At 66.7% G+C, this 56860-nt stretch carries 49 protein-coding genes and 1 tRNA gene; 3 read left to right on the plus strand and 47 right to left on the minus strand.

Annotated elements, in window-relative coordinates; genetic code table 11:
- Nucleotides 1-159: 159 nt before the first annotated feature.
- Complete coding sequence (locus tag AC56LK_RS18760; RefSeq protein ID WP_497186002.1) at nt 160-2394, minus strand: NADP-dependent isocitrate dehydrogenase; 2235 nt, start codon at nt 2392-2394, stop codon at nt 160-162.
- 288 nt (nt 2395-2682) lie between these two features.
- Nucleotides 2683-2949, minus strand: a complete 267-nt coding sequence (gene rpsT, locus AC56LK_RS18765) for a 30S ribosomal protein S20 (RefSeq protein WP_027864728.1) — start codon at nt 2947-2949, stop codon at nt 2683-2685.
- A 233-nt stretch (nt 2950-3182) separates the two neighbouring features.
- On the opposite strand from rpsT, the gene murJ reads away from it, so the two are divergent.
- Complete coding sequence (gene murJ / locus AC56LK_RS18770; RefSeq protein WP_497186003.1) at nt 3183-4733, plus strand: murein biosynthesis integral membrane protein MurJ; 1551 nt, start codon at nt 3183-3185, stop codon at nt 4731-4733.
- 1 nt (nt 4734) lies between these two features.
- Here murJ and AC56LK_RS18775 read toward each other — a convergent pair whose 3' ends face one another.
- From AC56LK_RS18775 to AC56LK_RS18830, 12 genes are all read right to left on the minus strand, one after another.
- Nucleotides 4735-5445, minus strand: a complete 711-nt coding sequence (locus tag AC56LK_RS18775) for a type II secretion system protein (protein ID WP_497186004.1) — start codon at nt 5443-5445, stop codon at nt 4735-4737.
- A 1-nt stretch (nt 5446) separates the two neighbouring features.
- Nucleotides 5447-5830, minus strand: coding sequence for a type II secretion system protein (locus AC56LK_RS18780; protein WP_497186005.1), 384 nt, complete (start codon nt 5828-5830; stop codon nt 5447-5449).
- A 5-nt stretch (nt 5831-5835) separates the two neighbouring features.
- A complete protein-coding gene (locus tag AC56LK_RS18785) occupies nt 5836-6306 on the minus strand; it encodes a type II secretion system protein (protein ID WP_497186006.1) in 471 nt (156 codons plus the stop codon).
- Nucleotides 6306-8270 (minus strand): secretin GspD/PilQ domain-containing protein, encoded by a 1965-nt coding sequence (locus tag AC56LK_RS18790; protein ID WP_497186007.1) that lies wholly within the window; start codon nt 8268-8270, stop codon nt 6306-6308. Before AC56LK_RS18790 ends, AC56LK_RS18785 begins: the two co-directional genes overlap by 1 nt.
- The gene (locus tag AC56LK_RS18795) at nt 8270-8797 is read right to left on the minus strand and encodes a hypothetical protein (protein WP_497186008.1); all 528 of its coding nucleotides are present in this window, start codon (nt 8795-8797) and stop codon (nt 8270-8272) included. Before AC56LK_RS18795 ends, AC56LK_RS18790 begins: the two co-directional genes overlap by 1 nt.
- Entirely contained in the window at nt 8794-9369 is a 576-nt protein-coding gene (locus AC56LK_RS18800; RefSeq protein WP_497186009.1) for a hypothetical protein, read from the minus strand. The genes AC56LK_RS18795 and AC56LK_RS18800 overlap by 4 nt, the downstream gene beginning before the upstream one ends.
- Nucleotides 9366-9926 carry a PilN domain-containing protein gene (locus AC56LK_RS18805; protein WP_497186010.1) on the minus strand — a complete coding sequence of 187 codons (561 nt, stop codon included), beginning with the start codon at nt 9924-9926 and terminating at the stop codon, nt 9366-9368. Before AC56LK_RS18805 ends, AC56LK_RS18800 begins: the two co-directional genes overlap by 4 nt.
- Nucleotides 9923-10741, minus strand: coding sequence for a hypothetical protein (locus AC56LK_RS18810; protein WP_497186011.1), 819 nt, complete (start codon nt 10739-10741; stop codon nt 9923-9925). The genes AC56LK_RS18805 and AC56LK_RS18810 overlap by 4 nt, the downstream gene beginning before the upstream one ends.
- Complete coding sequence (locus AC56LK_RS18815; protein WP_497186012.1) at nt 10734-12428, minus strand: GspE/PulE family protein; 1695 nt, start codon at nt 12426-12428, stop codon at nt 10734-10736. The genes AC56LK_RS18810 and AC56LK_RS18815 overlap by 8 nt, the downstream gene beginning before the upstream one ends.
- The gene (locus tag AC56LK_RS18820) at nt 12425-13621 is read right to left on the minus strand and encodes a type II secretion system F family protein (RefSeq protein ID WP_497186013.1); all 1197 of its coding nucleotides are present in this window, start codon (nt 13619-13621) and stop codon (nt 12425-12427) included. The genes AC56LK_RS18815 and AC56LK_RS18820 overlap by 4 nt, the downstream gene beginning before the upstream one ends.
- 50 nt (nt 13622-13671) lie before the next feature.
- On the minus strand, nt 13672-14121 hold the full coding sequence (gene gspG / locus AC56LK_RS18825) for a type II secretion system major pseudopilin GspG (protein ID WP_497186014.1): 450 nt from the start codon (nt 14119-14121) through the stop codon (nt 13672-13674).
- A gap of 149 nt (nt 14122-14270) precedes the next feature.
- The gene (locus tag AC56LK_RS18830) at nt 14271-14684 is read right to left on the minus strand and encodes a hypothetical protein (protein ID WP_497186015.1); all 414 of its coding nucleotides are present in this window, start codon (nt 14682-14684) and stop codon (nt 14271-14273) included.
- Between the two features lie 322 nt (nt 14685-15006).
- Here AC56LK_RS18830 and AC56LK_RS18835 point away from each other — a divergent pair, with 322 nt between their 5' ends.
- On the plus strand, nt 15007-15336 hold the full coding sequence (locus AC56LK_RS18835; RefSeq protein ID WP_497186016.1) for a hypothetical protein: 330 nt from the start codon (nt 15007-15009) through the stop codon (nt 15334-15336).
- Between the two features lie 48 nt (nt 15337-15384).
- Here the strand turns inward: AC56LK_RS18835 and AC56LK_RS18840 are convergent, their stop codons facing one another.
- The 14 genes from AC56LK_RS18840 to AC56LK_RS18905 all read right to left on the minus strand — a co-directional run bounded on the left by AC56LK_RS18840 (nt 15385) and on the right by AC56LK_RS18905 (nt 32996).
- Entirely contained in the window at nt 15385-16113 is a 729-nt protein-coding gene (locus AC56LK_RS18840; protein WP_497186017.1) for a LuxR C-terminal-related transcriptional regulator, read from the minus strand.
- A 6-nt stretch (nt 16114-16119) separates the two neighbouring features.
- Nucleotides 16120-16842 (minus strand): winged helix-turn-helix domain-containing protein, encoded by a 723-nt coding sequence (locus AC56LK_RS18845; RefSeq protein ID WP_497186018.1) that lies wholly within the window; start codon nt 16840-16842, stop codon nt 16120-16122.
- A gap of 180 nt (nt 16843-17022) precedes the next feature.
- Nucleotides 17023-17610: an NF038129 family PEP-CTERM protein gene (locus AC56LK_RS18850; protein ID WP_497186019.1), complete on the minus strand. Its 588-nt coding sequence runs from the start codon at nt 17608-17610 to the stop codon at nt 17023-17025.
- A gap of 16 nt (nt 17611-17626) precedes the next feature.
- Nucleotides 17627-20623 carry an ExeM/NucH family extracellular endonuclease gene (locus AC56LK_RS18855; protein ID WP_497186020.1) on the minus strand — a complete coding sequence of 999 codons (2997 nt, stop codon included), beginning with the start codon at nt 20621-20623 and terminating at the stop codon, nt 17627-17629.
- Nucleotides 20624-20768: 145 nt separating this feature from the next.
- Complete coding sequence (locus AC56LK_RS18860) at nt 20769-21791, minus strand: TIGR03790 family protein (RefSeq protein ID WP_497186021.1); 1023 nt, start codon at nt 21789-21791, stop codon at nt 20769-20771.
- Nucleotides 21792-21931: 140 nt separating this feature from the next.
- Nucleotides 21932-22651, minus strand: coding sequence for a PEP_CTERM-anchored TLD domain-containing protein (locus AC56LK_RS18865; protein ID WP_497186022.1), 720 nt, complete (start codon nt 22649-22651; stop codon nt 21932-21934).
- A gap of 133 nt (nt 22652-22784) precedes the next feature.
- On the minus strand, nt 22785-24203 hold the full coding sequence (locus tag AC56LK_RS18870; RefSeq protein WP_497186023.1) for a mannose-1-phosphate guanylyltransferase/mannose-6-phosphate isomerase: 1419 nt from the start codon (nt 24201-24203) through the stop codon (nt 22785-22787).
- The gene (locus tag AC56LK_RS18875; RefSeq protein ID WP_497186024.1) at nt 24200-25378 is read right to left on the minus strand and encodes a nucleotidyltransferase family protein; all 1179 of its coding nucleotides are present in this window, start codon (nt 25376-25378) and stop codon (nt 24200-24202) included. The genes AC56LK_RS18870 and AC56LK_RS18875 overlap by 4 nt, the downstream gene beginning before the upstream one ends.
- A 25-nt stretch (nt 25379-25403) precedes the next feature.
- Nucleotides 25404-26402, minus strand: coding sequence for a UDP-glucose 4-epimerase GalE (galE, locus tag AC56LK_RS18880; protein WP_497186025.1), 999 nt, complete (start codon nt 26400-26402; stop codon nt 25404-25406).
- Nucleotides 26403-26639: 237 nt separating this feature from the next.
- Nucleotides 26640-27398 carry a WecB/TagA/CpsF family glycosyltransferase gene (locus AC56LK_RS18885; RefSeq protein WP_497186026.1) on the minus strand — a complete coding sequence of 253 codons (759 nt, stop codon included), beginning with the start codon at nt 27396-27398 and terminating at the stop codon, nt 26640-26642.
- Nucleotides 27395-28522 carry a non-hydrolyzing UDP-N-acetylglucosamine 2-epimerase gene (gene wecB / locus AC56LK_RS18890; RefSeq protein WP_497186027.1) on the minus strand — a complete coding sequence of 376 codons (1128 nt, stop codon included), beginning with the start codon at nt 28520-28522 and terminating at the stop codon, nt 27395-27397. Before wecB ends, AC56LK_RS18885 begins: the two co-directional genes overlap by 4 nt.
- 27 nt (nt 28523-28549) lie before the next feature.
- Entirely contained in the window at nt 28550-30514 is a 1965-nt protein-coding gene (locus AC56LK_RS18895; protein ID WP_497186028.1) for a heparinase II/III family protein, read from the minus strand.
- 34 nt (nt 30515-30548) lie between these two features.
- Entirely contained in the window at nt 30549-31652 is a 1104-nt protein-coding gene (locus AC56LK_RS18900; protein WP_497186029.1) for a glycosyltransferase family 4 protein, read from the minus strand.
- A 126-nt stretch (nt 31653-31778) separates the two neighbouring features.
- Nucleotides 31779-32996, minus strand: a complete 1218-nt coding sequence (locus AC56LK_RS18905; RefSeq protein WP_497186030.1) for a glycosyltransferase — start codon at nt 32994-32996, stop codon at nt 31779-31781.
- A 208-nt stretch (nt 32997-33204) separates the two neighbouring features.
- On the opposite strand from AC56LK_RS18905, the gene AC56LK_RS18910 reads away from it, so the two are divergent.
- Nucleotides 33205-34068: a DUF4394 domain-containing protein gene (locus AC56LK_RS18910; protein ID WP_497186031.1), complete on the plus strand. Its 864-nt coding sequence runs from the start codon at nt 33205-33207 to the stop codon at nt 34066-34068.
- On the opposite strand, the gene AC56LK_RS18915 is transcribed toward AC56LK_RS18910, so the two are convergent.
- From AC56LK_RS18915 to AC56LK_RS19005, 19 genes are all read right to left on the minus strand, one after another.
- Nucleotides 34065-34922, minus strand: a complete 858-nt coding sequence (locus tag AC56LK_RS18915; protein WP_497186032.1) for a beta-1,6-N-acetylglucosaminyltransferase — start codon at nt 34920-34922, stop codon at nt 34065-34067. The two genes, AC56LK_RS18910 and AC56LK_RS18915, sit on opposite strands and share 4 nt — an antisense overlap.
- Nucleotides 34923-35034: 112 nt before the next feature.
- Entirely contained in the window at nt 35035-37269 is a 2235-nt protein-coding gene (locus AC56LK_RS18920) for a DUF4962 domain-containing protein (RefSeq protein ID WP_497186033.1), read from the minus strand.
- 276 nt (nt 37270-37545) lie between these two features.
- Complete coding sequence (locus tag AC56LK_RS18925) at nt 37546-38355, minus strand: glycosyltransferase family 2 protein (RefSeq protein ID WP_497186034.1); 810 nt, start codon at nt 38353-38355, stop codon at nt 37546-37548.
- Nucleotides 38345-39556 carry a glycosyltransferase family 4 protein gene (locus tag AC56LK_RS18930; protein ID WP_497186035.1) on the minus strand — a complete coding sequence of 404 codons (1212 nt, stop codon included), beginning with the start codon at nt 39554-39556 and terminating at the stop codon, nt 38345-38347. Before AC56LK_RS18930 ends, AC56LK_RS18925 begins: the two co-directional genes overlap by 11 nt.
- Nucleotides 39557-41083, minus strand: coding sequence for an oligosaccharide flippase family protein (locus AC56LK_RS18935; protein WP_497186036.1), 1527 nt, complete (start codon nt 41081-41083; stop codon nt 39557-39559).
- Entirely contained in the window at nt 41083-42561 is a 1479-nt protein-coding gene (locus tag AC56LK_RS18940; RefSeq protein WP_497186037.1) for an O-antigen ligase family protein, read from the minus strand. Before AC56LK_RS18940 ends, AC56LK_RS18935 begins: the two co-directional genes overlap by 1 nt.
- 43 nt (nt 42562-42604) lie before the next feature.
- Nucleotides 42605-43303, minus strand: a complete 699-nt coding sequence (gene epsI / locus AC56LK_RS18945; RefSeq protein ID WP_497186038.1) for an exosortase-associated protein EpsI, B-type — start codon at nt 43301-43303, stop codon at nt 42605-42607.
- The gene (xrtB, locus tag AC56LK_RS18950; RefSeq protein ID WP_497186039.1) at nt 43300-44268 is read right to left on the minus strand and encodes an exosortase B; all 969 of its coding nucleotides are present in this window, start codon (nt 44266-44268) and stop codon (nt 43300-43302) included. Before xrtB ends, epsI begins: the two co-directional genes overlap by 4 nt.
- A 1-nt stretch (nt 44269) precedes the next feature.
- Nucleotides 44270-45085, minus strand: coding sequence for a chain length determinant protein tyrosine kinase EpsG (gene epsG, locus AC56LK_RS18955; RefSeq protein WP_436108098.1), 816 nt, complete (start codon nt 45083-45085; stop codon nt 44270-44272).
- Nucleotides 45086-45225: 140 nt separating this feature from the next.
- A complete protein-coding gene (gene epsF, locus AC56LK_RS18960; RefSeq protein ID WP_497186040.1) occupies nt 45226-46632 on the minus strand; it encodes a chain length determinant protein EpsF in 1407 nt (468 codons plus the stop codon).
- 91 nt (nt 46633-46723) lie between these two features.
- Nucleotides 46724-47512: a polysaccharide export protein EpsE gene (gene epsE / locus AC56LK_RS18965; RefSeq protein ID WP_497186041.1), complete on the minus strand. Its 789-nt coding sequence runs from the start codon at nt 47510-47512 to the stop codon at nt 46724-46726.
- Nucleotides 47513-47562: 50 nt separating this feature from the next.
- Nucleotides 47563-48618, minus strand: coding sequence for an EpsD family peptidyl-prolyl cis-trans isomerase (locus AC56LK_RS18970; protein ID WP_497186042.1), 1056 nt, complete (start codon nt 48616-48618; stop codon nt 47563-47565).
- Nucleotides 48619-48785: 167 nt separating this feature from the next.
- Nucleotides 48786-49823 (minus strand): GDP-L-fucose synthase, encoded by a 1038-nt coding sequence (gene fcl / locus AC56LK_RS18975; RefSeq protein ID WP_497186043.1) that lies wholly within the window; start codon nt 49821-49823, stop codon nt 48786-48788.
- A gap of 5 nt (nt 49824-49828) precedes the next feature.
- Complete coding sequence (gene gmd, locus AC56LK_RS18980; protein ID WP_497186044.1) at nt 49829-50944, minus strand: GDP-mannose 4,6-dehydratase; 1116 nt, start codon at nt 50942-50944, stop codon at nt 49829-49831.
- A 257-nt stretch (nt 50945-51201) separates the two neighbouring features.
- A complete protein-coding gene (locus tag AC56LK_RS18985; protein ID WP_497186045.1) occupies nt 51202-52584 on the minus strand; it encodes an undecaprenyl-phosphate glucose phosphotransferase in 1383 nt (460 codons plus the stop codon).
- A gap of 23 nt (nt 52585-52607) precedes the next feature.
- Nucleotides 52608-53837, minus strand: a complete 1230-nt coding sequence (epsL, locus tag AC56LK_RS18990) for an XrtB/PEP-CTERM-associated polysaccharide biosynthesis outer membrane protein EpsL (RefSeq protein ID WP_497186046.1) — start codon at nt 53835-53837, stop codon at nt 52608-52610.
- Nucleotides 53838-53882: 45 nt separating this feature from the next.
- Entirely contained in the window at nt 53883-54611 is a 729-nt protein-coding gene (locus tag AC56LK_RS18995; protein ID WP_497186047.1) for a CAAX prenyl protease-related protein, read from the minus strand.
- Nucleotides 54612-54652: 41 nt separating this feature from the next.
- Entirely contained in the window at nt 54653-56611 is a 1959-nt protein-coding gene (locus AC56LK_RS19000) for an ATP-binding cassette domain-containing protein (RefSeq protein ID WP_497186048.1), read from the minus strand.
- Between the two features lie 151 nt (nt 56612-56762).
- A tRNA-Arg gene (locus tag AC56LK_RS19005) sits at nt 56763-56837 on the minus strand.
- Nucleotides 56838-56860: the final 23 nt, after the last annotated feature.

Here is a 56860-nt window from a genome sequence, read left to right on the forward strand (position 1 = left end):
TTCCTCCCCACGCTCGGTCGCCCTCACGCAGTTGCGCTTCACTTCGCTCACTGTGGTCAGCTCGCGGCGGGACTTGCACCCGCAAGAGTGCGCCCATGCTGGGCGCACAAAAAAACGCCGACCCTCGGGTCGGCGTTTTCATGTGACGCTCACGATCGCTCAGGCAGCGAAGGCCTCCAGTGCGGCATTGAAGGTCGCGCTCGGACGCATCACCGCCTTCACCTTGGCTTCATCGGCCTTGTAGTAGCCGCCGATATCGGCCGGCTTGCCCTGCACTTCCAGCATCTCGGCCACGATCTTCTGCTCGTTCTCGGCCAGCTGCTTGGCCAGCGGCGCGAACCTGGCTGCCAGTTCGGCGTCCTCGGTCTGCGCGCTAAGCTCCTGGGCCCAGTACATCGACAGGTAGAACTGGCTGCCGCGGTTGTCGAGTTCACCGGTCTTCGGCGACGGCGACTTGCGGTTGTCCAGCAGCTTGCCGGTGGCGGCGTCCAGGGTCTGGGCCAGCACCTTGGCCTTGTTGTTGCCGGTCTTGAGGCCCAGGTCTTCCAGCGACACGGCCAGCGCCAGGAACTCGCCCAGCGAATCCCAGCGCAGGTGGTTTTCTTCGGTCAGCTGCTGCACGTGCTTCGGCGCCGAACCGCCCGCGCCGGTTTCGTACATGCCGCCGCCGGCCATCAGCGGGACGATCGACAGCATCTTGGCGCTGGTGCCCAGTTCCAGGATCGGGAACAGGTCGGTCAGGTAGTCGCGCAGGATGTTGCCGGTCACGGAGATGGTGTCCAGGCCGCGCTTGACGCGCTCCAGGGTGTAGCGCATCGCACGGACCTGCGACATGATCTGGATGTCCAGGCCGGTGGTGTCGTGCTCTTTCAGGTAGGTCTTGACCTTCTTGATCAGCTCATTCTCGTGCGGGCGGTACGGATCCAGCCAGAACACGGCCGGCATGCCCGAGTTGCGCGCGCGGGTGACCGCCAGCTTGACCCAGTCGCGGATCGGGGCGTCCTTGGTCTGGCACATGCGCCAGATGTCGCCGGTTTCCACGTTCTGGCTCATCAGGACTTCGCCGGTGGCGAGGTCGGTGATGTTGGCCACGCCGTCTTCCGGGATCTCGAAGGTCTTGTCGTGCGAGCCGTATTCCTCGGCCTGCTGGGCCATCAGGCCCACGTTCGGGACGGTGCCCATGGTCTTCGGGTCGAAGGCGCCGTGCCACTTGCAGAAGTTGATGATCTCCTGGTAGATACGGGCGAAGGTCGATTCCGGGATGACGGCCTTCACTTCCTTCAGCTTGCCGTTGGCGTCGTACATCTTGCCGCCGGCGCGGATCATGGCCGGCATCGATGCGTCGACGATGACGTCGTTCGGCGAATGGAAGTTGGTGATGCCCTTGGTCGAGTCGACCATGGCCAGGGCCGGACGGTGTTCCTGGCAGGCGTGCAGGTCGCGTTCGACTTCTTCGCGCTGCGAGGTCGGCAGGTCGGCGATCTTGTTGTACAGGTCAGCCATGCCGTTGTTGACGTTGATGCCGAGGCTGTCGAACAGGGCGCCGTGCTTCTCGAAGGCTTCCTTGTAGAACATGCGCACGCAGTGGCCAAACACGATCGGGTGCGAGACCTTCATCATGGTCGCCTTGACGTGCAGCGAGAACAGCACACCGGTTTCTTTCGCGTCGTCGATCTGCTTGGCGTAGAAGTCCAGCAGGGCCTTGCGGCTCATGAACATCGAATCGATGATCTCGCCAGCCTGCAGGGCGACTTTCGGCTTCAGCACGATGGTCTGGCCCGACTTGGTGACCAGTTCCATCTTGACGTCGCGGGCGGCGTCGAGGGTCATCGACTTTTCACCGTGGTAGAAGTCGCCGTGGGTCATGTGCGACACGTGGGTGCGCGATGCCTGCGACCATGGGGCCATCGAATGCGGGTTCTTGCGTGCGTATTCCTTGACCGCCTTCGGCGCGCGGCGGTCCGAGTTACCTTCGCGCAGGACCGGGTTCACGGAGGAGCCGATGCACTTGCCGTACTTGGCCTTGATGGCTTTCTCTTCGTCGGTCTTCGGGTCGGCCGGATAGTCCGGCAGCTTATAGCCCTTGGCCTGCAATTCCTTGATGGCCGCGGTCAGCTGGCCCACCGAGGCCGAGATGTTCGGCAGCTTGATGATGTTCGCGTCCGGCTCGAGGGTCTTCTTGCCCAGTTCGCTCAGCACGTCCGGGACGCGCTGTTCCGGGGTCAGGTTTTCCGGGAACTGCGCCAGGATACGGGCGGCGACCGAAATGTCGGCCTGCTCGACCTTGATGCCGGCCGGCTTGGTGAAGGTGCTGACGACAGGCAGGAAGGCGTGGGTCGCCAGTAGCGGTGCCTCGTCGGTCAGGGTGTAGATGATGGTCGGATCACTGCTCATACGCTTTTTCCTCGATGATCGCGCAGGTCGCACGATGTCTAAAAACGGGTGGTAACGCTCGGGTCTTGCAGAGGCAGACTTCGCGAAGTCTTCTATAAGACATAAGACGGCGTTTCACATTATGCACCAACATTTTACTGTGCGCCACGGTTTTAAGATATGCAGCGCTGCCCGAAAGCGAACCGGACAATCGAGCCGACAAACGACAAAACCCGCCGGGACCGAAGTCGGGCGGGTCTTGCTCTGCACAGAACTGCCTGCGCGGCCGAGGCCGCACGCATGTCGATATTAAGCCGACAGTGCTTTCAGGGCTGCAGCCAGACGGCTCTTGTGGCGGGCTGCTTTGTTCTTGTGGATGATCTTCTTGTCAGCGATGCTGTCGATGGTCGACACGGATTGCTGGAAGATGGTGGTTGCAGCGGCCTTGTCGCCAGCCTGGATGGCCTTGCGGACTGCCTTGATTGCGGTGCGCAGGGTCGAACGCTGCGACGAGTTGTGCGCGTTTTGCTTAACTGCTTGACGAGCGCGCTTACGCGCTTGTGCGGTATTTGCCATGAAATTTCCTAAATCGGGGTCAAGTTGCGTTTGCAAACATTCGCGAGTGAAACTGGCGCCTCATTTATGTCCGACGAGTGCCTGCCCAACGATTCGTGTCTGCTAACAGAATTCAGTACAGCCCACGATTATAGCGAAGGAAGCCGGTCAGGGCAATTCATAATTGCATAATTGTCGTCCGGATGCCGGTGCGCCGGTCCGGGACCGGTATTGCCCAAGTATAATCCCGGCCCATGAACCTGCTCCGTACCCTTGCCGCAATTTCCAGCATGACCATGGTGTCCCGCGTCACCGGCCTGCTGCGTGAAAGCCTGTTCGCGGCCGCCTTTGGCGCCTCCTACTTCACCGACGCCTTCAACATCGCCTTCCGCCTGCCCAACCTGCTGCGGCGCCTGTTTGCCGAAGGCGCGTTCTCGCAAGCCTTCGTCCCGATCCTGACGGAATACAAGACCAAGCACGGCCAGGACGCCACCAAGACCCTGGTCGACCACGTGGCCACCGTCCTGATCTGGGCCACCATCCTGACCAGCATTGCCGGCATCCTGGCGGCGCCGGTCCTGATCTACTGGATCGGCGGCGGCCTGCGCAACGAGCCGGAAGCCTTCGATGCGGCGGTCGTCATGACCCGCATGATGTTCCCCTATATCGCCTGCATGGCCTTCGTGGCCCTGGCCAGCGGGATCCTCAACACCTGGCGCCAGTTCAAGATACCGGCCTTTACCCCGGTCCTGCTGAACATCTCCTTCATCTTCGCCGCCGTGGTGCTGTCCGATTACTTCGCCCAGCCGATCTATGCGATGGCGGTCGGCGTGTGCATCGGCGGCCTGCTGCAGGTGGCGATCCAGATTCCTCCGCTGCTCAAGCTCGGCATGCTGCCGCGCCTGTCGCTCAACCCGCTGGTCGGCCTGCGCGACAGCGGCGTGCACCGCATGCTCGGCAAGATGGGGCCGGCCGTCTTCGCCGTGGCGGCAGCCCAGATCAGCCTCCTGATCAATACCACCATCGCCGCCTGGCAGGGTCCCGGCGCCGTCTCGGCCCTGCAGTATGCCGACCGCCTGATGGAACTGCCGACCGCACTGCTGGGCGTCGCGCTCGGCACCATCCTGCTGCCGGGCCTCGCCAAGGCCAACACCGACGGCGACACCGCCGAGTACTCGTCGCTGCTGGACTGGGGCCTGCGCCTGACCTTCCTGCTGGCGATCCCGTCGGCGGTAGGCATGGCGACCCTGGCCGAGCCGATGATCTCCACCCTGTTCCACTACGGCGCGTTCGACGACGCCGACGTGCTCAATTCGTCCAGGCCGCTGATGGCCTATGCCGCCGGCCTGCTCGGCTTCATCCTGGTCAAGACGCTGGCGCCGGCCTTCTTCGCGCGCCAGGAAGTGCGCACCCCGGTCAAGATCGCGGTGGGCGTGCTGGTGGCGACCCAGCTCTTGAACATCGTGTTCGTGCCGATGTTCGGCGTGGCCGGGCTGGCGCTGTCGATCGGCGTCGGCGCCTGCATCAACGCCGCCTTCCTGTACGCCGGCCTGCGCCGCCGCCGGATCTACGTGCCGCAAGCGGGCTGGGGGAAGTTCCTCGTCAAGCTGCTGGTGGCGGTCGCCGTGATGGGCGCGGTGTCGTGGTTCGCGCAGGACCAGTTCGACTGGATCGCCATGCGCACCACGCCGCTGCTGCGCGCGGGCGCGCTGGCGGCGATCATCGCCGCCGCGGCGCTGGCCTACTTTGCCGTGCTGGCGCTGCTGGGCTTCCGTCCGCGCGACTTCAAGCGCCGCGCCAAGTAAGTCACCGCCCGGAATCCTGTGATTGGCCGGGCGGTTCCTGCGGCTCCTTCTGTTCCGGCTCGGCCGGCTTCTCCGGCGCCGGCTCTTCTGCAGGCGGCTCGTCCTTCGGCGCTTCCGGTTCCGGTTCAGGCTGGGGCTCGGCCTGGGGCGGCGGCTCGCGCGGCGCGGGCGGCGCCGGCGGCGCCAGGGGCACGGTGCCCGGCTGCGGCCGCGCGCCCGGCGCCAGCGGTACGCTGCTTCCCCCCTGCTCGGCCATGAACTTCCAGTCGGCGATGTGCTCGCGGTTCTCGAAGCCCGGGAAGCGCTTGTCGAAATTGGCCAGCTTGAGCGGCGTGGCCTGCGACAGGCTGTGCACGCCCAGGATGCGTCCGCCCTCGCCCGCCCGCACCAGGCCCCACTCGGCCTTGCCGCTGACCGGATCGACGAAGATCTTGCGCAGGTGCCGGCGCGGGTTCGGGAAACGCGTATCGCGCAGCAGTTCCTGCAGGGTCAGGGGCTGGGGCGGCTGGCCGCGCGGGGTCGCTTCGGCAAAGGTGCGCAGGGCGGTGCTGAACTGCGCGCCGATCTCCAGCAGCTCCTGTTCCGCGTGGGCGCGCTGCAGCAGCGCGCCGATCTTCAGCGTGGCCGCGCCGACCATGCCGATGATGAAGACGAAGATGATCAGGCCGAGGTAGGTAAAGCCGGCCTGGCGCGGCGGCTGGCGCAGATTCACGCTACCACTCCGCGTAGGGTTTGCCCTTGCGGTCATTGCCCGGCGCCCCGCTCTTCACGTTGCCCACCTCGCCGGATTCCCCTTCCGGCGGCGGCTCCACGATCCAGCTGTCGCGGCTCTCGGCGACCGGGTCCATCGGCAGCTCGCGCAGGTACTTCTTTTCGACCAGCTGGTCGAGCGAATCCGGATAGCGCCCGGTATCGGCGCGGAACTGGTCGATGACGGCGCGCGTGTTGCGCAGGTTCTCCTCGAGGATGGTTTCGCGGGTGGCGTCGATGCTCGGGAAGAAGCGCGGCACGGCGAGCGTCAGCAGCAGGGCCACGATGCCCAGCACCACCAGCAGTTCGATCAGGGTGAAGGCGCCCAGGCGCCGGAGATTTTGCATCGTGCTCACCACTTGTTGTAGGGGATGCCGTTCAGGCCGGGCTTCTCGGACATCGAGTACACGTCGTAGACGTCGTCGCCCTCCTTCGGCTCGTCCGGCTCGCTGGCATAGCTGCGCTTGCCCCAGGTCGCGGCGTCCGAGGCATCGGGATCCGGATGGAAGGGGTCGCGCGGCAGGCGCCGCATGAAATAGATCCGGGCCTGCTTGGGGCTGCGCAGGTCGCGCACGCCCTCGACCAGCATCTCGAGGCGCGGCGGATAGCCGCTGGCGCCCGCGGTCTTGGCCACGCGGCCGTCGTCGCTGGCCTTCTTGTAGGCGTCGATGCCGGTGCGGATCTCGCGCAGCGCGCGGCGCAGCGCCACCTCGTCGCGGCGCTGGGCCGTGACCTGGGCCACCGGCACCACCAGGGTTCCCAGCAGGGCCAGGATCGCCAGCGTCACCAGCAGCTCGATGAGCGTGAAGCCGCGCCTGGACATTACTGCTGGGTGGCCGGTGCGGCGGGCGGCGGCGGCACCGGGACCACCTGGATGTTCGGTGCGGGTGCTGCCGGCGGCGGACCGGATTGCGGGGAACCGGTCTGCGGCGTCACCGGTAGTTGCGACGGCGGGACGGAGAATGGCCGCCCCGGCGCCGGGGCCGCCCCGGCCGTGACCGGCAACTGCACCGGCGCGCGCCCCGTGCCGTCCGGGCGGCGGCGGAAGCTGGCCTCGGTGCCGGCGCCGAATTCGGAAGCCGCGGCCGGCGGCCGCTGCAGCGTGCGCACCAGGCGCGGCGTGATCGACAGCACGATCTCGGTGCGGTCGTTGGAATCGCGCGTGCTGCCGAACAGGCGGCCGACGATCGGCAGGTCGCCGATGCCCGGCACCTTGCTGCCGCTGGAGCGGTCCTCGTTGCTGATCAGGCCAGCCAGCACCTGGTTCTCGCCATCCTTCAACTGCAGCAGCGTGGTGGCCGAGCGGGTGCCGATGCGGTAGGCCACGGTGCCGGAACGGGTGGTCACCGATTCGCCCAGGGTGCTGACCTCGAGCGAGATGCGGATCCCGACTTCGTTGTTCAGGTAGATGGTCGGCTCCACGTTGAGGGTCAGGCCGACGTCGACGTAGTTCACCGATTCGGACGCGAAGCCGCCCACGCCCGAGGAAATCGTGGTCGAGATGTTGGGGATCTTGTCGCCGATGACGACCTTGGCCTTTTCCTTGTTGCGCACGCGGATGCGCGGATTGGCCAGGGTGTTGGAGTCGCCGTCGGTCTTGTTGGCGTTGACGGTGGCGGTGAGGTCGCTGAAGACGCCGATGTTGCCGCGGTTCAGGCCGCGCAGCTGGTCGATGCTGACCGGGTCGCCGTCGATGGTGGCCAGCGGCGCGAACGAAACCGCGCCCGGCCAGGCGATGCCGAGGTCGGTGATGCGGCTGCGTTTGATCTCCAGCACCTCGACGTCGAGCATGACCTCCGGCTCGGGCACGTCCTGCAGCGCCACCAGCTGGCTCGCCACGCGCACCGCTTCCGGGCTGTCGCGCAGGATCACGAGATTCAGCTTTTCGTCCACCACCACGTCGCGCGACTTGAGGATGGTCTTGAAGGTGTTGGCGATGTTCTTGGCATCGGCATTCGCCAGGAAGAAGGTCTTGACCGTCATCTCCTGGTATTCCTTCAGCTTGGCCGCCACGTTCGGATAGATCAGGATGGTGTTGCCGTCCATGACCTGGCGCTCGAGCTGGTTGGTCATCAGGAGGTAGTAGACCGCCGCCTCGACCGTGCTGTTCTTCAGGAAGATCGAGCTGCGCGCATCGGACTTGACGTCCTTGTCGAACACGAAGTTCAGGCCGGAGTGGCGCGCGATGACTTCGAAGATCTGCTTCAGCGGCGCATCGCGGAATTCCAGGCTGATCGGCTTGCGGAAGGACGCCGCCAGCGCCGCCTCGCCGGCCGGGGCGGCCGCCGCCTTCTCGTCCACCTCGAGCATCAGGAGGCGCGCCGGCTCGTGGGCCGGGCGTTCGGTCAGGATCGCGCCCAGCTTCTGGCGCGCGGTATCGAGCTCGCCCTTGTCGAAGGCGGCGCGGGCCTCCTGCAGCATGGCGGCGTGGCGGCGGTCGGCCTCGACCTGGCGCAGGCCGGCGCGGGCGCGCTCGTTGGCCGGGTCGAAGGCCAGCACGCGGCGGTAGTCCTGCAGCGCCGCCTCGACCTGGCCGCCCGCGAAGGCCGCATCGGCCTGCCCGAGCAGGCGGCCGGCCGCGCTGTCGCGGGCGCGCAGGTAGGCGCTGCGGTACTGGGCGTTGCCCGGGTCGGCGGTCACCGCCTCCTGGTATTTCGCCAGCCCGGCGCCGACCTGGTCCTGGGCCACCAGCGCATTGCCTTCCTGGTAGGCGCGCTGACCGGCGCAGCCGCCGAGCAGCACCGCCCCGAGGCCGGCGGCAAGCACGAGTTTGCGGATACGAACCATCAGTCGAATACTCCAATATTGAGCTGCTGAACCTGGTTCAGCGGCAGGTAGGTCAGGGTCAGCACGGGCGGACGGATCGCATCGACGCGGTACATGCCGTCGATCGTCATGTTCTCGCGCACCAGGTGGGTACGGTCGCCGCGCGCCAGGTAGATTTCCCAGGTGCCGTCCTGCAGCGACTTGCCGATGAAGGTGTAGGGCAGCGGCGGCGCGCTCGGCGGCGGCGGTGGCGGCGCGGGGGCCGGCGGCGGCGGCGGCGGGGTCCAGTCCTGGCGCGCGAACACGCCATTCTCGGCGGCGTTGAAACGCGCCTCGCTGTCGCCGATCAGGACCTCCCGGTCCACCAGGCGCAGGATGGCCGGGGCCTTGTCCTTGCGCGCGGCGGTGCCGGTATCCGCGGCCGGCGCCGGCGCCCGGGCGCGCTCGACCGGCTCGGCCACCACGTCCTCGGGGGTGTTGTCGCCGAAGACGACCAGGCCGGCGGCGGCGACCAGGGCGACCGCCATCCCGATGTGGCGCGGCTTCATTGCGGCACTCCCGGGGTGGCGGCGAGATACAGCGTCAGGCGCAGGCGCGCCTCGACGGTCTCGCTGCCGATCGCATCGCGCCGGAAGCCGACGTCGTCCAGCGAGGCGTGCGGCAGCGCGCGCAGCGCATCGAAGGCGAACTGCCAGATCGCCCCGTAGCGCCCCGTCACCGGCAGCGTGATCTGGTAGGTCAGGAAGCGCCCGGCGCGGTCCTGGCTGCTGCGGTACTCGCCCTGGCGCAGGCTGAGGCCATTCTTCTCGGCCAGCGTGAACAGGGTCTTGAGCTGGCGGTCGACGTGGCGGCGCTCGCCCAGCGCGGCATAGAAATGCGCGAGGTTCTGGTCGGCGCTGGGCGGCGGCGCCGGCAGCGCCGCAGGCAGGGGCGGCGGCAAGGCGGCCTGGCGGCGCGCGACCGCATAGTCTTCGCCGAGCTCGGCCCGCGTCATCCCCAGCCACGCGATCGCGCCCATGGCGCCCAGCGCCAGCACGACGGCCAGGGCCGGCACCGGATTCAGGCGGCGCAGCGCGAGCACCATGCGCAGCCACAGCGAAGCCAGGCTCATGTCCTTCATTGCGCCCCCCACTGCGCGCTGAGCTGGAAGCGCAGCGGCCGGTTCGGCTCCTGCTCCGCGATCTCGTGGCGCACCAGGGCGCTTGATGCGAACCAGCCCTGCTCCTGCATCTTTGCCACATAGGCCAGCATGTCGTCGCTGTTGCGCGCCTCGGCCGTGATGCGCAGGGTGCGGCGTTTGGCGTCGGGTTCCAGCGCCAGCAGCGCCACGCTGGCCGGGGTGGCGCTGCGTACCGCCTCGACCAGGTCGCGCCAGGGCAAATTCAGCTGCATGACGGCGTCGTTGATGGCCTGCGCCTGCGCTTCCGGCACCGTGAACTTCGCCTGCGCCACCACCGGCAGCGGTCGCATGGCGGTCGAGCGCGCCGCAATGGCGGCCTGCAGGGCCGCGAGCTGCTCGCGCTCTTCCTGGTACTGGACCAGCTGCGACAGGGCCACGGCGCACACGCCGACGGCGGCGACCACCAGGCCGACGCTCCGTCCGGGGACGCGGAACAGGGTACGGCGCAGCGAACGCGGCGCGAAATCGATCTGGGTGCGTTTGATGCGTCGGATCATGCTTCCATCCCGGTGCGCGCCAGGCGCACGTGCAGCGGCCAGTCGGCGCTGTCGTCTTCCAGCAGGGTGCAGGCGAACTTCAGGCGTCCGGCCGAGCTGGCCCAGCCGGCGGGCGCGGCGCCGCACAGCTGCAGGCGCTCCGGCCGCCCTACCCCGACCCGCAAGGCTTCGCGCGCGACGTGGGCTTCGAGCCAGTCGCGGTCGGCCCCTGGCGGGATCACGGCGGTGCGCACCGCGGCCAGCGCCGCGCCCTCGTAGGCCGCGAGCGACAGCACGCCGCCATGCACCAGGCCGAACCAGGCGCCCGGCCGGCGCGCGCGGCGCCAGGCATTCATCGCGGCCACGAACTGCGGCGCCACCTCGACCAGGTGGAAGCGCTGCTCGCGCGCCAGTGTCTCCAGCAAGCCGAGCAAGGCCTCGGGTGCGGCGGCGGCCAGGAAGGGACGCGCGGCGTCCCAGTCGGCGCTGATGCGCCAGTCGAGAGGCGGCGTGCCGAACAGATGCTGGTGGCGCAGCGCGGCGGCGGCCTGCAGGTCGCCGAAGCGGGTCGCTCCCTGGGGCGGCGGCACCTGCCACAGGCGCACCAGCTCGTCGGCCAGCACGACGCGCATCGGCCATCCCTTCGGCCAGCCGCGCGGGGCGGCGTCGCCCAGCAGGGCACGCAGGCCCTTGGCCAGCGCATCCGGCGCGCCGGCTTCGACCGGCAGCTGGGCCAGCACCTCGGCGCTGGAACCCGGCCAGCCGCTCACGCGCAGCAGCGCCAGGCCGTCGGCGGCGACCCCGAGGCGCAGGGACTGTCCGAAGCGTCTACGCATGGAGGGTCACCCGCCGGATCTCGTCGATGGTGGTGGCGCCGCGTTTGACCAGGTCGAGCGCCGCCAGGCGCAGGCTGCGGGTGCCGTTGGCGTAGGCCGCGGCCTTGATGCGGCGGATCGGCTGCTTGTCGACGATCAGCTCGCGGATCTCGTCGTTCAGGGTCAGGATCTCGGCGATCGAGCGGCGCCCGCGGTAGCCGGTGCCGCGGCAGTCGCCGCAGCCCTTGCCGCGCATGAAGACGTAGTCCAGGGCGTCCTCGCGCGCCAGCTGCACCGAGGCCAGCTCCGCAGCGTCCGGCTCGTAGCGCACGGCGCAGTGCGGGCAGTTCATGCGGATCAGGCGCTGGGCCCAGATGCCGTTCAGGGCCGACACGAAGGCATACGGGTCGATGCCCATGTGGGTGAAGCGGCCGAACACGTCGAACACGTTGTTGGCGTGGACCGTGGTCAGCACCAGGTGGCCGGTCAGGGCCGATTGCACCGCGATCTCGGCGGTCTCGCGGTCGCGGATCTCGCCGACCATGATCTTGTCCGGGTCGTGGCGCAGGATCGAGCGCAGGCCCTTGGCGAAGGTCAGGCCCTTCTTTTCGTTGACCGGGATCTGCAGGATGCCCGGCAGCTGATACTCGACCGGGTCCTCGATGGTGATGATCTTCTCGCGGCCGTTGTGGATCTCGGTAAGCGCCGCGTACAGCGTGGTGGTCTTGCCGGAACCGGTCGGCCCGGTCACGAGCAGCATGCCGTAGGCTTCCTGGGCCAGGGTGCGCAGGGTCGCCAGCGAAGGCGCGTCGAAGCCCAGCGCTTCCAGGGTCAGCGCGCCGTAGGACTCGATCATGGCGCGCTTGTCGAGGATACGGATCACCGCGTCCTCGCCGTGAATGCTGGGCATGATCGAGACCCGCAGGTCGATGTCGCGCCCGCCCGACTCCACCCGGAAGCTGCCGTCCTGGGGGATGCGGCGCTCGGCGATGTCGAGCTCGGCCAGCACCTTCAGGCGCGAGATGATGTGCTCGGCCAGCTCGACGCCGCCGACCGTGGCCGCGTGGTCGAGCACGCCGTCCACGCGGTATTTCACCGCCAGGCCGCCGGCCGTGCTCTCCAGGTGGATGTCGGAGGCGCCGGCCTTGAGCGCATCGTACAGGGTCGAGTTGACCAGCTTGACGGCCGGGCTGCCGCTTTCCGAGACCGAGGCGAAGGACAGCACCTGGTTGGCCTTGCCGTCGCGCCGGGCATCGCCGTCGCCGCCCACCAGGCTGTCCACGGCGCGCGCCGATTCTTCCTGCTTGGAGAGATAGGCCTGGATGTCGGACTGCAGCGCCAGGCACAGGTCGAGCGGCGACCTGGCGGTGGCGCGCGCCTGCGCACCCAGCCAGGTCTGCAGGTCGAGGTCGAAGGGATCGGACAGCACCCCTAGCAGATGGCCGGCGCCGTCGCGCAACAGCACGCAGTGGCGCGACATGGCCTGGGCCAGCGGCAGCAGATCGAACGCCGGAGACTGCGCCAGCATGGCGGCGGTTTCCATCACCGGCATCGCGAAGGGCGCCGCCAGCTCGCGGATGATGCTGCGCGGCTCCAGGCCGGTCAGGCCTTCGAGTTCGGCCACCAGGCCGCGGCGCGAGCCCTGTGCCAGCGCACGGGCGCGCGCCAGCAGTGCCGGGTCGAGGACCTTGTCCTGGGGCGCGTTCACGACATGTCTCCGGCCAGGTCGAAGATCGGCATGTAGAGCAGCACCACGATGGCGCCCACCACCAGGCCGATGGCCGCCATCAGGAGCGGCTCGAAGGTACGGGTGAAGCGGTCGATCCAGCGCGTGATCTCGCCGTCGTAGAAGGCGGCCGACTGGGTCAGCATCGGCCCCATGTCGCCGGTGCGCTCGCCGACGCGCAGCATGCGCAGGGAAATCGGCGTGGTCAGGCCATGGGCTTCGAAGGCATGCGACAGCGGCTGGCCCGATTCGATGGCGGCGCGCGCATGCAGCAGGCCCTTGCGCACGTTACCGGTCACCATCGGCTGCACGGTCTCGATGGCGCCGACGATGGTGATGCCGCCCTCGGTCAGCATGCCGAGCGTCAGGTAGAGGCGCGACAGTTCGTAGATGCGGGCGCGCTCGCCGATGCCCGGCAGGCGCACCAGCAGGCGGGTGATGCCGCCGCTGCGCGCCAGGCGCCGCACGCCCGCTACCGCGCCGACGACCGCGAGCAGGGCCGCCACGCCGATGGCGCTGCCGTGCGCGGACGCGAACTGGCCCCAGTCGAGCAGCAGCTGCGACATCCAGGGCAGCGAGCGCCCTGCTCCCTGGTAGACCTCGGCGAACTTTGGCACCACGTAGCCGATCAGGAAGGCGCTCACGCCGCCGCCCACCATCAGCAGGATCACGGGATAGATGGAGGCGCTGACGATCTTGGAACGCACGGTGTCGATGCGCTGCTGGTAATCGATGTAGCGCGACAGCGCACGCGGCAGGTCGCTGGTGCCTTCGGCGGCGCGCACGATGCCGACGTACAGCGGCGGGAACAGATCGGGCTGGGCGGCCAGCACGCTGGAGAAGCGCTTGCCCTCGCGCAGGCCGCCGAGCAGGCGTTCGAGCACGCCGCGCGCGCCCGGGCTGGCTTCCTTCTCGAGCAGGGCTTCCAGGCCTTCGACGATGCCGAGGCCCGCGTTGAGCAGGGCCAGCAGTTCCTGGCTGAACAGGACCAGGGAAAGCTTGGCGCCCCCACGGCGTCCGAGGCCGGCGAAGGGCGAGCTGCGCGCCGGTTCGACGGCGCTGACGAACAGCCCGCGCGCCTCCACCTGGCGGCGCGCGTCGAGGGCGTCGGCGGCATCGACGACGAGCTTCGAAATCGACATGTCGGGCGCAAGGGTACGAACGGCGAACTGCATGAAGGCGGGCCCGGCTGTTAAAGCTTGATTATTTGTGTGATGTCAGAAGATCACTGCGACGAAATGTCGGCATTGTCCCCGGTACCGCCCGGCTGGCCATCCTTGCCGAGCGACAGGATCTCGTACTCGCCCTTGCTGCCCGGCGAACGGTATTGGTAAGCACGGCCCCAGGGATCCTGCGGCACGCCCTTCTTCAGGTAGGGACCGTTCCACTTGGCGCCGGCGCTCGGCGGCGCGGCCATGAGCGCGTTCAGGCCTTCCTCGGCGCTCGGGTAGCGGCCGACGTCGAGGCGGTAGGTGTCGAGCGACTTGTCGAAGGCTTCGATCTGCGCCTTCGCCACCGTCACTTCGGACTTGCCCAGCTGCGAGAAGTACTTGGGGCCGACATACGCGGCGAGCAGGCCGATGATCACGATCACCACCAGCAGCTCGAGCAGGGTGAAGCCCGCGGGACGCTGGGCGGGACGCGCGGCGACGCGCTGTTCGAATACTGAAACCATCGACCGACTCCTAATTGCACGTACGAAAAGCTTGGCGTTGAAGGCTACCACGGCGCCCAAGGCCAAGACAACATTTCTTTATTTTTTGCCATCACAGCGGCGCGGCGCGCTTGCGCCGCCGCAAGTCGCGATGCCCGTCGCACGCCGCTTCAGCGCGCGACCGGTGCCGGCGACGAGGCCCCCAGCTGGCAAGCGCCGCTGGTGCAGACCGCGCCCGGATCGGGCAGGTGGCGGCAGATCGATACCATGCCGCCGGCCTTGATCTCGGCCATGCGTTCGGCCTTGTGCTGCTCGCCCAGGGCGCGCAGGGCTTTCTCGTCGGTACCGGACATCGAATACGGCAGGTAGGCTTGCGGACCGCCGCAAGCCATGGCGCCGACCGGCAGGGTGCGGCACTGGCTGGACTCGGTACAGGAAGCCGGACCGATCAGCGCGCGGATGCGGGCCAGGGTGTCGCCGCCCTGGGCAGAGGCGCCGGGGCGCGTTTCCTTGCGGCCGGGATCCTGGGCCTGGGTAGTGCAGGCGGTGCATCCGAGCAGGAGGATAAGGATGAGTTTTCGCATCCTGCCATCCTCCCTGCTTGCCAGAATGTGGTCAAGCGAATCACGGTATGCACGCCAAAGCTTGCCGGCTCGCCATCCCTCCCACCCCAGTTCGCTACGCAGCAACAATTCGCTGTTGCCGCAGAACATCAATTGCCGTACGGAATTTTTTACCTCCTTAAAAATAGACGCAGCAACTGCATCCAAAAATCGGGAACGTCGCGCATTTTTATTTCTAAATCTTAATATTTGCTGTTCACTAACGAAAAAAATTGAGCAGCGGAAAAATTTACTCACTACAATAGATTCTGTTACTGACGAGCCCGCTCACCCAGACCGAATCATGAACATCTCCTTCCGTACTATCGCCGCCCTCGCCCTGACCACCCTCCTGACCGCCTGCGGCGCAGGCCAGCATGAGTCGCAAATGCCGATGACCCTCGGCACGGCAGTACAGAGCGACCTGAGCGTCGCCGCAGCCGGCGCCGCTGCCACCCCGGCCGCCTCGACCGGCCCGGCCGTTGCCGCTGCCGCCGGCCCGAACAACCCGGCCCCGGACTGCGCCGCCGAAGGCTGCGCCAGCCTGCGCATCATCGACGGCAATGCCGAAGCCTTCCGTATCGACGCCATGCGCCGCGCATCGGCCGACGGCATGGGACCGGCACAGTCCTGACCGGTCCTGGTCTCACGGCGCCTGCCGGCGCCGCCTCTCTTCTTTCCTCTAAAACAGACGCAGATCGAGGCAACGGGCTACCGCATGGGCCCGGTTACCGACGTCCAGCACCCGGTAGATCCGCTGCAGGTGGTTCTTCACCGTCAGCGCACTGATCCCCAAAGCCCTGCCCGCCTCTTCATTCGACTGGCCGTCGCGCACGCAGGCCAATATCGCCAGCTCGCGCGCGCTGAGCGGACGCGCCGGCGCCTTGCCGGCGCGGGCCCGGCCGGCGAGTGCCCGCAAGAGTCCCAGATGCAGGCAAGGCAGCAGCAACTGCAGGAAGTAGCCATGCCGGGGTCCCGGCCGGAAAGGCAGCCCCAACAGGATGAACAGCGTCGCCCCGCTATCGAGCGCGGCGCTGCCATGCACCAGGGCGTTATCGAAACCGCTGCCGTCCAGCAGGGCGAGGCAGCCGGACAGGTGGCCGGCGGGCACATCTTGATCGAGCGTGGCGGGCTGCGCAGGACCTGAACGCCAGGCCCGCGCAAGGCCCGGCCCGATGCTGCCGGTCAGCCGGTCCAGCGCGCCGGCGTCGAGTACCTTGCGGTGCAGGCATGCGCTACGCACCACCCCACCCCGCCCGTCAAGCTGCAGGCACAGCATCGCCTCGTGCGGCAGCAGGGCCTGCATCGGACCTTGCGCCCACAGGAACAGCGCGTGCAGGTCGGCCAGGTCGACGCCGGACTCGACCGTGCGTAGCAGGTATTCCTGCTCGAGCTTGCTGAGGATGACCATGAGGGCTCAGGCGGCCGACGGCCATCCCAGGCGCGCGCCGGCATTCCAGGCGACGAAGCGGTAGCCGCTGCCGCGCACCGTCACGATGTGTTCCTGGTGGCCGCTCGCCTGCAGCGCGCTGCGCAGGCGGCCGACGTGGGTGTCGACGGTGCGTTCGTCCAGCACGGCATGCCGGCCCCAGACCTGGTCGAGGAGTTGGGAACGGGTATGGACGCGCTCGGGATGGTGCATCAGGAAATTCAGGAGGCGAAACTCTACCGGACCGAGCACGATCTGGCGCGCCCCTGCGCTGACGCGCTGGGTGGCGGGATCGAGCCGCAGGCCTGCCAGCTGGATCGTGTCGCTCGATACCTGCGGCGCGCGGCGCCGCAGCACCGCGTGCATGCGGGCCAACAATTCGCGGGGACTGAAGGGTTTGGTGAGATAGTCGTCGGCGCCGGATTCCAGCGCCAAAATCTTGTCCGGCTCCGCACAGCGTGCCGTCAGCATAATCACCGGCAACTCGCGCGTGCGTGGCCGCGCGCGCAAGCGGCGTACCAGGGCTTCGCCGCTCTGGCCTGCCAACTCCCATTCCAGCAACAACATGTCCGGCAAGGCCTCGTCAAGCAGGACCAGGGCCGATTCGGCATCCGGACAACAGCTGACCCGGTGCCCGGCGCTGCACAGGTTCTGCGTCAGCAACTGCTGGGTTGGAACGTCGGGATCGACCACGAAGACTTGGACGGACATGGCGGCAGGTCGGTAATGGCTCCCCCGTTCGAAGGAGCCCGCATGACAATGCGCCGACTATGCCGCAAGCGTGGCAAGGTGAACAATACAATTTCCCTTTTGAATTAAGACTTTTAGGAAATAAATTGCACAAATAAAAACACCTGCCGCAGGGCGGGCGTTTTCACGCAAACACGAGAATCAGCGGCGTGACTGGACGTGGCGCATTGCAGCAATCAGGAACAGGCCGGTGAGCACCAGCGCCCAGTCCGACGGTTCCGGCACGTCCGCGGCCTGGGACAGGTCGAAGGCCACGTCACCCGCCACCTCGATCAAATCGGCTTCTCCAGGTGTCAGCGCGATCGTCAGCAGGCCAAGGGCGCTGCCCGAATCCTGCACCATCAGGCTGAACAGCGAGCCATTGCCGACCGCGCCCTGCTCGAAGCGCAGGTCGAAGCTGAACGTGCCGCCCAGCAGCGCCTCGGCCAGGATGCCGGTGAAGCCGGCGCCGTTGCCGAGCGTGAGGCCGCCGGCCAGCGTGCCGCTGTAGTCGCCCTGCTGGTCGAGCGTGGCACCGAAGGCGCCCGCTACGTTGCTGATCCGTACCGAGGACGGCAGCGCGTCGGCCGGGCTGCTGAACTGGAAGTCGAAGTAGCCGGTCGGCCCGGTGAGCGTGCTGGTGTCGATCGACACGTGGTAGAGCGGGCCGGCGAGGGCCGTCGGAGCGGCGCCGGCCACCATGGCCAGGGTCAGCAGTGCGCGGACGAAGAGTGCTTGCAGGCGATTCATATTGGTTTCCTTGTACTTAGAACGAGCCGGTGAACAGTTTCGGCGTATAGGCGATGCCGACCTTGTTCGGGTTGTTGAAGGTGGTGCTGACCGTGATCTTGGCGCCGGGGGCGATCGCGGCGTTCGGCAGCGTGATGTAAGGCGCGCCGTTGTGCATGCCGGTCGCGTTGGCGAGCGTGACGCCGGCCGGCAGGCCTTGCAGCACCAAGTGCAGCGGGCCGTTGAGCGCTCCGGTGCCGGTGTTGGTGATGGCTACGCTGCCGGTGAACTGCCCGGTGACGCGGTTCATGATGAAGCCGCCCACCACCGCCTTGACCGACGCGCTCACGTCGCTGAAGGTCGGGCTCAAGGCCAGGCTGACCACCACCGGGTCATGGTCGGAAGCGCGGTAGGCGCCAGCGCGATACGGGTCTTGCGCGGTATCGCCCAGGTTGTAATCGATATGCTCCGGCTCGTCGGCATTGTTGTGCCATTCGGCAGCGCCGGCCACTTGCGGGCTCAGCGAGGCACTCGCCAGCGCGTGGTCGAGGTAGCCCGAGGCGCCGTCGAACACGTAGGAGTACGGCGTGCCATGCGGACGGATAAAGCGCTCGATCTGGTTCACGAAGCCCTTGCCGGTCAGATGATTGATCGGACGCTCGAAGGGATAGGCGTTGAGGTCGCCGATGACCAGCACGTCCTCGTCGCCGGCCGCCGCCGTGACCTGCGGCAGGAACACGTCGGTGAGGCGGGTCGCCTGCTTCACGCGGGTCTCGTCCCAGCAGCCCTGGCCGTTGCCCAGTTCGGTGTCGCCGATCCCGGCGCCGCTGCAGCTGGCCTTCGACTTGAAGTGGTTGACCACCAACGAGAACCTGGCGCCGTTGGACGCCTTGAAGGTCTGGGCCATCGGCGCGCGGTTGTTGACGCGGTCGCTGTCCAGCATGGCGCTGCCGACGGCAGTCAGCACGGCCGGCTTGTAGATCATGGCGACGCGGATGGCGTCGGTGCCCGGGCTCGTGCCCGCTGGCGTCGGCACCATCGCGTAGACCGGCTGGCCGATGGCGGCGTTGAGCTGCTCGACCAGGTAGGCGGTAGCGATGTCGCCGTTGTTCTGGATTTCCATCAGGCCAACGACGTCGGCATCCAGGGCCTTGAGCGAGGCCACGATCTGGTTGCGCTGGCGCAGGAACTCGGTCATGTTGTCGGCACCGCGGCACTCGCTGGCCGAGGTGCGCGAACCGATGGTGCAGCCCTGGCCGCTGTTGCCCCAGGCATCCTTGCCGTCGGTGAAGGTGGTAAAGAAATTCAGCACATTGGCGCTGGCAACCTTGACGCCGGCCGGCAGGTTTGGGGCCGCCGGGCGCGGATTGGTGCGCGAGAACCGCGGCGCTTCCAGTGGCTGCAGCTTGAAGGCCGCGCCGCTGCCGCCGGTCGAACCGTAATCCAGCACGCCTACCAGGTTCGTGACGGTGTCGCCGGAACGCACGGTGTTGTCTTCGCCAAGATAGGGGATGAGCGCCGGTTCGGAGAAGATGCCATCGTCCAGCACGAGGAGGTTGCCGGCATTCTCCGCAGCCAGGGCGTCCGCTTCCGGCGAACCGGCCGGGTGGCGGTTGGTCGGGGATTCGCGGCGGCCTGCCGCCAGGCTCAGTTCACCGCGGTCGCCCAGGTATTTGTTCTGGTTGACGGTCAGCGGCGAGACGACGCGCACCAGCATGCCCTCGTAGCGGCCCCAGTCGGTGTTCGGCAGATCGATGTTGGTCGGAACGATGGCCGGGCCGGTGCCGACCTTGCTCACGCCGGCGAGCTCGGTCAGCTCGGTGTAGGTGCGCGGCGCGCCGCTCGGACGGTATTCGGTCACGGTGCCGGAGACACGCACGCGGTCTCCCGGCGCGATGCCGGCGACGAGAGCGGCATTGCTGTTGAATACGTAGATGGCGTCCGAGGTCGTCGGGTCGCCATCGCCGTTCGGGTCTTGCAGGAAGAAGCTGTTGCCCAGCTTGGCGGTCACGACACCCTCGGTGGTCTGCACCATGCCGGCGTACTCGCTGGTCGTGCCGCTGCCCTGGATCTGCGGGATGCTGTGCTCGCCGGCTACCTTCACGGCGACGGTGCAGCTCTGTTCCTGGCTGTCGTCGTTGGTGAAGCTGATCTTGACCGGGTAGTTGCCGTTGATGACGCCGGCGTCGACCTGCAGGGTCACGCTGGCGCTGGCGCCGTCCGCGCCTGCAGGGGCCAGGTTGACCAGGCTGATGCCGGCCACCCCGCCGGCAACGATGCTCGCGCCGTTGACGATGCTGTCCTTGTCGCTGGCCGACAGTGCCAGGCTGACCGGCGTGCCGGCCTGGGTCAGCACCCCGGCCGGGCAACTGGTCACGATCGGCTCGGCGGCCGGCCCGTTGTTGCAGACGTTGAGCGGCAGCGTGCTGCTGCGGCGCGGACCGGTGACCGGTCCCGCGCTGAAGTCGGCCGCATTGTTGTCGGTGTCGGTGCAGCCGCCCAGCGCGCGCTGGATCGAGTTCGTGTTCGACGGCGCCGGCGCGGCCGCCGTCTCGTAGCGGTCGGCGGTGCCGAAGCCCACCATGTCGAGCACATCCGGTTTGCCATCGGGCGTCCCCAGGCGCGCCGTCGTCCTGGCCAACGCGACCTTGCCGTTCGCGCCTGCCAGGTCGAGCGTGCCGGCATGGTCCGCCGTGCCGACATCGGTGCCGGCCTTGGCGCCGCCCTGGGCGCCGGTAACGAGGAAGTACTGCCCCGGCTTCAGGGTCACGTTCGGCAGGACCGTGAAGTTGGTCACCCAGGTCGTACCCGAGGTCGACTGGTACTGCAGGCTCATTCCGCCCAGGCTGACGTCGCTGCCGCTGCGGTTGAACAGCTCGACGAAGTCGCGGTTCCAGGCCGCGCCGGTATTGCCGCCGGCACCGTAGACCTGGCTGATGACGACGGGACTGTCAGCCGCAGCCGTTGCGGCGATACCGGCGAGCAGCGCTGCGAGGATGGTGCGTCGCGGAGCGAGCGTTGCAAAATTTTTCATGGTTTCCCGATGGATGGATGGTCGCATGCAATAAACGAATGCTTTGTTAGCAAAATGCATAGTAAATGCGCAAATTGACAACATGATGACCACGTATTGATCCGATCGGATCAATCCGTTGCAAATTGGCTAAAAACAGGGACGCTCAGCGGCCCCGATAGGGCGCAGCCAGCGGTTCGCCGATGAACAGCCCCTGGGCGGGCCAGGCCACGCTCTTCCAGTAGGCTTCGATGGCGCTGTCGCCGCTCAGGTAGTGGCGCAGCAGGACCGAGGGATTGGGAAATTTCTGCCAGTGATTGCAGGGCTCGCTGACCGTGCCGTAGCTGGCGGTGGCGCCCGCTTCCAGCCAGCGCAGGCTGCTCATCTGGGACGTGCCGAGCAAGTCGCCGCCGAGCGAAGTCAGGTGGTCGGCCAGGGCGCCGGGCACGAAGCCGATGGTGTCGAGCTTGGCGACCTGGGCCATCCCGGTCTGGTAGACCAGCACGTCCTTCACCCCTTCCAGCGCATCGGCCTGCATCACTTTGGTGGTGAGCCGGCGGCCGGGAATACGCCCGGGGCGGGGAAAGAAGCCGGCGCGGGTATTGCGCGCCTTTTCCGAGGTGGCGAGGTAATAGGCGGTGGCGGGCACGGTGCGGAAGCCGGCCGCCACGCCGCGGTCGATCAAGTCCTTCGCCTCCTGCACCGATTCGGTCGGCAGCAGCATCGACAGGCGGATCCCGTGCTCATCGAAAGGGCGCGCCGACTTGCTGTTGAAATAGGGACTGGGCTGGCCGGGAGAGCAGGTCCTGGCGCACTGGCTGCCGTCGAAGCCGAGGGTGTAGGCGCCGGTGATCGCATTGCAGTCGACGGCATAGGGCGCGGTCCAGACCATCAGCAGCGCCTGGACCTGGGGCCCGAGCTGGCTGTCGATCTCTTCCTTCAGCAGGCGGAACTGGGCCGGACTGATTGCACGCGGTTTGCCGGGAATGCGCACGTGCACCACGTTCGCGGCCGGGATACCGCGCCGCTTGCGGTAGTAGGCGCCCACCGCGACGCTGTTCGGATCCTCGTCATTGATGACGATCGCCAGTTGCGAGGGTTTGAGTGCGGACGCCGGCGCGCCGACGGCAGCGGTGGCGCAGGTCAGGGACAGGCAGCAGAGAAAAATGGCACGCAGGGAGGCATGCAAGAATGCTTGCAGTTTCGGTCGCATCGGATCGGTCGCATGGTGAACGGATGGCGGAGCCGAAGCTCCGCCGTCATCATGCCACAGCTTGCCGTTCTTTCAGCTCACTGCTGAGCGGCGTGGCCGCTGCCCTGCGCCCCTGCTCAGTGCGTGCGCCGGAGTGCGGGCCGCGCGCGCCGCCGCCACGCGGTCCATCCGAGCACGCCCAGGCCACCGATGAACATCGCCGTGTTGGCGGGTTCGGGCACGAGCGAGATCGAATACACCTCGAGCGCGTCGACCCGGAACAGCTGGCCGCCGGTGCTGCCGTCGATGATGCTGGTGCCCTCGGACAGGCCGTCGCCGTAGCTTACCTGCCAGGACATGGCCGCGTTCAGGCGGTCATTGACGAACAGGTCGGGGCCGGCGCCGAAGGTCGGGCCGTGATTCGGATCGTTGAAGGTCTGGCGCAGGCCGCGGTTCGGCAAGACATTGTCGCGCATGACCTGGCGCCACAGCTGGGCGTCGGTGTAGTTGAAAATGAAGGCGGTGCGCTGCCAGTCGTTCGGCGTTTCGTGCCAGCCGTCGGTGGACGACCAGCTCTGCGGATTGTAGCCGCCGACAATCCAGCTCTGGCCGAAATCGTTGGTGACCTGGAGCAGCGTGAAGGTCATGCCGGCGCCGTCGGCGGCGGCGTGGAAGTCGCGCGAATTGTGGCCCTGTTCCCGGGTATAGATGTTGCGCAGGTCCAGCGGACCGGCGCCCAGCCAGCGTTCGAGCTGGCCGTACAGGGTCAGGTCCAGCAGAGGCACGCCGTTCTGGGCGTACGCCGCCGGTGCGGCCAGCACGACGGCCAGCGCAGACGCTGCAAGGATTGTTTTCATGGATTACCCCTCGCTCGTTCAGTTGCAGGCAATTGTATGCCCGTGTTCCGTAAGGGGTTCGCACGGTTCCGCTGCGCAAGCGGCTTGAACTGTACGGCAGGGCCGTACAGTTCAGCTCAATGGCGGCGCCGGATCAGGCGCGCTGGTAGATGTCCTCGAAGCGGACGATGTCGTCCTCGCCGAGGTAGCTGCCGGACTGCACTTCGATGATGTGCAGCGGCAGCTTGCCCGGGTTTTCCAGGCGATGGTTCATGCCGATCGGGATATAGGTCGATTCGTTCTCGGACAGCAGGCTGACGCGGTCGCCGCAGGTCACGCGCGCGGTGCCCGACACCACGACCCAGTGCTCGGCGCGGTGGTGGTGCATCTGCAGCGAGAGCTTCTCGCCCGGCTTGACGGTGATGCGCTTGACCTGGAAGCGGTCGCCGGCATCGATGCCTTCGTAGTGGCCCCAGGGGCGGTACACGCGCGTGTGGTGCAGGTGTTCGGTGCGCGCCTTGCTCTTGAGGTGGTCGACCACCTGCTTGACGCGCTGCACCTGGTCCTTGTGGGTGACCAGCACCGCGTCCTGGGTCTCGACCACGACCAGGTTGTCGACGCCGACCACGGCCACGATGCGCGACTCGGCACGCACCAGCGAATTGGTGACGCCGTCCAGGTAGACGTCGCCGCGCTGGGCATTGCCGTTGGCATCCTTGGGCTGCACTTCCCACAGCGCCGACCAGGAGCCGACGTCGTTCCAGCCGATGTCGGCCGGCACCACGGCGGCGTCGCGGGTCTTTTCCATCACTGCGTAGTCGATCGAATCGGACGGGCTGTCGGAGAAGGCCTGTTCTTCCAGGCGGCAGAAGTCGAGGTCGCGGTAGCCGGTGCTGACGGCCTTGCCGGCGGCGTCGGCGATGGCCGGTGCGTGCAGCTGCAGTTCGGCCAGGAAGCGCTCGGCGCGGAACATGAACATGCCGCTGTTCCAGTAGTAGCCGCCGTCGTCCAGGAAGCTTTGCGCGGTGGCGGCGTCCGGCTTCTCGACGAAGCGCGCCACCTTGTAGCAGTCGCCGCAATGGGCGACCTGTTCGCCGCGGCGGATGTAGCCGTAGCCGGTCTCCGGGGTCTTGGGTACGATGCCGAAGGTGGCCAGGGCGCCTTGCGACACCAGGGTTACGGCGCGCTCGACCGCGTCGCGGAAGGCCGCGCCGTTCGCGATCACGTGGTCGGCCGGCAGCACCAGCATCAGCGCTTCCGGATCGATCGCCTTCAGGTAGTGGGCCGCCGCCGCCACCGCCGGGGCGGTGTTGCGGCCGACCGGCTCGAGCAGGATGCCGAGCGGGGTGATGCCGATCTCGCGCAGCTGTTCCGCCACCATGAAACGGTGATCGTTACCGCATACCACGAGCGGCGCCATCACTCCCGGCCAGCCGGCCACCCGCAGCGCAGTTTCCTGCAGCATGGTCTTGTCGGCCACCAGCGGCAGCAGCTGCTTGGGCAACACGGCGCGCGACAAGGGCCACAGGCGGGTACCGGCACCGCCGGAGAGGATGACTGGGTAGATTTTCATGCGCTTGCTTTCTCTATGATTTTCTCGAGCTCGTTGCTGCTCGTACTGTCGGTTTCCTTGCGCCGCGAGCGCCGGCGGTCGCGCGCATTCAGCCATTCCTGGGAAGAGTACTCGGAGGAATGCTTCATCTCGCCTTTGCGGTCGACACTGTAATCCTTGAAAACGATCATTTCATGCAATGTTACATCATGCAACACCCGTGTGTATTCGAACAACACACTACGCACCACCTCGGCGCCTTCGCAGATGTGGCTGCCGTGGCCGATCCAGGTCGGGCCGACGATGCGGGCCCCGGCTTCGATGCGCACATTCGAGCCGATGTAGACCGGACCCTCGATGACCGTGCCGTTCCAGTCGATGCTGGTGTTCAGGCCGGTCCAGACGCCGGGCTCGATCTGGATGCCCGGCACGTCCATGTGGTTGACCTCGCCGGTCAGCACGGTCTGCAGCACTTCCCAGTAGTCGCTCATGGTGCCGATGTCGAGCCAGTTGAAGGGGCGCCCCTGGGCATAGAACGGCAGGCCGCGCTCGGCCAGCAGCGGGAACAGCTCGGAACCGATGTCGAAGGGCACGCCCGACGGGATCAGGTCGATGACTTCCGGTTCGAAGATGTAGATGCCGGTGGAAATGAAGTTCGACTTCGCTTCGGCTTCGGACGGCTTTTCCTGGAACTCGGTGATGCGCCCTTCGGCGTCGGTGACCACCACGCCATAGGACGAGACCTTGTCCCACGGGACTTCCTTGGTGATGACGGTGGCCATCGCTCCCTTGCGGCGGTGCTCGAGGAGCGCCGCCTTGAGATCGAGGTCGATCAGGGCGTCGCCGCACAGCACGATGGTGGTGTCGTCGAAGAAGCCGCCGAATTCCTGGATCTTCTTCATGCCGCCGGCCGAGCCGATCGGCTCGGGCACGACTTCGCCGTCGTCCTTGATGTAGCCCTCGAACGAGTAGCCGATCTGGACCCCGAACTGCTCGCCTTCACCGAAGTATTCCTCGATCTTTTCGTGCAGCCAGCTGACGTTGACCATGATCTCGGTCACGCCATGCTTCTTGAGGTGCTCGACGAGGTAGGCCATCACGGGTTTGCCCAGCAGCGGGATCATGGGTTTTGGCAGGTCATAGGTCAGCGGGCGTACGCGCGTGCCCTTGCCTGCAGCGAGAATCATGGCTTTCATCAGACCGTCCTTTACGTAACTTAGTTTATTTGGCTGTGGTTTGGTAGCGCCACACGTCGGCGCACATTTGAGCGACATCACGCTCGGCAGTCCAGCCCAGCTCTTCGCGCGCCTTGGCAGGGTCGGCGTAGCACTTGGCCACGTCGCCCGGGCGGCGCTCGACGATCTGGTAGGCGATCTTGCGGCCGCAAGCCTCTTCGAAGGCCTTCACCATTTCGAGTACGCTGTTGCCGCGGCCGGTGCCGAGGTTGTAGGTAACGATGCCCGGCCCCTTGGCCAGGCGGTCGAGGGTCTTCACGTGGCCGATCGACAGGTCGACCACATGGATGTAGTCGCGCAGGCCGGTACCGTCCGGGGTCGGGTAGTCGCCGCCGAACACGGACAGCTTGTCGCGCTGGCCGTTGGCGACCTGGGCGATGTAGGGCACCAGGTTGTTGGGGATGCCGTTCGGCTCTTCGCCGATCAGGCCGCTTTCGTGGGCGCCGACCGGGTTGAAGTAGCGCAGCAGCGCGATGCGCCAGCTGGGTTCGGCCTTGGCCAGGTCGCGCAGGATGTCCTCGATCATCAGCTTGCTGCGGCCGTAGGGATTGGTGGCCGACAGCGGGAAGTCTTCGCGGATCGGCACCGAGGCCGGATCGCCGTACACGGTGGCCGAGGACGAGAACACGATCGTCTTCACGCCGAACTTGGCCATGGTCTCGAACAGGATGACGCTGCCGTTGACGTTGTTGTCGTAGTAGCGCAGCGGCTGCGCCACCGATTCGCCGACCGCCTTCAGGCCGGCGAAGTGGATCACCGCATCGACCTTGTGGGCGCCGAACACGCGCTCCAGGGCCGCGCGGTCGCGGATGTCGGCTTCCTCGAAGACGAAGGCCTTGCCCGTGATCCGTTGCACACGCTCCTGTACCGATGCGACCGCGTTGGACAGGTTGTCCACCACGACCACCTCGTGGCCAGCGTTCTGCAGTTCGACGACGGTGTGGGAACCGATATAACCCATGCCGCCAGTAACCAGGATCTTCATGTCGTTTCGCTCTCTGTGATATGTGATACGTATTAATAATGTGACAATGCAATGCGCAGCATATCACTGCTGCGCGGGGCATGCACACACGCCCTGCCGCAGCGGACACGACACGAACACCTGCACCTGCCGCCGGGGCGGACGGATGCGGCGGCCATGCGGTCTCCACCGTGCGTTCTTCGCGTTTCTTGCTTGGGGCGCTAGACTGTTCTTGCCCGGACGGCTTCTATGGCCGACCTATCCCTGCCTGGCCTGCCGGCCCTTGAATGCTTCCTTGCACAACAGGCCGATGAAGGCCACGTCTTCGATGAAGTAGCGCCGGAACATGCGGCGCGGCTCCTGCAGGAAGCGGTAGAACCATTCGAGCCCGGACCGCTGCATCCAGAGCGGAGCCCGCTTCACCTTGCCGATGGCGACGTCGAAGGTGCCGCCGACGCCCATGGCGAAGGGAATCCGCATATGGGCCTGGTACTTGCCGAGAAATTGTTCCTTCTTGGGCGAGCTGATCGCCACGAACAGCAGGTCGGCCCGGCTTGCGCGGATCTGTTCGGCCACCGCCTGCTCTTCTTCCTCGCCCTTCCAGTAGCCATTGCGGTAGCCCGCCAGCACCAGGCGCGGGTACTTGCGGGTATAGGTCTCGGCCACCTTGCTGACGACTTCTTCGCGTGCGCCGAGCAGGAACACGCGCCAGCCCTTTTCGCCCGCGCGCCGCATCAGCGCCTCGAACAGGTCGACGCCGGCCACCCTTTCCTTGAGCGGCTTGCCGAGCAGGCGCGAGGCCCACACCACCGGCATGCCGTCCACGTTGACCAGGGCGCAGTCGTTGATGATCTGGCGCAGTTCCGGGTCGCGGCTGGCCTTGACCAGCTTGTCCACATTGACCACCACGTGCTGGTGCGGCAGGCCGGTCTGGATGAAGCCTTCGACCTTGCCCAGCGTTTCTTCCATCGTCAGGTTATCGACCTGACAGCCCATCAGGGTGATCCGTTCGTTCATGCGGCTTCCTTTTCAGAAGGTGCAGCGCCCGCCGCCAGCTCCCGTGCCAGGACCGCGACGATGCGCTCGGCCGCCTTGCCGTCCCACAGCTCCGGCCGGCGGCCCTGCTTGCCCTCGCCGCGCAAGACCTTCCTGGCTTCGCGCACGATGGCTTCGGGATCGGTGCCGGCCAGCACATTGGTGCCTTCGTCGACCGTCACCGGGCGTTCGGTGTTCTCGCGGATCGTGATGCAGGGCACGCCCAGCGCCGTCGTTTCCTCTTGCAGGCCGCCGCTGTCGGTGAGCACCACGGCCGCGTCCTTCCACAGGCCGAGGAAGGCCATGTAGGCCTGCGGGCCGGCCAGGGTGATGTTGGGGCCGAGGTCGATGCCGAATTTCCCGATGTTGGCGCGGGTGCGCGGGTGCACCGGGAAGATCAGCGGCAAGTCCTGCGCGATCTCCTTCAGGGCGCCGGCGATGCGCGCCAGGCTTGCGGGTTCGTCGACGTTGCTCGGGCGGTGCAGGGTCACCACCCCGTAGCGTCGGTGGGCGGCCTTGAATGCACTGGTCTCGAAGCCGGAGCTGTCGAGCTGCGACAGCTTCTCGGCCTGGTACAGCACGTTGTCCACCATCACGTGGCCGACGTAGTGCACGGCGGAATCCGGCTTTCCTTCGCGGCGCAGGTGCTCGACGGCGGCCGGCTCGGTGGCGAAGAACCAGTCCGAGATGCTGTCCGTGACGAGGCGGTTGATTTCCTCCGGCATGCTCATGTCGCCGCTGCGCAGGCCGGCTTCGACGTGGGCCACCGGGATCTGCAGCTTCTTGGCCACGATCGAGCAGGCCAGGGTCGAGTTGACGTCGCCCACCACCAGCACGGCGGCCGGGCGCTCGGCTTCGCACAGCTCCTCGAAGCCGAGCATGATCTTGGCGGTCTGCTGGGCATGGCTGCCGCCGCCGGCGGCCATGAACACGTCGGGTTGCGGGATGCCGAGTTCTTCGAAGAAGACATCGTTCATCTCGCGGTCGTAGTGCTGTCCGGTGTGGATGATCTTGAAGGACAAAGCCGACTGTGCCTGCAGGGCACGCACGATCGGCGCGATTTTCATGAAGTTCGGACGGGCACCAGCAACGAGATATATCAGCATTGCAACTTTCCTAACGATAACATTTTACTAATGCAGGAACGTTATTGTAAACCTGCATTCGACAGGGACGGCGGACGATACGGTCGTGATACGCAGCACTTCGCAAGGAAGCTTCGATTCATAGGTGCGCGAGCACCAGCCGAGCGGCGGGTTTTCGGCGCCGCGCACCAGTTCCAGCTGCAGGTCGGCGCCGCTGGCCTGCAGCTGCAGCACGAAGCGCTTGCCGCGTACCGACAGGCCATGGCTGGTCAGGCGCACGTCGAGCTCGGGCGCGAAGTGCCAGAACAGTTCGACCTTGTGCTGCTTGCGCGCCGAGACTTCGTCGCGTACGACCAGGGTGTTGCTGGCGCCGTCGAAGCGCACGCTGCGCATGTGGCGCACCGGGTCGGACAGGCGGGTATAGCCGTCGTGCGAGCCGCGGAAATCGAAGTCGTTCGGGCTGCTGGGCATGCGCTCGATGCGGGCTTGCGCCTTGCGCAGCCACATGAAGCGCCCGCCGCTGGTCGACTGGTCGAGGCCATCGATGCGCACGGTGTTGTGGCTGGACGTGCCGCGGAAATAGTCTCGCCACTTCTGCTCCTGCCAGTAGGAATAGGTGCCGGGATCGATCAGGCATTCCTCGCCCGCCACCGACAGCGTCATCGCCAGCGCGTCGGCGTGGCCGTGGGCGGCGATGCCGAGGTAGCCGAGCGGGCCGCAGTCGAGCATGCCCTTGACCTCCTGGTGTTCGCCGAAGTGGTTGCCGAACAGGAGGTAGCCGCCATCCGGGAAGGCCCAGCCGGTATCGACTTCGTGCGGGTCGCAGTCCGGGCGCGAACCCGGCAGCGCATGCAGCAGCCAGCGCACGCCGGGGTGGGTATCGCCGGCGGCGCCGAACACGGTGTCGCCCAGCGCCAGCAGCTGGGCGGCGCGGTCCATGCCGGAAGCGTCGAGGCGGAACACGCAGCCGTCATCGGCGTCGCCCACCGCCGGCACATGGCCGCTAGAGTCGCGCACCGAGCGCAGGAAGCGCAGCGCGCGCTGCAGCGAGGCCCAGTAGTGGCGCGGGAAAGGCTGGCCGCAGGCCTGGCCCATCAGGCCGGCGACGAACAGGAATTCACTCGAGAAGATATGGTAGGCGAAGGCTTGCTCGCGGTTGACGCCGTCGCGCGAATACTGGGCCACGGCCTCGTGTTCGAGCTCGCGGCGCGCCTGCTCCAGCCACTCGCCGGATTCCTTCCAGCACGGCCAGGTGCTGGCGCCGACGTAGAGGCCGGCCAGTTCGCCGATCAGGTGATTGTTGGCCGAGGAATGGCGCGACAGGTGGCGCGCGATGCCGCGGCAGTGGGCATGGATGCTGCCCTGCCAGTCTTCGCGCAGCTTCTGGCCGGATTCGCCGTCGAACAGGGGGCTGTTCTCGCCGCCGACCAGTTGCCAGACCAGGCTCCAGTTGACCAGGCGGATGCCCAGTTCGAGCGAGCTGGTCCAGTTGGGACCGGTCAGCGGCGGGCACTGCTCGAGCCAGCTGCGCAGCTGCTGCCCGAGCGCGTGCAGCCAGCGCACTTCGCCGCTCACCACCCAGGCCTGGGCCAGGCGGACGAGGTGCAGGTGGCGGTTCAGTTCCCACACGTGCTTGATGTCGCCGACCTGTTCGCGGTTCGTGATGGCGATGTCGCCGGCGTAGATGGACGGACCGGTGACGCCGGTCTCGGGATCGCGGTTCCAGGCGGTGGGCACGCCGACGTCGAAACGGCGTTCCGCGAACAGCACCACATGGCCGGCGCAGATGCGCTCGGCGTCGAGCAGGAGGGCCTCGATTTCGGCGGCGCCGAGCGTGGGAGCGCCATGCACGGCCAGCGTGCGGGCGCGCGGCAGCGGCGTGGGCGCCGAGCGGCCTGCCATGCGCCGGCCCATCCGGGTGGCGGCAGCCTGGCGGACCCGGTAACCCACTTCGGCCACCGACATGCAGCGCAGCCGGTTCACCAGCCATCCTATTCTTACTGTTGCGTTCATCTCTCTCCCCCGCTGAGGTGGTCGCGATGTTGCTTCAGCTGCGCTGCTGCCGCAATTGCTGATACACCGCTGATAGTTGTCCGATCACGACGCCGGACTCGAATTCCTGTTCGATGGTGGCGCGGGCGCGCGCGCCCAGGCGCCGGCGCTCCCCGTCGTCGCCCAGCAGCTTGCCGAGGGCGGCTGCCAGCGCTTCCACGTTGCCCGGCTCGACCATCAGGCCGTTGTCGCCGTCGCGCAGCGCATCCGGGATGCCGCCGACGCCGGTGCTGACCACCGCCTTCCCGGCCGCCATCGCCTCGAGCAGCGCCATCGGCAAGCCTTCGGCATGCGAAGGCAGGCAAAAGATGGCGGCGCGCGCCAGTTCTTCCTGTTTGCGTTCGGCGGTGACCCAGCCCAGCTCCTCGATGCGCTCGGCTACGCCGCGCGCCGCCGCGCGCGCCTTGAGCTGCGCCAGCTCGCCCTGCCCGCCGACCGCCAGCTTCACCTGCGGGTAGCGGTCCTTGAGCAGGGCCAGCGCTTCCACCAGTTCATAAATGCCTTTGCGCGGCTCGACCTGGCCGAGGAACAGGATGCGGCCCGGTTCGGCCCGGTCCGGCCCCGCAGGGGGCAGCGGCACCGAATTCGGGATCACGACGACCCGGGCGCGCGGCGCGAAGCCGTTCAGGTAGCTCGCCCAGCGGGTCGACAGCGCGATCACGACCGCGCTCTGTTCGAGCGTATGGCGGATCCAGCGCCGCATCAGCGGATTCGAGCGTTCGATGAAGCTGTCGAAGCAGGCGCCGTGCAGGTGGAACACGGTCTTGGCGCCGCTCGCGCGGGCCAGCGCCAGCAGCACCGACTTGCGTACGAAACTGCCGTTCGAGGCCGCATGCGCATGGACGATGTCCGGGCCGCGCGCCAGGCAGGCCAGGGTGCGCAGCAGGCCCTTGAAGGCGGCGCCGATCTTGGCGGCACGGCTGCCTTCGGCATGGGTCGAGACGTAGCGGACGCCCTCGCGCTCGAACAGGCCGTTCTGGCGCAACAGCGAGACCACGGTGGCGACACCACCGCGTCCACCAGGCTCGGTACCCAGCATGAGCACCCTGGGCGAGGCATGCGTCGCCGCGGGCGCTGCCGATGCCGATACCCGGTTCATGCCATTCGCCCTTCCCTCCGGTGGCTGCAAACGAGTTTGCAAAATAGAAATTGTTTTGGATAGTACAACAGTGTTTACTCCAGGAAGCGCACGATACGATGCCTGTGGAACTACAGTGTTGTTTTTTTAGCTCTTTCGAGGCAGTATTTTCGTGTACGTTTCTGCAACAATCCGCCCCAGAATAGCATAGGTCCGGTGGCTCCTTACGTACGCTGGGCCACGTTTCGCGAACTCCGCGGCGAGGGCCTTGTCCTCCAGAAGGCGCCGCACGGCTGCCGCAAACGGGGCCGTTTCCATGGGCGCACACAGCCCTGCCCCGCTCTCGGCTATGACCAGCTGCTGGTCCGGAATGTCGTTGGCGACGCTGGGGATGCCCAGCGCCAGGTACTCGACCAGCTTGGTCGGCGACGAGACGTCGAACAGGGTGCCGCGCGGAATCGGCGACAGGCCCACCTCGGCCCGTACCGCATAGCCGAGGGCGGTACGCTGGGGCAGCCAGCCGGTCAGCAGCACGTGCTCCTGGATGCCGCGGCGGGCGATCTCGGCGCGCATCCAGTCCATTTCGTCGTTCGAGGCGGCGTCGCCGGCGATCACGAGGAGCACATCGGGGACGTCCTCCTTGAGTTGCTCTGCGACGTCGAGCAGGAAATCCGAGCGGCGCGCCTGGGCGATACGGCCGAGGTAGAGAACCACGCGGCGCCCGATCAGGCGCGGGTCCTCGACCGGCTCGACCGTGCTGCGGTCGAACAGCGCGGCATCGACGCCCATCGGCACGGCGGTCATGCGCGCGCGCGCGAAGCCCTGGCTCGCCAGCCAGTCGGCCATGGCTTCGCTCTGGACGAAGATGTGGCGGGCGCCCGGCAGCACCAGGCGGTAGACGACGAAGCGCGAGGCGGCGGCGCGCAGCGCGTGGGCGAGCCACTTCAGTCCCTTCTTGCGGCTGCCGATCTCGTCGCGGCGCACCTCGAAGCCTTCGACGATCGGGAAGGACATCCAGTAAATGAAAGGCACGCGCAGGACGGAGGCGGCGAGGCGCCCGAGCAGGCCGGAGGCGATCTTGTCGCGCACCTGGATGCAGTCGGGCCGCCCCCTGCGCCGCGCCTGCAACAGGCCGCGCAGGTCCCAGAGCGGCGACATGACCGGGGCGAACCGCGACTTCAGGCTGCCGACCGCGTGCATGCCGCCCGCCTGCCACGGCGCCCCGCCCTCGCTGCCGGACTGCCCCACCAGCTCGGTGTGCACGCCGTAACGCGGCATCTCGGCGCCGAACAGGGTCAGTAGGTCGGCACGCAAGGGAGGTAGAGGATCACGGACGATGAAGGCGATGGACAGGGGCTTGTGCATGCGGTTCATATGGATGGGCAAGACCAGCCGATTCTAGCGCAGGGTTCCGTGCGCACGCTCCTGTGTCGGCACAGATATGTGCGGTGCAGCACATCCGGGCAAACAAAGTGTTGCTCAAAAAATATTTAAGCGAAGCTGCATCCAAGCCGCCTGCCCGGACGTAGTACTTGCACCGGATCGCCCGGTCCGGCTTTCGAGGAGAACCATTGTGAGAACATCAGCCAGCCTGGTCGTCGCCGTCACCCTTGCCGCCATGTCGCTTTCCGCCAGCGCGGCCCCACGTAGCGCCTGCACCAACGATCACCGCGAAGGCGGTCCCCTGCTCGTGGTCGGGCTCAGCGCGGACATGCAGCTCGTCTGCTTCAGGGACAAGCGGCCGGACAAGGCCCGCAGCCTCGGCAGTATCAGCGGCCTGATGCGGGGAGATGCCCTGGTCGGCATCGATTACCGCGTCCAGGACAAACAGTTATATGGCGTCAGCCGCAGCGGCGGCATCTACCGGATCGATCTCGCCGGCGCCGTGGCGACCAAGGTCGGCAACCTGACGGTCATGCTGGAAGGTTCCTCGTTCGGCGTCGATTTCAACCCCGCCGCCGACCGCCTGCGCATCGTCAGCGACACCGGCCAGAACCTGCGCCACAACATCACTGCCGGCACGACGCTCGCCGACGACCCGCTCGACTATCCCCCGGGCACTGCGCTGAATTCGGTCGGCCCGAATGCCACCGGGGTCACCGGCTCGGCCTACACCAACAACGACCTGTCGGCGGAGACCGCCACCACGCTGTATGCACTCGACACCACGCTGGACCAGGTCGCCCTGCAGTCGCCGCCGAACGACGGCACCCTGGCCGCCACCGGCAAGCTGGGCGTGGATGCCGGCGCGGACACCGGCTTCGATATCTACAACAGCGCGCGCGGCGGCGTACAGGCCCTGGCCTCGATCGCGACGAGCGGCGCCAAGAGCAGCTTGTATAGTGTTGACCTGCCGACCGGCAAGGCGACCCTGCGCGGCGACTTCCCGGCGCAGTACCGGGTGATCGGCATCGCCATCCCGCTCGACCAGGATTAGGCGGCGCGGCTTTCCTTCCACTGCAGGAGCTGTGGCAGCAGGCCGGCGCTGGCCTGGCTGTCGAGCTTGCGGCAGAAGTGGGCGTTCGAGGCGCGGATGCGCGCGAAGTCGCCGGCGTCCAGCACCTTGGGATTGCGCGCGCCCTGCTCCGGCCATTGCACGTAGCGGTAATTGTCGGACAGTACGCGGCCGGCGAAGCGCGAGCCCATCACCAGGGTCTGGAACAGCATCTCGTCCGGGCACTGGACGGTGCGCAGGAAGCGCATCAGGCGCGGGTGCGCGTCAAGCAGGCGCAGCACCTCGGCCACGCAATCGCGCGACAAGGCCCACCACGAGGAACCGCCGTGCGGCACGAAGCCGTCCGGCATGCGGCGGCGGCGTCCCGTCGCCCGCAGCAGGCGGTTGGCGAGACCGCATGCCAGGCGCTCCAGTCTCCCTCCCCCTTCGCGGTGGAAGAACTGGTAGCGAAAGCCCACGTTCCAGCCGCCCGGCGCAATGGGCGCCGTCTCGATCAGCTCGCGGTCGCGCAGCCGCTCCAGCTCGCGCTTGAGCAGGGCATTCGGCAGCAGCGGATAGTCCTGGGCGGACAGGAACACGACTTTGTCGAAGTCCGGCTGCTCGCGCAGGATCTGGCGCAGCGACGCCAGGGTGGCCTGGACCTGCGAGAAGCCGCCCCAGCGCACGTCGATGCGCGGTGCGACCTGGCGCGCGGCCGGATGCAGCGCGGCGGGGTCGATCGCGCTCTTGCGGTCGAGGTGGACGTAGACGGTGAAATCGGGATCGCACAGGGCAGCGACCAGCGCGTTGAGCTGGTCCATGTCCTTGTGCGCACAGATCAGGAATACCTGCTTCATCACCCTCCCTGCTCAGCTGCTACCTATAAAAAAAATCCCCCGCAGCCTGCGCCGCGGGGGACCTTTGCTGCGCGCCGAGTCTAGCACGGCGCGCGGGAAGAACAGCGCTCTGTTAGTTGATGGTCACCGACTGGCCACCCACGGTCACGGTGCGCACCGCGCCCGAGGTCGAGACCGTCACGGTCGGCTTCTTGCAGCCGACGTCGAGCAGCACCAGGTACTCGGCGGTGGTGTTGGCGTTGGCCTTCAGGTAGAAGGCGCCGTGGTCTTCCACCACGTTGGCCTTGGCGCCCGGACCGATCCACTTGGCGAAGCTGGCATTGGTGTTCAGCGAACGCACGCACAGCGACTGGGTGCCCGCCACGACCTTGACGTTCTGCTCGTTCTCGACCGTCATGATGGCCGGGGTGTGCATGTTCCACTCGTAGGTGCGGGCCACGGTGCTGGCCATGCGGTCGCGCACCAGGATCGCGTTGCCGGCGTTACGCAGGTGCCAGACCTGGCGCTTGGCCATGGTCAGCTGGCCGCCATACGACGGGGTGGCATCGCCTTCGGCATAGTCGTAGCTCGGCTGCGCGGTGAAGGCGGTGATCTTGCCGTTGCGCTGCAGCTGCTCGCGGTAGCCGTTCACCATCTGGCCCTTGCCGCCGTCGAAGGTGACCGCGTTCTGCGAACGGGTCTGGTGGTACCAGTCGGTCCAGTACGGCGAACCGTACCAGTCGTACCAGCCGGCCTTGACCAGCAGCGGCTGGCCGGCGCTCGACAGCAGCAGGCCGTTCTGGTCGCCGTGGCTGTGGTTGAACGAGCCGTAGGGGCTGGACTTGAAGAAGGCCGAGATGCGCGAGCTCGACGCGAGGTCGCTGTGCATCGCGACCCAGCCGATGCTCGGGTAGTAGGCCGAGTTCGACGGCGCCTGGTAGACCTTGGTGTCGGCGACCGGCAGCGGGTACTGGGCCTGCAGCAGCGACATCGCGTCTTCCATGCCGGTGGTGTTCTTCACGTACCAGGCGGCACGCGGCGACCACATGCGCGAGGCGAAGGCGCGGAACACGCGGGCGTCCGGCTTGGTCTCGGAGGCGTCACCGAAGGCATGGGTGCGCGCGCCCGGCGGGGTGAATTCCATCGCGAAGTCGAGGAAACCGAGGGTCCAGGGCTTGCCGAAGAAGTTCACGCCGCTGGCATGGGTCAGCGGATCCCACAGGGCCAGCAGGTAGCCGGCAGCGTACTCGGCATACGCGGTGCCGTTGGCATAGCCGCCTTCCGGGCCGCTCCAGGGGTTCGGGCTCAGGGCGTAGGCGCGGAACGAGAAGTCGAACCACTTCTCGGCTTCCGGGATGTCGCCCAGGGTCAGGGTCGAGATCAGCACGATGTAGATCAGGCTGGTATTGCCGTGCGAGTCGAATGGGTACTGGTCGAGGCGGCCGTTGTCGCCCGCCAGGCTGTTGTACATCTCGGTGGTGCGGACCTTGATCGAGCCGAGCCAGCGCGCCTTGCGGGTCGCATCGAGCGAGCTGCCCAGCAGGTCGATGGCCTTGGCCAGGCCCCAGGCGATCTGGCGGGTGGCCTGGTCCTGGTTGACATAGCTGGTCGGGCCGCTCGGGTTGAGCGAGGCCAGTTCGTCGCCGCGTTTCAGGGCTTCGGTCAGGTACAGGGATTCGCCCTTCAGGCGGTACATCAGCGCCGCGGCTTCCATCTGGCGGGTCGCTTCGTTGATGCGCTGGCGCACGTCGGTCTGCTGGCTGGCCATGGCGGCGGTCAGCGGCGAGCTGATCACGATCGACCAGCGCGCGTCGGACAGTGCCGGCACGGCGGTCACTTGCGCTTTGACTTCATTCCCGAGGCGGCTCAGGTAGGGCTCCAGCGCGGTGCGCTTGGCATACGGCCAGGTCGAGAACGGCGTCACCGACGGCGGCAGCGAGCGCGGACGCGCCTTCGACAGGATGCGGCTGCGCAGGGTGGCGTTGTCCGGCACTTCGAAGGTGGTCGCCTTGCTGGTGATCGAGAAGGTGCGCGCGGTCGACCAGTCGTTGCTGCCGACCGGGCGCACGCGCCAGGTGTAGTTGCCGAGGGCCAGGGCCTTGGCCGGCAGGTACCAGTTGCGGTCGACGACGGCGCGGGTCGGCGTGCCGCCGACCGGGGTGATTTCGATTTCGTAGCTGGCCGGACCGGTCCCGTGACGGGCCCAGGTGAAACCAGGAGGATTCTGGGCCTGCACCTGGTTCATTTCAGGCTTGGCCTGCACGACCAGGGGGTCGGTCGACTGGACCCAGTCGGCACGTGCGGTGACGCTCGCGAACAGCGAGGCGAAAGCAGCGGCCATGACCAGGAACTTGCGTTGAAATTGCATGTGGGTGCTCCGAGAAAAAATCTTGAAATCGATGCGCCGGGCCGGGCTGGCCGCTGGCTTGAGAACGTTTTCTGCGCTGTGAAAGCGGCTTACTGACAGGAGTTATGCTACCCCAAAGTAAGTTGAGCACAGGAAAATTCTCCAAAGAATCAGAGATTTTTTGCTTGCCGTGCAGAAATCCCACGACAGAATTTCAACTCTTGCCGAACAATATTTGCATGCCTATAACGGTCGTAAACCGACTGAAAAGATAAAACGGCAAAGCTGTCAAAAAGGCTATGGAAGCGCTACCGCACGTGCCTCAGTCTGCAGCGCGCGCACACGCTTCAGGTAGCGCAGGCAATAAATACCGAAGGCCAGCGGCGCCTTGTCCATGTGGCGCCGGCGCACATTGAATTCCTCCTGGCGCGCCTTGAGCCGGTTGGCCGAGGACACGCTGCCCTCGTGGTCGCGGAACACCGTGAGGGGCTGGTCGATCATCGCCGGGCGCGATACCGCCCCGAGCCGCAGCCACAGGTCGATGTCCATCGCATACTTGAGTTTCTCGTCGAAGCTGCCGATCCGCTCGAAGGCCGCCTTGCGGACGAACACGGCCGGATGCGGGATCGAGCTGCGGCCGGCCACGAAGGATCGGTAGGAAAAGGCCGGCATCGCATAGGGCGGCACCATCTTGCCGTCTTTCAAGACCTGGATGTTGCCGTACACCCAATCGACCGGACGCCCCGACGCCCTCGCCTCGTCGAAGGTACGCTTGACCGTGGCCAGCACGTCGGGACCGTTGTAGTAATCGTCCGAATGCAAATGGGCAATGATGTCGCCCTGGGCCGCTTCGATGCCCTGGTTCATGGCGCGGCTGATGCCGCCGCCGACGTCGCGCAGCACCCGCTTGTTGCCCGAATAGGCTGCGATCATCTCGAGGGTGCCGTCGGTGGAACCGCCGTCGACGAAGATGTGTTCGAAGTCCTGGCAGGTCTGGCCCTGGACCGAAGCCAGGGTGTCGGCCAGGGTGGCGGCACTGTTCCAGGTGCAGGTGACGATGGAAAAGGTCGGCTTGCCGGAAGCCTGGGTTGGCTGATTATTGTTCATAGAAGTCCACGATCTTGGGTAGGGCCTGGAAAACGTCCATCCCGGCCGTGGCCGGCAGCGGCCGCGCCGTTGCCGGCCGCGCCAGTTCCTGGCCGAGGAGCGTGACCAGCTCCGCCATCGAGGTGGCCAGGCGCAGCTGGCCGGGATAGGACTCGTATACGGCAAGCTCGGGATTGCCGCCGCGTGCCAGCGCCAGGCAAGGTCGGCCCAGCGCCAGCGCTTCGAGGATGGTGGTGCCACAGGGTTCTTCCCACACCGAGGGCACCACGCAGACATGGCTGGTGGCGGTCAGCGCCACCACTTCCGGGTTCGGCTGCCAGCCGAGGAAGCGAATCTGCTCGCTGGCATACTCGGCTTCCAGGCCCGCGCGCAGGGGGCCGTCGCCGACCACCAGCAGCTGCGCCTGTGCCGGCAGGCGGGCGCGCGCAGCTGCCAGGAATTCGGCAAATCCCTTGCCGGTGTCGATGCGCCCGGCCAGCAGCACCCGGCCCTGGACCGGCCCCTCGGCCGCGGCGGCCAGGTGCGACAGCTTGCGGTAGTTGATGAAGTTGTGGATCACGCGCGAGCGCGACAGGTCGGCATGCGGCAAGGTGCGCAGGAACTGGCGGCGCAGGAAGTCCGACACGAAGATGGTCTTGTGGCGCGCAAAGGTGCGTTCGGTCTCGCCGCGGTAGCGCGCCACCGCATGGCCGGACATCAGCGTGCGCAGGGGTCCCGGCGCCGCGTGGGCGCAGCCGGCGCAGGCGCGCGCCGCCGTTTCGGTGCAGACCGCGCCTTCCTTGAAGCGCAGGTGGGTCACGCATTCGCTGCCCTGGTCGTGGCGGGTCTGGACGAAGTTCAGGGCCGGGTCGACGTACAGGCCGGTCATCGGCAGGTGGCCGTGGTAGTGCACTACGTCATAGGCGGCGGCCTGTTCGGACAGCGCGCGCGCCACCCGGGCCGCGAACCAGGGCCGCTTGGCGGGATTGAAAAAACCGAGCTGGGCTTCCTTCCAGCCGACGCGGCGGAAGTCGAAGCCGGGGATGAAGCGGCCCTGGAAGCCGATCTCCTCCGCGCTGCGTTCGTGGGCGCGGTCGGAGCGCCCCATGATGTCGACGCTGTGCCCTTCTTCCAGCAAGGCGTTCGACAGGGTCACCACATGCTTGGCCAATCCGCCGAGCTGGGCCCCCGGCAAGTCTTCCGACACCATCAGGATCCGCATTTACCTGGCCCCCGCCGTCTGCCAGCGCGCCCAGCCGGCCTTCAGGCACGACCAGGCCAGCAGGCGGTCCTCGCGTTCGACCACGAACAGGAGGCCGTGCACGCCCAGCAGCAGCGCGGTCACGCCCAGGATGAAGACGAAATCCCAGGCCCCGCGGTCGAACAGCTGCTCGGCCGCGGTGGCGGCGACCGCCACCAGCACCACTCCGGCCAGGCCGGGCGCGTAGCCCTGGGACAGCAGGCGTCCGAACCGGGTCGGCACCGTGCGGCCGTGCACGTACAGCAGGAAGCCGCTGGTGAATACCAGCGAGGCGGCCAGGTGGCCCCAGGCGGCGCCGTCGATGCCCCAGCCGGCCACCCCGGCATACACGATGGCCAGCCCGGCCAGCGCGCGGGTGACGGCGAACAGGCCGGATACGCGCGGGTGGCCCATGCCGTCGTTGACCAGCGACGGCAGGCTGGTGAGCGAATCGACGAACTGGGCCAGCGCCATCACGGCCAGTACCGTGGCGCCGTTGCGGGCGAAGGCCTGGTTCATCCAGTAGCCGAGGATCTGGTGGGCGAACACCGCCACCAGCACCAGGATGGCGGCGTTCAGGAACACCACGTAGCGCGTCGCCTTCAGGTAGACGCGGTCGAGGCGCGCGAACTCGCCACTGGCCGCCAGTGCGCTGGCGGCCGGGAAGAACACCCCGGACAGGCGGAAGGTGAGGCTCAGCACGCGGTTGGCGAGCGTCGCCGCCACCGTGAAATAGGCCAGGCCGGTGACCCCGACCAGGGCGCCGATGATCAGCTTGTCGGCATGGGCATAGGACAGCGTGGCGAAGCGCGACAGGAAGGAATAGGCCGAGAAGCCGAGCAGCGCGTTGCGGAAGCCGGCGCCGGGCCAGCGCCAGCGCATGCCCGGCAGCAGGCGCCGGATCGCGCCCCACAGGATGGCGCAGTGAATGCTGGAGGCGGCCACCCGCAGCAGGATCACTTCGAACAGGTTGTAGCCGAGCAGCAGCACGCCGACCGTGGCCAGCGGCACCAGGGTGCCGAACACCATCTCGAGGCGCGCCGAGATGTCGTAGCGCATCAGCGCCTGCGGCACGCTGTTCAGGTAACTCTGCAGCTGGCCGGCCAGGAAGCCGAGCGCGGCCAGGCGCAGCGTGGCGGTGGCCTCCGGCACCAGGGCCGGAGGCACCGAGAAGACCTCGCCGACGAGCCAGGCGGCCCCGAGGAACAGGCCGAGGGCCCCCAGCAGGCCGATGACCGCATACGTGGCCAGGCCGAAGGAAATGGTCTCGAAGATCCTGTCGTCGTCCTGTTTAGCGTTGTGTTCGGCGATGTACTTGACCGAACCGGCGGTGACGTTGATGTCGATGACGGCGAAGTAGCCGACGATGGCCGTGACCAGCGAGTACACGCCATAGCTGGCCTCGCCCAGTCCCTTGACGACCAGCGGCACGGTGCCGAGCATGACCAGCGCGGGAATCGCGGCGCCGAGCAGGTTCGACCAGGCATTGCGGGCAAGGCGCAGGTTCATCAGGCGGTCACCAGGCGCGGACGCGGCACGAAGGGTTTCACCGCGGGGTGCAGGCCCCGCTGCGGCGCCGGCGCGGCCTTGGCGACGGCCATCGCCAGGTAAGGCAGGGCCAGGCAGATCGCCAGCATCTGGCTGGTGCGCACCTGCGGGAACGGGGTGCCGACCAGGAAGTCCGGAATCATGAAGGCCAGCCCGGCCACCCCGGCCGTGGCCAGTCCCAGCAGTTCGGGCGGCAGGCTCTTGAGGGCGCGCCGTGCGAACAGGACGAAGCTGGCGAGGGTGCCGAACATCAGCACGGTGCCGACCAGACCGCTCTTGAGGGCGATGTGCAGCACGCCGCTGTGCAGGAACAGGCCGCCATCCGGGTTCTGCTGCCACGAGATGTACTGGTAGCCGGTGTAACGTCCCCAGGTGCCGATCCCGGTGATGGGGTTGGCCAGGAAGTCGGCCAGCGCGAACTTCAGCTCCAGCACCCGTTCGCTTTCGGGACCGAAGCGGCGCGACTGCATGTCGTACACCAGGCTCGACAGCCCACTGCCGGCCCCCTTGGTCTGCGACAGGCGCTGCACCGCCACATAGGCAAGCGCGGCGCCGACCAGCGGCAGGCCGCCCGTCATCAGCTGCATGCGGCGCTTGAGCGGGAAGCGCATCATGATCACCAGGAAGGCCAGCATGAAGCCGATCCAGGCGCTGCGGCGGTAGGACAGCAGGATGCACAGGCCGGTGGACACCAGGGTCATCCACTCGATGGCGCGCCAGAACCTGGGGCGTTCGATCTTGACGCTCTGGAACAGGTGGACGGCGGCGATCGCGAAGGCGATGGTGCACACCAGGCTGTCGTTGATGTCGAAGAAGGTCAGGCGGATCTTGATCGCGTTCAGGTTGGCGTACACGTTGTTCGGGTCGCCGCCGAAGGCCGCCCAGCGCACCAGGCCGAACAGGGAGCGGCCGAGGCCGACGATCAGGATGAAGTGGGTCAGCTCCAGCACATGCTCGCGGGTGCGGAAGGACAGCAGCATCAGCGAGATCAGCGGCGCCATCCAGACCACGTTCGAGAAGCCCTGCGGAGTCAGGGCCTCGGCCACCGTGACGCCGGACATCAGGCCGACGCCCACGTGGGCGGCCAGCAGCACGCCCCAGGCCCAGAACCAGGGCCGCAGGCTGCAGGCCGGGGTCGGATAGCGCTGGAAGGTGGCGGCCACGCGGGCGCAGGCCCAGGCGCCCAGCACGTACCACAGCACCACGCCGAACAGCAGCATGCCGGAGCCGCGACTGTAGATGCTGCGGGTGGCAAAGACCGCCATGCTCCCGTAGCTGGTGGAGTTCATGCAGAAGTAGACCGCCAGGTAGGGATAGACCAGGAAGCGCGGCCAGACCAGGCCGATGCCGATGCCCGCGACCGCAGCCACCGACAGGCCGATCACGAAGGCCCACGGCAGCGAGTAATACACATACGGGATGATCGCGTTCAAATTCATCGGGCTGGTGTGTCCTTGTTCTTCGTGTTGTCTGCCTCAGGCCTTAACCGGGTGCCGGCGCCAGCCCGGCGCCGAGCAGGCGGGTGCGGTCGCGCGGCGCCATCGTGCCGAGCATGTCGGCGACGAAGCGGTCCTGGATCCGGTAGGCCCTGGCGTCGTCGGCCCCGATGGTCGAGACCCGCACCAGCATGCCGTCCGGGATCTCGCCCGACAGGCCGTAGGCCAGGCGCCGCAGCTTCTGCTGGATGCCGGCGCGCGAGGCATGTTCGCCGATCGTGATCCAGTAGGTGATCGGTTCGTTGCGCTCGTGCAGGCGCGCCACCAGGCGCTTGACCGGCAGCTCGCCGAAGCGGGTCGCCAGTGCGGCCTCGTCTTCCTTCACCATCTGGAAGCCCTGAGCCACGTAGCAGACCTCGGGCAGGTGCAGCTGCAGCGACTTGCTCTGGTCGCCGCCATAGGCGATCGACAGCATCACGCGCTGGCCCTCGCCATTGACGTAGGTGCGCGACAGGGTCTGGTCGTAGATCTTTTCGAGCACGCTCTGCTGCTCCGGGTCGGGCGTCAGCGGCACCACCGAGGGGTCGATGCGCCAGTCGGCGAAGCGCTGCGGGATCATCTGCTCCAGGCTGAACTGTTCATGGGCCTGGGGCACGCGCGCCTTGGGCGTGAGCGCGCCGGTCAGCGCCGAGGTGCCGGCCATGGCCAGGCCCAGCGCCAGGCTGATGGCGAAACGGCGGTTCATGTTGCCTCCTTCAGGCTGGCGTGCATGCGGCCGCCGTCCGCGCCCGGGCCGCCGCTGCCGCCTTCGCGCCGCTTGAGCCACCACTGCAGGCCGTTGTCGACCGCCAGGATCAGCAGCAGCGCGGTGACGAACAACACCATGCCGGCGAAACCGTGCAGGAAGCCCTGGCCGGCGGCGTCGCCGAAGTAATAGGTGATCAGGGTCAGCGCGATCACGCGGATCACGTTGGCCGTGAACGAGATCGGGATGATCAGGATCGCCAGCGTGATGTTGCGGAAGGCCGAGGGGTGGCGCATCAGGTTCAGGTAGAACAGGCCAAGCGCTTCCAGGGTCAGGAGGGTCTGCAGGCCGGCGCAGGCATCGGCCACCAGCAGCTGGTACTGGCCCATCTGCAGCACCACGCCGGAGCGCGAGATCGGGTAGCCCAGCGCGAACAGGATGTGCTCGGTCACCCAGGACACCGCCATCTTCATCGGCATCGTCACCGCCGCCACCAGCTCGCTCGGCAGCGGGATCAGGAACAGCATGAAGAAGAAGGGGAACCACAGCACACGCAAGGCGCGACCACCGAATTTGAGCAGGATGACGGCCGCCATCACCACCACGATCGAGGCGACCTCGAACATCAGGATTTTTTGCGAGCGGCCCAGCAGGTGGAACACCAGGCCGACGGCCAGCACCGGCCAGCCGCTCCAGCTCCCCGCCGGCGTGGGACCGACGGCCGCCATCACCTCGGGCCACTTGCGCCAGATCAGCCACAGCGCCAGGAAGAAGATGATCGGTCCATGCCCCTGCTCTTCGCCGATCCAGGCGCCGGTGAACAGGTCGTAGAAGGTGGGACCGAGCAGGATCGCCAGGCCGAGGAAGACCGGCCACCACTCGGGCAGTGCGCCGCGCAGCGAAACGAGCGTGCTGCCCAGGTCACGCGGTACCGCCGCGTTCTGCTTGCTTGCCGCCGTCGCCATCTCAGAACTCCACGACCACCGAGCCGACCACTTCGGCGCCGGATTCGGCCATCTGCTCGGCCATGCGGCTGATGTTGGCGATGCGGGTGCGGTGCTTGCAGGCCACCAGCAGCACGCCGCCGGCGCGTCCGGCCACCGCCAGCGCGTCGGCGCCGGACGCGAACGGCGGCAAGTCGTACAGCACCACGTCGTAGCGGCTTTCCAGCTGGGTGTTCAGGTTGCGGAAGCCTTCGCGCGCCAGCAGTTCCTGCGGGTTGGGCGGCAGGGTCCCGGCCGGCATCAACGACAGGTCGACGAAGGCGGGCACGCGCGAGATCACGTCCAGGTCGGCGCGGCCGGCCAGCAGGTCGGACAGGCCCTGGCGCGGCTTGAGGCCGAACATCTCCTGCTGGCGCGGGCTGCGCAGGTTGGCGTCCACCAGCAGGGTCTGCTCGCCCAGCTGGGAAAACACCACCGCGAGGTTGGCCGCGAACAGGCTGGAGCCGTCTTCCGGGGTAACGCCGGCGATCGCCAGCGCGCGCCGGCCGCGGGCGAACCAGCGCAGCATCAGCTGGCTGCGGATCGCGCGCAGCGCCTCGACCTGGGGCGAGAAGGGATCGTAGGCGGCCACCAGCTTGGGCGACAGATTGGCCTGGCCCTTCTGCAGATAGGGATAGGAGAACTGGCGCGCCAGCACCTGCTGGATGTCGTCCTCGCTGACCAGTCCCAGGCGCACGGCGGCTTCGCCGAAGCGGATCCCGAGGTCTTTCTGCATGCGCAGGACACGCTCGGCACTCTCGGGCGTGAGCTTGCCCGCGTCGAGCAGCAGTGCGCCCATGCTCGAATCGGCGTTGGTGTTATTCAATGAGCCGTCATGGGCTGCGCCGTGGTGCAGTGCGCCGTCGTGGGGCGCGCCGGTAGGCAATGCGGATAGCACGGTTGAATTCATGGTCGTGTCCTATTCTTGTGTGGGCCCGCTCAGTTCAGCCTCAGCAGGCGGCGCGGCGTCATCAAGGCACGGATGCCGCCGCTGCGCGGGCGCTTCATGCGCCACTCGATGGTGCCGAGCACCGGGATGCCCAGCATGTCCTTGACGTCGCCGCTCGAGCGTACCGGGCGGTTGACCAGTTCCAGCAGCAGGGCCAGGCCGACGCCGAGGATGGTGCCCAGCAGGATCGACACCAGGGTGTTGAGCAGCACGCGCGGGCCGGCCGGCACGGTCGGCGGCACCGCCGGGTTCAGCACCGAGATGTCGGACTGCTCGGCCTGGGCCTCGATACGGGTCTGCGAGAAGCGCTGGCTGGCGGCATCGAAGGCGCGCTGGGCGCTGTCGAGGTCCTTCAGCATCACGCCGAGTTCGTCGCGGGTGCGGTTCAGCTCGAGCACGCGGGTCTTCTGGGCGGCCAGGGCGGCGCGCAGCTCGGCCTCGCGCTGGCGATAGACCTGGGCGTTGGCGCCGACGCTCCGCGAAACGCTGCCCAGGGCGGCATTCAGTTCGGCGCGCATCTTGCCGACTTCCGCGGAGGCGGACTGGTAGGCCGGGTGGTTGCGGCCGTAGCGCGATGCGGCTTCGGCCAGCTTGGCCTCGCCGCTGGCGAGGCTCACGCGCAGGCTCTGGACCAGGGCATTATTGGCGACGTCGGGCGAACCCACGCCGGTGGCCATGCGTTCGCGCGAGCTGGCTTCCATGGCCTGGGTCTGGGCCGCGACCAGCTGGGCCGACAGGTCGTTCAGGCGCGACAGTTCGATGTCGACGCGGTTGTTGTCGAGGCTGACGATGCCCTTCTCCTGCTGGTATTTCGACAGGCGCGCCTGGGCGGCCTCGAGGTTGTCGCGCAGCTGCTTGGTTTGTTCGTTGAAGTAGGACGAGGCTTTCTTGGCCGGCTCGGTCTTGAGCTGGACGCTGATCTTCTGATATTCGTCGGCGAAGGCATTGGCGACGGCGGCGGCGAAGGTCGGGTCGGCGCCCTTGAAGCTGATCTCGACCACGCTCGATTCGCGCGAAGGCATGATCTCGAGCTTCTTGAGCAGCAGGTCGGCCAGCCAGTCGCGCACCGTGCCCTTCCCTTCGCTGGCTTCGCGCCACTGGGCCTGCACGGCCGGGCTCGATGCGAGGCGCAGCGAATCGACCACCCGCAAGGCCACGTTCTTGCTGCTGATGATGTCGATCTGGGTCGCCATATAGCCCGGCATCAGGTTGCCCGGCATGGTGAGTCCACTTACCGGGTCAACGCCCTTGTAGTTCAGGAGCACGGATGCGGTGGCCTTGTAGGTCTTCTGCTGCACCAGGCTCCAGCCCAGCGCGAGCAGGACCGTGACCAGCAGGGTACCCAGGATGATTTTCTTCCTGGCGAGTAGGATCAGCAGAAATTGATGGACGTTCATGGCCTTACCTTTGCATCAGATGCCTTTGACAGCGGGTGGACAAAACGGGACTACGGCCCGGCGCGCCGCTTGCGGCGCGCCGGAATACTGCTTAGAACCAGCTTTCACGGACCGTGATGACATCGTCGACCTGGACCGGATCATTGGCATTGACATTGATCGTCACCGGATTGCCGCTGGCATCGCGGCGGGTGACCTTCATGCCCTTGTTGCTGCCACGCATGTTCAGGCCGCCGCCGGCCGAGACGGCCTGCTGCACGGTCATGCCGCGCTCGAGGCGGAACGGACCCGGTCGCTGGACTTCGCCGGTGACGTAGGCGCGCGGTGCGCGTTCGACATAGATGATGTCGCCGCCGGCCACTTCGTAATCCTTGTTCAGCTCGCCCTTGCGGACCATGTCGATCACGTCGATGGTCTCGCGCGTGGTGTTGCCGTTACGGGTGCGCACCAGGTTGATGATGTCGCCGCCCTCGCCGTGGATGCCGCCGGCCATGGCCAGCAGGTCGAGCACCTTGCGGCGCCCTTCCACCGCGTAGCGGCCCGGACGGTTGACGTAGCCCAGCACCGACACCTGCTGGCTGGCCAGCGTGGTCACCAGCATGTTGACCTGGGCTTTCTTGAGGAAGCCGCCCTTCTCCAGCAGGTCGCCGATCTTCTTCTCGGCCGCGGCCACCGACAGGCCACCCACCCCGACCTGGCCCAGCAGCGGGAAGGTGATGTTGCCGCTGTCGCTGACGCGGGTCTCGAGCGAGAGGTCGGGGCTGCCGTAGACGGACAGCTTGACCACGTCGCCCGGGCCCAGCACGGTTTCGGCGGCACCGGCGATGCCCATGGTCAGCACGAGCGCGGCTGCCATCATCCACTTGACGAATCTTTTCATGATTGCTCCTTCAATTCTTTTGCTGTTGGTCGATGAGGGATGAAATGCGCTTACTTCAGACCTGCCACGCCGCGGTCGAGCGCCGCCTTGTCGGCAGGGCCGGCCTCGGGCGCCGGTGCGGGCGCGATCGAGGACGGGCCGGCCGGTGTGGCGGCCACCGCCGCGGCAGCCGGATCCGCCGCGGGGGCGGCCGGTGCTGCGGCCGGCGCGGCGCCGGGCGTGTTCGGGTTCGGTGCGTAATCCTTGTTCAGATAGGCAATCTTGGCGGTGCCGCGCAGGCGCTGGATCTCGGCCGCGGCCAGTTCCTTCTGCTTCTTGTTCATCAGGTACTGGCTGATCTGCGGGCCGGCGATGGCCAGGGTGACGGGTGCGTCGCGCACTTCGGCGATCGAAATCAGCATCGCGCGATCGCCTTCCTTGACCGCGAACAGCTGGCCCTTCTGCATCGACAGCAGCTTGCTCGACAGCTGCGGGTTGAGATCGGCGGTGCTGCGGGTGACCTGGGCGCGCCCGTACTTGATGTTCTTCGCATCGAGGAGCACGGCGACTTCTTCCAGCGACTTGGCATTGTCGGCGGCGGCACGCACTTCCGGCGTCAGGTCGCTGGCCGAGAGGATCAGCTCGTTCATGGCGAACTGCTTGCGGTTAGTGAAGAACTGCGGGTTCTTGTTGAAGTAGTCTTCCACTTCGGCCGGGCTCGGACGCTGCGGCTCGCCGATTTTCTTCTGCATGTAGGCCTGGGCGATGATCAGCGAGCGCGCACGCTCGATGGCCTGCATCACCTTCGGGTCGCGGTCGAGCTTTTCCTTGGCCGCCTCGCCTTCCAGCAGTTCGCGGTCGACCAGTGCCTGCAGGACCTGCTTGCCGGCCACCTGCTGCTGCGCCGCCGACACGCCCAGGCGCTGCAGTTCTTCGTTCAGCTGCAGCACGGTGATTTCTTCGCCGTTCACGCTGGCCAGGGCCTGGCCCGGCTTCGCCTCCTTGGGGGCCTCGTCCTTGTTGCAGCCGGCCAGGCCGGCCGCACACAGCACCAGTGCCGCCGCGGACAGCAGGCGCCTGGGAGTTGGGAAAGAAGTTTGGTTGGCTGCCAAATGGAAGGTTTTCAAGATAGTTCCTCGACGTTAGTTAGCGGGTGAGCCCGCCTCTTTTCCTCTTTTTATTTGTGACCCGCTCCAGAATTCAGGTCAGAGCCGGGACTCATCCATTCTGGGTTCCGCACGATTCGTTCTCTGTTCGTCAATTAACACTCTGCTACCGCGGCAGCTCGGGCGGCTCATGCCGCCACCGCCGACACGCCGCCGGGCGCACGGCCGAGCAGCCCGGCCGGCACTTCCTGCGCCCCCGCTTCGGTGTGTTCGTCCTGCTGGGCGACGAAGGCCTCATAGGCGCGGCGCAGGCCTTCCTGCAGCGGCGTGCTGGCGCGCCAGCCGAGCGCGGCCAGCTTGGACACGTCGAGCAGCTTGCGCGGCGTGCCGTCCGGCTTGCCGGCATCGAAGACGATGCGGCCGCGGTAGCCGACGGTCTCGCCCACCAGCCGCGCCAGCTCGGCGATGGTGACATCCTGGCCGGTGCCGACGTTGATGTGCGAGTGCATGGGGTCGGTGTTGGCCGCGTACACCTCGACCGGCAGGTTCATCACGTAGACGCTGGCGGCGGCCATGTCGTCCACGTACAGGAACTCGCGCATCGGCTTGCCGCTGCCCCAGATCACGACTTCGGCCGCATCGCTCTCGCGCGCTTCGTGGAAGCGGCGCAGCAGGGCCGGGATCACGTGGCTGTTTTCCGGGTGGTAGTTGTCGCCCGGCCCATACAGGTTGGTCGGCATCACGCTGCGGTAATCGGTGCCGTACTGGCGGTTATAGCTTTCGCACAGCTTGATGCCGGCGATCTTGGCCATGGCATAGGGCTCGTTGGTCGGCTCGAGGATGCCGTTCATCAGGTATTCCTCGCGGATCGGCTGCGCCGCCAGGCGCGGGTAGATGCAGGAGGAGCCGAGGAACAGGAGCTTGCGCACGCCGGCGCGCCAGGCTTCGTGGACGACGTTGGCCTGCACCATCATGTTGTCGTAGATGAACTCGGCCGGATAGGTGTTGTTGGCATGGATGCCGCCCACCTTGGCCGCGGCCAGGTAGACCTGGTCGATCTGCTCGGTACGGAAGAATTCGCGCACCTGGGCCTGGTCGGTGAGTTCCAGTTCGGCGTGGGTGCGGGTGACGATATTGGTGTGGCCCTGGGCGCGCAGGACGCGCACGATGGCGGAACCGACCAGGCCACGATGGCCGGCGACATAGATGCGGGGCTGATTATTCAACACATTTACTCCAGTGAAAGTGCGACGTTGTAGCCATGCGATGCGAGCAGCTTGTGGCGGCGCGCCGTATCGAGGTCATGCGCCACCATTTCCTGCACCATCGCTTCGAAACTGGTTGTCGGTTCCCAGCCGAGACGCTCGCGCGCACGGGTCGGGTCGCCCAGCAGGGTCTCGACCTCGGTCGGCCGGAAATACTGCGGGTCCACCGCCACGATCAGCTGTCCTACCTCGACGTCCGGCGCCTTGTCGCCATGGACGGCCGCGACCGTGCCGCGTTCCTCGACGCCCTGCCCGGTCCAGGCGATCTCGATGCCGAGCTCGCTTGCGGCAACCTCGACGAAGCGGCGCACCGAATACTGGCGCCCGGTGGCGATCACGAAGTCTTCGGGCTTGTCCTGCTGCAGCATCAGCCATTGCATGTGGACGTAGTCGCGCGCATGGCCCCAGTCGCGCAGGGCGTCGAGGTTGCCGAGGAAGAGCCGCGGCTCGAGGCCCTGGGCGATGTTGGCCAGCGCGCGCGTGATCTTGCGGGTGACGAAGGTCTCGCCGCGGCGCGGCGATTCGTGGTTGAACAGGATGCCGTTGCAGGCATACATGCCGTAGGCCTCGCGGTAGTTCACGGTGATCCAGTAGGCGTACAGCTTGGCCACGGCGTAGGGGCTGCGCGGATAGAAAGGGGTGGTCTCGCGCTGCGGGCGTTCCTGCACCAGGCCGTACAGCTCGGAGGTCGAGGCCTGGTAGAAGCGGGTCTTCTTTTCGAGCCCCAGGAAACGGATCGCCTCCAGCAGGCGCAGGGTGCCGACGCCGTCGACGTCGGCGGTGTACTCGGGCGATTCGAAGGACACGGCCACGTGGCTCATCGCCCCCAGGTTATAGACCTCGTCGGGCTGCACCTGCTGCAGGATGCGGGTCAGGTTGGAGGTGTCGCTGAGGTCGCCGTAGTGGAGGAAGAAGCGCGGATTGTCGGCGTGCGGATCCTGGTAGATGTGATCGATGCGCCCGGTATTGAACAGCGAGGCGCGGCGCTTGATGCCATGGACCTCGTAGCCCTTCGCGAGCAGCAGTTCCGCCAGGTAGGAACCGTCCTGGCCGGTCACGCCGGTAATCAGTGCTTTCTTCATAGCTTCCCCGTGTGAAACCGGACAAAGACAGTCCCGGCAGTTGCAAACTCATCAACGATTCTACGCAGCTCGTGTGGTCGCGCAAGCAAGATGACAATCGTGCGCGCGGCTTTTAAGTTGACCTTAAGCGAACTATTTCCAAATCGAATTTAAAGTGTTTTCACTGGTAAATAACAGCGTGTTGCAAGAAGTTAATTACTTTTCACTCCAGGCGCTTTTCATCATCCTGCTGTTCGATGCCGCACGCAAGGCCGGGTTCAATGCGCGTTCTCGCGCGTCAGCACCACCTTCACCGTCTTGATAATGATCCACAGGTCGAGCCAGAGCGACCAGTTGCGCAGGTAGTCGAGGTCGTACTGGATGCGCGCCTCCATCTTGTCGAGCGTGGCTGTTTCGCCACGCAGGCCATTGACCTGGGCCCAGCCGGTGATGCCCGGGCGCACCTTGTGGCGCAGCATGTAACCCTTGATCAGCTTGCGGTACTGCTCGTTGTGGGCGACGGCATGCGGACGCGGCCCGACCAGGCTCATGCGCCCCTGAAGCACGTTGATGAACTGCGGCAGCTCGTCGAGCGAGGTGCGGCGCAGGAAGCCGCCGATCGGGGTCACGCGCTGGTCGTTCTTCTGCGCCTGCACGACGCTGGCGCCATCTTCGGTGACCGTCATCGAGCGGAACTTGTAGACATAGATTTCTTCGCCGTACAGGCCGTAGCGGCGCTGGCGGAAGATCACCGGGCCCTTCGATGTCAACCTGACGGCGACGGCGATCACCAGCATCAGCGGCGCCAGCAGCAGCAGGATGATGCTGCCGATCACGATGTCGCTGCCGCGCTTGATCACGCTGTTCCAGCCCATGAAGGGGGTCTCGCTGATCGCGATCACCGGCATGCCGCCGACCGTGTCGAAACGCGCCTGCATCAGGTCGAACACGTAGACGTCCGGCAGGAAGTAGACCGAGGCGGTGGTGTCCTTCAGCTCGTCGATCAGCTTGCGGATGCGCGGCTGGGCCGAGATCGGCTGGCTGATGAAGATCATCTTGATGTTGTGCTTGCGCACATAGGCGCAGACGTCGGCCATGCCGCCCAGCACCGGGTGGCCGATCTCGGCCGGGCGACGCTCGTCCTTGCGGTCCTCGAAGAAGCCGCAGACTTCCATGAACAGATTCGGGTGGCGCTCGCACACCCGGGAGAACTTGATGCCGACGTCGTTGGCGCCGACCACCACGATCGAGCGCACTTCGCGCGAACGGTCGCGGCTGCCGGTGGCCTTGCGCACCGCCAGGTGGCTGACCAGGATCGTCAGTGGCGTGGCGATGAACCAGGCCAGCAGCACGCGCTCGTCGTAGAAGTACTTCAGGCCGCTGGCCGAACCCAGGAAGTACAGCACGGCGATGGTCAGGCACCAGCCGAACACGGTGTCGCGCGCATAGGCCAGCATGCGGCCGCTGCGCCAGGTGCGGTAGGGATCGACGTGCTGGTAGACCGAGGACGAAATGAAGAAGGCCAGGATCATCAGTACCAGCGAATATCCGGAGAACGGCTCCTGGTAATACAGCGTGGCCAGGTACAGGGTCCCCATGATGATCAGGGGATCGAGGACACGCTGGAAAAACGAAATGATCGGGATGTCGTTAACCGTCATAAGTCACTTCTTGACACCGCACTTCAGAACAGCACGTTCGCGTTCACCATCACGGTGTTGGCGTCGAATTTACCCAGGTTCAGCGTCTGCGAACCGCTGCGCGACTGGTGCTGCCAGCCGGCCGAGACCGCGATCTTGCGCTTGACCTGCCAGGTGGCGCGCAGGCTGGCCGTGCGCAGCGAATCGTCCAGGTCGCCCAGGCCGGCGACCGCGACCGAGCGCGGGTTGTAGGCCCGCTGTTCGTAGGCGGCGTTGGCGTCGACCTTGATCTTGCCGGTGGCCTGCCAGCTGGCGCCGATGCTGGCGCCGCGGTTCAGGGTATAGCTGACGACGGTGCTTTCGATCGGAGCGAATTCGCGCCATACCGAGGCGTTGTAGGTGACCTTGCCGCGCGGCTGGTAGGAGGCGTTCAGGCGGCCGTTGAAGCCGCTGGTCTTGCCCTCGCCGAAGGACGGCTGCTCGCGCCGCACATAGCCGGCCAGCGCCTGCACGGTGGTCGAGCCGGTGGCGTACCAGTTGACGCGCACTTTCAGTTCGTCCTGGGTGAAGTCGTCGTCCAGCACCCCGGTGGTGGCGGGACGGCGGAACGGATACTCGCCCTTGACGCGGCGCGCCACCAGGCCCACCGTGCTGCCGCTGCGCGGCGTGTACAGCAACTCCGCCTCGGCGGCCTTCTCGGTGCGGTTGTTGAAGCGCTGGCGCAGCAGCTCGTACTCGTAGCGCTCGCGCGTGAAGCCGGTGCGGACTTTCCAGCTCGGGTGCATCTTCCAGCCGGCGTCGAACCACTGGCGGCGGCGCTCGCGCACGTTGCGCTCGTCGCTGAAGAAGTCGGTATACGAGGACAGCGTGCGGTCGTAGAGCGTGCCGGCCTGCCCTTCGAACTTGTTGCCCAGTTCCCAGTGCCAGGTGGCCTGCAGGTCGCGGCCGTCATAGTCGAGCTGCTTGAAATGGTCGAACTCCACCTTCGACGCCTTGGCCACCACCGTCACGCGCTGGCGGCTGATGCGCTTGTTGTAGAGCACCCCGGCCTCGGCCTGGCGCCAGCGGTCGCTGCGCTGGCCGCCGAAGGCGGGCCGGTTGTCCGGCACCCGCAGCAGGTTGTCGTCGTAGCCCCAGCCGATGCCGCCGTAGAGCTTCAGGCCTTCTTCCTGCTGCGGACTGGCCTGCGCCATCGCATGCCGGGACGGGAGGAGGAACAGGGCGCCGACCAGGAAGGCGAGCGGACGCAAGGTGTGTAGGCGGGAATGCATCATGTTGTTTGTCTTTTCTGAAGTCATTGCGCTTGGTTTGTTGCTGGATTACCAGAAAGCCCAGTTGCCGGTGGCGACCACCCATGCGCCGAGCAGGCCGTTGGTGACAGCATGGGCGATCACGGCCGACCAGAGATTGCCGTGACGCATATACAGGAGGCTGTAGGCAACGCCGGCCACCATGCCGGCCAGCCACAGGTTGTGCTCGAAGCCGAACAGGACGACCGAGACCAGGAAGCCCTTGATGCCGACGCCGACCGGCGCGAGGGCCTCGAAGTCGGCGGCATCGACCCAGCGCATCACGAAGGAGCGCCAGAACAGTTCTTCCATGACGGGAACGACCAGCGCGGCGCCGGCGATGCGGATCAGGATCAGTGCCCAGTCGAGCTCGCCATTCGTGCGCGGGTCGTAGCCGGGGCTCGAGCCGACCGTCATCCAGGGCGCATCCAGGTTAATCCAGAGAACCAGTACGAGGACGCCGGCCGCCATCGCCATCAGCAGCTGGGCCGGGCCGGGCAGCGGCGTGCGCAGCTCGTGATAGCGGCGCCAGAACACGGCCAGCAGCAGCGCCACCGCGCCGATCTGGACCGGATACAGCCAGCGCAGGTCGGCACGGGCGATGCCCGCGCGTTCGAGCATGTCGCCGAGGATGATGAAGAAGATATAAGCGCCGAAAGGCAGGATCCGCGCCCAGGCGGCGCGGCTGAAGAGGGGTGCGTCGACCGATAACGCGGAGCTTGCGGATGGAGCGGTACGGGAGTCGTTATGCTCGGTCATGTCCATGTATCGCAGGCGCCTGGCCTGCCCGGTTCGTTACGCTACTCGCCCCGTGAGCGGGCTTCGATGCGCTCCCAGCGTTCGAGGGCGTCGAGCAGCAGGTCGTCGATCTCCGCGTGGCGCTCGCTCAGGCGGCGCGCATCGCCGGGATTCTGCTTGTAGAAGTCGGGCGAATTCAGCTGGGCTGTAATCGCGGACTGCTCATCTTCAAGAGTCGCGATCAGCTGGGGAAGTTCCTCCAGCTCGCGCTGCTCCTTGTAGCTCAACTTTACCTTTTTACCAGACCCGCTCTGTGCGGTAGATGACATTTCGCCAGCTTTGACGGTCGAGTCGGCCGGCACGACCGGGGCGCTCGCCCCCCCCTTCGCCAGTGCTGCGGCGCCCTTCGCCCCCGCATCCGGGCTGCTGGCGCGCGCGCGTTCCCAGTCAGTGTAACCGCCGACGTATTCGCGCCACATACCATTGCCTTCGGCAACAATCACCTGGGTCACGACGTTGTCGAGGAAGGTGCGGTCGTGGCTCACCAGGAACACCGTGCCCATATATTCCTCAAGCAATTCCTCGAGCAATTCCAGAGTTTCGATGTCGAGGTCGTTGGTCGGTTCGTCCAGCACCAGGCAGTTGGCCGGCTTGGCGAACAGGCGCGCCAGCAGCAGGCGGTTGCGTTCGCCGCCCGAGAGCGATTTCACCGGCGAGCGCGCGCGTTCCGGCGCGAACAGGAAGTCGTTGAGGTAGGTCATCACGTGCTTCTTCTGGCCATTGATCTCGACCCAGTCGCTGCCCGGCGAAATGGTGTCGGCCAGGCTCGCTTCCTCGTTGAGCTGGGCGCGCATCTGGTCGAAATAGGCCACGTTCAGCTTGGTGCCGAGCTTGACCGTGCCGCTATCGGCCGTTTCTTCGCCGAGGATAATCTTGAGCAAGGTGGTCTTGCCGGCGCCGTTCGGGCCGATCAGGCCGACCTTGTCGCCACGCAGGATGGTGCCGGTGAAGTTGCTGACGATGACTTTCTCGCCGAACGACTTCGAGATGTTTTCCATGTCCGCGACGATCTTGCCCGAACGTTCGCCGGCGCCCACGTCCAGCCGGACCGTGCCCTGCTGCTCGCGCCGTGCGGCGCGCTGCAGGCGCAGCGCTTCCAGGCGGCGTACGCGGCCTTCGTCGCGGGTGCGGCGCGCCTGCACGCCCTTGCGGATCCAGACTTCTTCCTGCGCCAGGAACTTGTCGAACTTGGCGTTCTCGACTTCCTCGTTGGCGAGCAGCTCGCGCTTGCGCTCCTGGTAGGTCGAGAAATTGCCCGGGAAGGAAAGCAGGCGGCCACGGTCGAGCTCGAGGATGCGGGTGGCGACGTTGTCGAGGAAGCTGCGGTCGTGGGTGATGAACAGGACCGAACCGCGGTACTCGCGCAGCAGTCCTTCCAGCCACTTGATCGAGGTGAAGTCGAGGTGGTTGGTCGGTTCGTCCAGCAGCAGCACGTCCGGGGCGGACACCAGCGCCACGGCCAGCGCCACGCGCTTCTGCATGCCGCCCGAGAGCGTGCCCATCTTCGCGTCGCGGTTCAGGCCGAGGCGGTCGAGGGTGGTATCGACCTTGTGCGCCAGGTTCCAGCCGTCGATGGCGTCGAGCTTGAGCTGGATCTCGTGCATGCGCTCCATCAGCGCCTCGTCGTTGTCGCCGCCGAACTGCCCGGTGAGCGATTCATACTCGGCCAGCATGGCCTGCTGCTCGCCCATGCCGGCCGCCACCGCGTCGAACACGCTCATGGCGGGATCGAACACCGGCTCCTGCTCGACGTAGGCGATCTTGACGCCCTGCTGCATGACCAGCAGGCCGTCGTCGAGCCTGAACCGGCCGGAAATGATTTTCAGCAGCGAGGACTTGCCGGTGCCGTTGCGGCCGATCAGGCCGACGCGTTCTCCGGCCTCCAGGGAAAAGTCAGCGTGGTCGAGCAGCGCGACGTGGCCGAAGGCCAGTTGAGCGGAAGAGAGGGAAATGACAGCCATGATTTCGTGAACCGCCCACCGCCATTCAGGGGGCGAGGAGCGCAAAAGGTGAAAGAAGCACGCATTGTACCGACTGGCGCCGGCGATCCCCAGTTTCCATGCCAGGAATGACAGAAGCGGAGAATGCAGTGCCCGGACGGGCAGGTAAGGATGGTGTCGCCAGCAGGAATCGAACCTGCATCTAAGTCTTAGGAGGACCTTGTACTATCCATTGTACTATGGCGACACATCCGCAAAGGGCAAGCAACA

The sequence above is a fragment of the Telluria sp. ZB4P36 genome, assembly GCF_059685865.1.

Bases quoted from the DNA above. Each gene is read 5' to 3' on its own strand.
- AC56LK_RS18760 (WP_497186002.1), bottom strand. From the start codon at position 2,394: ATGAGCAGTGATCCGACCATCATCTACACCCTGACCGACGAGGCACCG.
- rpsT (WP_027864728.1), bottom strand. From the start codon at position 2,949: ATGGCAAATACCGCACAAGCGCGTAAGCGCGCTCGTCAAGCAGTTAAG.
- murJ (WP_497186003.1), top strand. From the start codon at position 3,183: ATGAACCTGCTCCGTACCCTTGCCGCAATTTCCAGCATGACCATGGTG.
- AC56LK_RS18780 (WP_497186005.1), bottom strand. From the start codon at position 5,830: ATGCAAAATCTCCGGCGCCTGGGCGCCTTCACCCTGATCGAACTGCTG.
- AC56LK_RS18785 (WP_497186006.1), bottom strand. From the start codon at position 6,306: ATGTCCAGGCGCGGCTTCACGCTCATCGAGCTGCTGGTGACGCTGGCG.
- AC56LK_RS18790 (WP_497186007.1), bottom strand. From the start codon at position 8,270: ATGGTTCGTATCCGCAAACTCGTGCTTGCCGCCGGCCTCGGGGCGGTG.
- AC56LK_RS18795 (WP_497186008.1), bottom strand. From the start codon at position 8,797: ATGAAGCCGCGCCACATCGGGATGGCGGTCGCCCTGGTCGCCGCCGCC.
- AC56LK_RS18800 (WP_497186009.1), bottom strand. From the start codon at position 9,369: ATGAAGGACATGAGCCTGGCTTCGCTGTGGCTGCGCATGGTGCTCGCG.
- AC56LK_RS18805 (WP_497186010.1), bottom strand. From the start codon at position 9,926: ATGATCCGACGCATCAAACGCACCCAGATCGATTTCGCGCCGCGTTCG.
- AC56LK_RS18810 (WP_497186011.1), bottom strand. From the start codon at position 10,741: ATGCGTAGACGCTTCGGACAGTCCCTGCGCCTCGGGGTCGCCGCCGAC.
- AC56LK_RS18820 (WP_497186013.1), bottom strand. From the start codon at position 13,621: ATGCAGTTCGCCGTTCGTACCCTTGCGCCCGACATGTCGATTTCGAAG.
- gspG (WP_497186014.1), bottom strand. From the start codon at position 14,121: ATGGTTTCAGTATTCGAACAGCGCGTCGCCGCGCGTCCCGCCCAGCGT.
- AC56LK_RS18830 (WP_497186015.1), bottom strand. From the start codon at position 14,684: ATGCGAAAACTCATCCTTATCCTCCTGCTCGGATGCACCGCCTGCACT.
- AC56LK_RS18835 (WP_497186016.1), top strand. From the start codon at position 15,007: ATGAACATCTCCTTCCGTACTATCGCCGCCCTCGCCCTGACCACCCTC.
- AC56LK_RS18840 (WP_497186017.1), bottom strand. From the start codon at position 16,113: ATGGTCATCCTCAGCAAGCTCGAGCAGGAATACCTGCTACGCACGGTC.
- AC56LK_RS18845 (WP_497186018.1), bottom strand. From the start codon at position 16,842: ATGTCCGTCCAAGTCTTCGTGGTCGATCCCGACGTTCCAACCCAGCAG.
- AC56LK_RS18850 (WP_497186019.1), bottom strand. From the start codon at position 17,610: ATGAATCGCCTGCAAGCACTCTTCGTCCGCGCACTGCTGACCCTGGCC.
- AC56LK_RS18855 (WP_497186020.1), bottom strand. From the start codon at position 20,623: ATGAAAAATTTTGCAACGCTCGCTCCGCGACGCACCATCCTCGCAGCG.
- AC56LK_RS18865 (WP_497186022.1), bottom strand. From the start codon at position 22,651: ATGAAAACAATCCTTGCAGCGTCTGCGCTGGCCGTCGTGCTGGCCGCA.
- AC56LK_RS18870 (WP_497186023.1), bottom strand. From the start codon at position 24,203: ATGAAAATCTACCCAGTCATCCTCTCCGGCGGTGCCGGTACCCGCCTG.
- AC56LK_RS18875 (WP_497186024.1), bottom strand. From the start codon at position 25,378: ATGAAAGCCATGATTCTCGCTGCAGGCAAGGGCACGCGCGTACGCCCG.
- galE (WP_497186025.1), bottom strand. From the start codon at position 26,402: ATGAAGATCCTGGTTACTGGCGGCATGGGTTATATCGGTTCCCACACC.
- AC56LK_RS18885 (WP_497186026.1), bottom strand. From the start codon at position 27,398: ATGAACGAACGGATCACCCTGATGGGCTGTCAGGTCGATAACCTGACG.
- wecB (WP_497186027.1), bottom strand. From the start codon at position 28,522: ATGCTGATATATCTCGTTGCTGGTGCCCGTCCGAACTTCATGAAAATC.
- AC56LK_RS18895 (WP_497186028.1), bottom strand. From the start codon at position 30,514: ATGAACGCAACAGTAAGAATAGGATGGCTGGTGAACCGGCTGCGCTGC.
- AC56LK_RS18900 (WP_497186029.1), bottom strand. From the start codon at position 31,652: ATGAACCGGGTATCGGCATCGGCAGCGCCCGCGGCGACGCATGCCTCG.
- AC56LK_RS18905 (WP_497186030.1), bottom strand. From the start codon at position 32,996: ATGCACAAGCCCCTGTCCATCGCCTTCATCGTCCGTGATCCTCTACCT.
- AC56LK_RS18915 (WP_497186032.1), bottom strand. From the start codon at position 34,922: ATGAAGCAGGTATTCCTGATCTGTGCGCACAAGGACATGGACCAGCTC.
- AC56LK_RS18920 (WP_497186033.1), bottom strand. From the start codon at position 37,269: ATGCAATTTCAACGCAAGTTCCTGGTCATGGCCGCTGCTTTCGCCTCG.
- AC56LK_RS18925 (WP_497186034.1), bottom strand. From the start codon at position 38,355: ATGAACAATAATCAGCCAACCCAGGCTTCCGGCAAGCCGACCTTTTCC.
- AC56LK_RS18930 (WP_497186035.1), bottom strand. From the start codon at position 39,556: ATGCGGATCCTGATGGTGTCGGAAGACTTGCCGGGGGCCCAGCTCGGC.
- AC56LK_RS18935 (WP_497186036.1), bottom strand. From the start codon at position 41,083: ATGAACCTGCGCCTTGCCCGCAATGCCTGGTCGAACCTGCTCGGCGCC.
- AC56LK_RS18940 (WP_497186037.1), bottom strand. From the start codon at position 42,561: ATGAATTTGAACGCGATCATCCCGTATGTGTATTACTCGCTGCCGTGG.
- epsI (WP_497186038.1), bottom strand. From the start codon at position 43,303: ATGAACCGCCGTTTCGCCATCAGCCTGGCGCTGGGCCTGGCCATGGCC.
- xrtB (WP_497186039.1), bottom strand. From the start codon at position 44,268: ATGGCGACGGCGGCAAGCAAGCAGAACGCGGCGGTACCGCGTGACCTG.
- epsG (WP_436108098.1), bottom strand. From the start codon at position 45,085: ATGGGCGCACTGCTGCTCGACGCGGGCAAGCTCACGCCCGAGAGTGCC.
- epsF (WP_497186040.1), bottom strand. From the start codon at position 46,632: ATGAACGTCCATCAATTTCTGCTGATCCTACTCGCCAGGAAGAAAATC.
- epsE (WP_497186041.1), bottom strand. From the start codon at position 47,512: ATGAAAAGATTCGTCAAGTGGATGATGGCAGCCGCGCTCGTGCTGACC.
- gmd (WP_497186044.1), bottom strand. From the start codon at position 50,944: ATGAAGAAAGCACTGATTACCGGCGTGACCGGCCAGGACGGTTCCTAC.
- AC56LK_RS18985 (WP_497186045.1), bottom strand. From the start codon at position 52,584: ATGACGGTTAACGACATCCCGATCATTTCGTTTTTCCAGCGTGTCCTC.
- epsL (WP_497186046.1), bottom strand. From the start codon at position 53,837: ATGATGCATTCCCGCCTACACACCTTGCGTCCGCTCGCCTTCCTGGTC.
- AC56LK_RS18995 (WP_497186047.1), bottom strand. From the start codon at position 54,611: ATGACCGAGCATAACGACTCCCGTACCGCTCCATCCGCAAGCTCCGCG.
- AC56LK_RS19000 (WP_497186048.1), bottom strand. From the start codon at position 56,611: ATGGCTGTCATTTCCCTCTCTTCCGCTCAACTGGCCTTCGGCCACGTC.